This is a genomic window from Actinomycetospora lemnae (assembly GCF_028737315.1).
Classification (GTDB): domain Bacteria; phylum Actinomycetota; class Actinomycetes; order Mycobacteriales; family Pseudonocardiaceae; genus Actinomycetospora; species Actinomycetospora lemnae.
In genome coordinates, this window is the sequence record NZ_JAQZAO010000004.1 from 57257 (window position 1) to 114927 (window position 57671).

The window sequence follows — 57671 nt, forward strand, 5'->3', positions numbered from 1 at the left end:
CGCAGCGTCGGCCTGATCATCGGGCTCATCGCGCTCGGCATCGCGCTCACGCCTGGTGCGGGCGCCCGCGTGGGCGCGTTCTTCGCCCAGCTCATCACGGGGTGACGCGGGTGCACATCCGCACCGACGACGAGGTGTACCGCGTCGACGCCGTCTGGCTCGGCCCGCCGCGGGCGACGTTCCCGTGGCGCGCCCGTTACTCCGCGTACGGCGTCGGCCTGATCGTCATGGTCGTCGTGATGTTCGTCCAGCGGCGCCTGGGCATCGACCTCGGCTTCTTCTCCGTGGCGTGGGCGCTCCTGATCACCGTCGCGATCACGCGGTTCGTGTCGCGGCGCATCAACGACGAGCGCCCGCTGCTGGAGTGGCTGGCGCTGTTCGTGCACGAGCTGCGCGGCCCCCGCGTGCGCCGGCGGCCCGTCGGCGGCGCGCTCACCACGGGCCACGTCGCCGTGCGCCGCGACCGGCCGAAGCTCACCGGTGCGCCGACCGCGATCGCCCTGCCGCGCGGCAGCGACCGGCCCGCCCAGCGCGTCGTCAGCCGCCCGGCGGACGGGGACGAGGCCTGGGGCCCGCCGCCGCGGGACGACGAGGCGGCGCCGGCGGCGAGCGCCGTCCCGGATGCTGCTCCGGCCCCTGCTCCGGCCCCGTCGCCCACCCCGGCCGCGGAGGACGAGGTCGAGGAGAAGACCCCGGCCGCCCACGTCACCCCGGACGTCGCCGACGTCCGGCCGTCCCACGCGCGCGCCCGGCGCGGTGCCGGATCGGGCGGCACCCCCGCCGAGCGCCGGCGTCGCACCCGCCCGGCCCGGACCCCCGGCACCCGTGCCGCTGGGGGCGACTTCGGTCCGCCCTCGAGCGCCGAGGTCGGCGCCACGCGCCCGCCCGGCACCCCGACCCCGACCCATCGGCCGGCCGCCCTGCCGCCCGTCCCGGACCCGCGCCCCGGCGACGACGCGATGGCCGCCTGGACCGGGTCGCGCGCCCGCCGCGACGCCGTCGCGGCCCACCGCGCGACCGGCCGGAAGCCCGACACCGAGTCCGACCCCGACCGCACGCAGCGTCGCCCCGCCCGCCCGCGTCGGCGTCCCGGCTGGCCGATGTCGAACGAACCCGCGGGCTCGGGCTCGACCGCTGCGACCGACCAGCCGTTCGGGCCGGGCAGCCGGTCGCGGGACGCCGGCCGGGCCCGTCGGGGCGACCCGGCGGGCGAGGCGCGAGGGGGCGACGGTGCTGCGCCGCGGTAGGTCCCGCCGCGCCCTGGACCGCGGCCCCGCGGACCGCCAGCCCGAGGCGATCGAGGCCGGCGACCGCAGCTCCGGCCTGCGGCCCGCGCGCACCACACCGGCCGTGGGCAACGGGTCGGGCGGACGGCGCCGCGGGCGCTCGCTGGCCGGCGAGTCGCCCGCCTCCGGCTACCGGTCCGCGATCGCGCTGCGCTCGATCGACGGCAACCTCGCGCGGACGGCGTCCAGCGTCACCGCCTGGTACCGGCTGGCCCCGCAGCCCTGGAGCTTCCGCAGCGACACCCAGCGCGAGACCCTCATCCGCCAGATCGCGACCCAGCTCGGCGAGCTGCAGGGGCGCTGGCTGCACGTCCGCGTCACGTCGCGGCCGTACCCGGTGGCGCTCTGGGCGGAGACGTTCGACCACAACGCGCCCGGGCGCCTGCCCGACGTCGCGGGGGCCCTGAGCTGGGAGAGCTTCCTCGAGGGCGAGCAGCGCCACCTCATGGGCCTGTCGATGTCGGACAAGGAGGTCTTCCTCGGCGTCGAGGTGTCCGGGCGCTCGGTGGTCGACCGCTGGCTCGAGGGCGCGGCGCCGCTCCTCGGCCGGCTGGTCCCGTCGGCGGCGACGGCGGAGCTCGCGGCGCTGGAGTCGGAGATCGCGCACGTCGAGGCGCTCGTGTCACGGGCCGGCCTCGACGCGGTGCCCGCGACCGCGGAGGACATGGCCTGGCTGATGCACCGGTCCTGCTCGCTGGGGCTGCCGGCCCCGCGGACGGTGGCGCCGGCGTCGGGCGAGCACTGGGAGACCGAGGACCTCGCGGCGTTCACCGACGGCGTGGCCCTGCAGCAGGAGCCGTACGCGCCGACGGTGCAGGTACTCGGGCGGTTCGGGACCCAGCCGGTGCAGCGGCACGTCGCGGTGCTGTCGGTGGGCCTCATGGACTCCCTGCGCATCCCCGAGGCCGACGACCCGTGGATGCAGCGCAGCGACCGCCTGCCCTTCCCGGTGGAGTGGTCGGCGCGGATCTACGTGCGCAAGCCCGAGGAGGTCGCGGGCGAGCTGCAGCGCCAGATGGGCAAGGTGCGCAGCCAGATCCGGCACTACACCCACGACCACGACCTCGACCCGCCGATGTCGCTCGCGCGCCAGGCCGACCGCGTGCTGCAGATCGAGGACGAGCTCTCCGGCGGCCTGACACAGCTCAACACGCGGGTCTACGGCTGGTGGCGGGTCGCGGTGTCCGGGCGCGACGAGGGCGAGGCGCTGACGCGCGCCCAGCAGGTGCTCGATCTCTACCGCCCGCGCGTGGCGATGGAGCACCCCGAGGCGCAGTACGCCTACGCGCGCGAGTTCATCCCCGGCGAGCCGCTGGCGTCGACGGCCTACCGCCGCCGCGGGTCGGTGACCTGGGTGGCCGCGGGCGTGCCCGCCGCGTCGGCGTCGGTGGGCGACCGCCGGGGGATCATGCTCGGCGAGACCTGCACGGCGACGCGCCGCCCGGTGGCATGGGACCCGTGGATGGCCCAGGAGGTCCGCCGGGCGTCGGGGCTGACGGCGATCGTCGGCGGCCTGGGCTCGGGCAAGTCGTTCCTCACCGGGCTGCTCGTCTACAAGACGCTGCGCGCCGGGGCCCGCTGGACGGTGCTGGACCCGTCGGGGCCCCTGGCGGAGCTGACCAAGCTGCCCGAGCTCGCGCCGTTCTCCCGGCACATCCACCTGCTCGGCGCCGACCCCGGCATCCTCAACCCGTACCGGGTGGTGGCCGAGCCGCGCCGCGACCACTTCCTCGACGAGGACGACCCGGACAAGGCCTGGCGCCGCGAGCGCTCGCTGGCCGCCGCGACCCGCCGGCGCCTGGTGCTCGACGTCCTCACCGGCCTGCTGCCCTTCGACGTGGCGCGGATGCCCCACACGCGGATCGTGCTGCTGCGCGCGGTCCGCGAGGTCGGCGGCGCCCCGGACCGTGACCCCGGGCAGGTCATCGCCGTGCTGCGCCGCCACGCGCGCGAGGGCGAGGAGCACGCCGACGTCGTCGCCGACTTCCTCGAGGAGCGCCGCGAGCTGCCCCAGGCCGCGCTGCTGTTCCCCGACCCGAACGCCGACCCGCGCGACGACCCCTGGCAGGGCGAGGAGGACTACCGCCTCACCGTGCTGACGATGCAGGGCATGTCCCTGCCGCGCCCGGGCAGCCCGCGCGAGGAGTGGACCGACGGGGAGTCGCTCGCGGTCGAGCTGCTCAACCTCGCCTCCTGGCTGACCCAGCGCACGATCTACACCGCCGACCGGAACCTGCGGAAGGGCGTCGCGCTCGACGAGACGCACTTCCTGTCGCAGATCCCCACCGGCAAGGTGCTCATCGACCGGCTCGCCCGCGACTCGCGCAAGTTCAACGTCCGCGCGCTGTTCGCCTCCCAGCTCGCCGGCGACCTGCTGCGCGTGCCGGGCTTCGCGTCGCTGGTCAACGCGGTGTTCGTCGGGCGCACCGACGACGAGGAGGCGCAGGCCGAGGCGCTGCGCCTGCTGCGCGTGCCCACCGAGGTGGGCTACGAGGAGATGCTCGGCACGCTCTCGCCGCGCCCCCGCCACGACGACCGGCCCGACGACACGCCCCGCCAGTTCGTCTTCGCCGACGGGCACGGTGGCGTCGAGAAGATCCGGATCGATCTCGAGGGCCCGCACCTCGAGCACCTGCGCCTGACGCTCGACACCAACCCCGACGCCCGCCGCGTGCGCCCGCTGCCGGCCGCGCCCGCGTCGACCGCGCCGCCGGAGACGGACGCGGAGCGCACGGGGCCGGTGCCGGTCGTCCCGGCCGCCGCCACGCCGCCCCCGCCGGCAGGGCCCCGGACGCCACCCCCGCCGCCCGCCACCCCGGCGCGGACACCGCCCCGCGCCACGCCGACCCCGCCGCCGGGCACCGCGCGCGTCTCGCCGGTGACGCCGTCGCGCGACCCGCTGGTCGAGCGCACCGTCGTCGAGGGGACGGTGCTCGACGAGCAGCACGACGCCCCGTGGACCCCGGACGAGCGGCTCGACGACCTGGTCCCGGACCTCGACGACGACCTCGGCGACGCTCCGACGACCACGCCGACGGAGCCGGCGGGCGACGACGAGTGGGCCGAGGCCTGGGTCATGGACGAGGGCGGCGAGAGCGGCGTGACCGGCGACGCCGTCGGCGAGCTCGTCGACGACGCCGACCAGGCCACCGTCACGACGCCCGCGGACCGCAACCCCGGCTGGCGCGAGGGCAGCGAGGTGCACGACCCCGGCCGGTGGGTGGGCGCCGGCCGCCGCGCCCCGGGGACGCCGGGGTGACGCTCGCCCTCGTGGTCCTCGCCGCCGCCCTCGTCGTGGGGTGGCGGCGGTCGCGGCGCGCGCCGGCCCGAGGGGGGAGCGAGGGACTCCTCCGCCGCCTGCGACGCAGCCGGGGTGTCCCTCGCTCGACGAGCCCCGCCCCCCACGGCCGGCGGCGCGCGGTCACGGTGGTGGTCGCGATGGTCACCGGCCTGGTGCTCGTCGGGCTGCCGGCGTCGGCGGCGCCGCTGGACTGCAAGGCCCCGCCGGACCCCGACCGCCCGGGCACCGGGCTCGTCGGCTCGCTCGACCCCGCCCCGCTCGGGGTGGGCGCGCCGGGCAGCGTCTACGCCGAGGTCGGCTACGCCGGGCAGATCTGGTGGACCTACGACCTCGGTTGCGGGCCGGGCGCCGCCCGCGACCCCGCGGCCGCCACCGACACGTGGCTGGGCAACCAGTTCTTCAACCTCGCCAAGCTCGTCGTCGGCGGCGTGAACTGGTCGCACTACCTCATCGAGCAGGGCTCGGGGCTGCTCGCGCCGCTCGACGGGATCGTGCAGGCCGGCACGTCGGCGATGTACGACGCGGTGTTCACGACGTGGGTCGGGCTCGCGCTCATCGTGCTCGCGGCGATCCTGCTGGTGCTCGCGATGCGCGGGGACCTGTCGCGGCAGGCGCAGCGCGGCGGGATCGCGGTGATCGCGCTGGCGGTCGCGGCGGCGGCGTACGCGGCGCCGGTGCGCTGGTCGAGCATGCTCGACGGGGTGCTGCTCGACGGCGTCACCGCGATGCAGCGCGGCTTCCTGTCGCAGGTCGGGGTGGGCGACGCGAACACGCTGCCGACGGTGCTGACCGACCAGATCGTCTACAACAACTGGCTGCGCGGGCAGTTCGGGTCCGCGGACGTCCCGCAGGCGCGCGACCTGGGCCGCGAGCTGCTGCGCGCGCAGACGTTCACCAAGCAGGAGATCGCCGACGGCCAGGACACCCAGGCCACGGCGGACGCGAAGAAGCAGCAGTACACGAGCGTCGCCGAGCGCGTGGGCGACCGGTACAGCTACTTCCAGGGCCGCCAGGGGTCGCGGACGGGCGCGGGCGTGCTGGCGTTCATCCAGGCCGTCTGCATCGGGCTGTTCCAGCTGATGAGCAAGCTGCTCGTGCTCGTCTCCATGCTGATCATCCGGTTGCTGGTGATGGTCGCGCCCGCGCTCGCGGTGGTCGCCCTGCTCAAGCCCGAGGTGCTGCCCGCGACCCTGCGCGTCGGCGGGGCGGCGCTGGTCAACACGTTGCTCGTGGGCGCCATGGCGGGGCTGCACTCGCTGATGGTCATCGCGCTGTTCCGGCCCGGGTCCGGGGTGGGCACGTGGCTCGCGCTGCTGGTCACCGGGGTCGTGACGGTCGTGCTGTGGGCGGTGGCGCGCCCGTTCCGGCGGCTGGCGGCGATGGTCTCGCTGACCCGCGACCAGATGAGCGGCGTCCTCCCGCCCGCCGGCGGCGGCGTGCTCTCCCGGTTCCTGCCGCGCGGGTCCGACCGCCAGGACGACTGGTGGAACGAGCGGCGCACCGCGGCGACCCGCGGCGGCGACGGCTGGCGTCCCGAGGGCAGCGCCCCGACGCGCACCGACGCCTCGCCCGCGGGCGCCGACGGGACCGGCGGCCCGGTGCGGGTCGACAGCGAGCGGGTGGGCGGCGCCCCGAGCCACGACGCCGACCCCGCGGCCGCGCTCGCCGCCCGCAGCGCGGCCCAGCGGGCCCTCCCGCGGGGCGGCGGGGCCGCGCCGGGCACGACGCCGCGTGGCGACCGCGACGCCACCCCGGCCCGCGCGCAGATCAGCGACGCCGACCGCAGCCTCTACCGCAGCGTCGCCGCGCGGACGAGTGAGGCCGGCGGGCCGGGGGGCCCACGCCGCCCGGTCCAGGCCGAGCTCGTCGACGGCGCGCCGGTGTACCGGATCTACCGGCCCAGCCGCCCGATCGGGGCGGGGTCCTCGGGCCGGTCGCGCCGCAGCCCGCGCCCGGCCGAGGGAGGCGCCGGTGCCGATCCGGACTAGGCGCGGACGCGCGGCGGCCTACCGGGCGCTCTGGGAGTGGCCCCTGCACTCGCCGGCGCGCCTCTTCGGCGTGCTCGCCGTCGTGGCGGCCGTGGCGATCGGGATCTCCTACCTCGGCGGCGCGGCGGACGACCCGGGGTCGGGGCGCGCCCTGGGCCCGGCCCCGTCGGCCGCGTCCGGGCAGGGCACGGCTCCGGGTCCGGGTCCGGCGACGATCACCGAGCTGCGGCCCCGCACGCTCCCGCTCGGCGACGCGCCGCCGGTGGCCCTGGCCGTCGCGCAGCGCTGGACGCAGGCCTGGGCCACGCACCCGCCGGGCACGACGCCCGCGCAGTGGAGCGCCGGGCTGGCCCCGTACACCACCGACGAGTACCTCGCCGTGCTCTCCTCGGTCGACCCCGGCAACGTCCCGGGCACGCGGGTCACGGGTCCCGCGCAGGCCGTCGAGGTGCGCCCGGAGGCCGTGCGCGTGCAGGTGCCCACCGACGCGGTGCGCCTGGAGCTCCTGCTCGTGCAGGTGGCGCCGGGGGACTGGCGCGTGTCCGGCTACGACCGGGCCTCCTAGGGCGCCGCATGATCAGTCCCCCACGGCTGCCCCCGGGCTTCACCCCGCCGAAGCTGCCCCCGGGCTTCCGCATCCTGCGCCTGCTGCTGCCCGTCGCGGCGCTCGCCGGGTTCCTCGTCGTCGTCATGGCGGCCGGGCTGCTCGTCGTCGGCCAGTTCGTGCCCGGCGGCGGGGAGGACGGCTCGGACGGCACGACGTGCGAGGCCGGGACCGGCGCGCCGGCCGGCGACGTGCCGCAGACGTCGGCGGAGCTCGACGAGGTCCAGCGCCGGACCGCGGCGACGATCATCGGCGTCGCCAAGGGCATGGCCGTGCCGCCGCGGGGCTGGGTGGTCGCGCTGGCGACGGCGATGCAGGAGTCGCAGATGGGCACGGTCGGCATGGACGTGGCCGTCGACCACGACTCGCTCGGCGTCTTCCAGCAGCGCCCGAGCCAGGGCTGGGGCACGCCCGAGCAGGTCCGCGACCCCGTCTACGCGACGAAGACGTTCCTCGACCGGCTGCTGCAGGTGCCGGGGTGGGAGACGATGCCGGTCACGGAGGCCGCGCAGATCGTGCAGCGCTCGGCGTTCCCCAACGCCTACGCGAAGTGGGAGACGCTGGCCAACAGCCTCGTCGCCGACCTCGCGGGCGTCACCGGCGCGATCCGGGAGTGCGTGCCCGCCGACGAGGCCGGCCCCGGACCCGCCGAGGCCCTGCCGCCCGGCGTCGCCCGCACGGCCATCGAGTTCGCCACCGCCGAGACCGGCAAGCCCTACGTCTGGGGCGCCACCGGGCCCAGCAGCTACGACTGCTCGGGGCTCATGCTGCGCGCCTACGAGCGCGCCGGGATCGTGCTGCCGCGCGTCTCGCGCGACCAGTACAAGGCGGGGGCCCACGTGCCCGTCGAGCAGGCACAGCCGGGCGACCTGCTGTTCTGGGCGTACGACGAGTCCGACCCCGACACCATCCACCACGTCGCCATGTACCTCGGCAACGGGCAGATGATGGAGGCCCAGCAGACCGGCGTGCCCCTGGGCACCCGCGCGGTGACGTGGGGCGAGGCCGAGCTGCTCCCGCTCGCGACCCGGCCGGGGACGGGGTCCGATCGGGCCTGACCGAGCCCGGCCCCGATTTTCGCGGAGTTGAGCGTGTCGGGAACAAGTCCGTGACACCCTCCGTTGGTCGGGATGACACACTTGAGCGCGAGGGACTCAGGTCAGGTTTGCGAGCCGGTGGCTGCGGGCCAATACTTGAGCACACAGCGCTCAACGAGCACTCAGACGACACACCCGGGATCCACGGGTCTCGAGAGGAGACACGAGCATGGCGCGAGCGGTCGGCATCGACCTCGGCACGACCAACTCCGTGGTCGCCGTCCTGGAGGGCGGCGAGCCGACGGTGATCGCGAACTCGGAGGGTAGCCGCACCACCCCGTCGGTGGTCGCGTTCGCCCGCAACGGGGACGTCCTGGTCGGCCAGTCGGCCAAGAACCAGGCGGTGACCAACGTCGACCGCACCATCCGGTCGGTCAAGCGGCACATGGGCACCGACTGGACCGTCGAGATCGACGACAAGAAGTACAGCCCGCAGGAGATCAGCGCCCGCGTCCTGCAGAAGCTCAAGCGGGACGCCGAGTCGTACCTGGGCGAGGAGGTCACCGACGCGGTGATCACCGTCCCGGCGTACTTCGAGGACGCGCAGCGGCAGGCCACCAAGGAGGCCGGCCAGATCGCGGGCCTCAACGTCCTGCGCATCGTCAACGAGCCCACCGCCGCGGCGCTGGCCTACGGCCTGGAGAAGGGCTCCGACGAGCAGACGATCCTCGTCTTCGACCTCGGGGGCGGCACGTTCGACGTGTCCCTGCTCGAGATCGGCGACGGCGTGGTCGAGGTCAAGGCCACCAACGGCGACAACAACCTCGGTGGCGACGACTGGGACGAGCGGATCATCAGCTGGCTCGTCGACAAGTTCAAGAACTCGCAGGGCATCGACCTGTCCAAGGACAAGATGGCGATGCAGCGCCTGCGCGAGGCGGCGGAGAAGGCGAAGATCGAGCTCTCGAGCTCGTCCAGCGCCGGCATCAACCTGCCCTACATCACCGTCGACGCCGACAAGAACCCGCTCTTCCTCGACGAGACGCTCTCGCGCGCCGAGTTCCAGCGGATCACCTCCGACCTGCTCGACCGGTGCCGCAAGCCGTTCAACCAGGTCATCAAGGACGCCGGCATCTCCGTCGGCCAGATCAACCACGTGGTGCTCGTCGGTGGGTCGACGCGCATGCCCGCGGTGCACGACCTGGTCAAGGAGCTCACCGGCGGCAAGGAGCCGAACAAGGGCGTCAACCCCGACGAGGTCGTCGCCGTCGGCGCCACGCTGCAGGCCGGCGTGCTGCGCGGTGACGTCAAGGACGTCCTGCTGCTCGACGTCACGCCGCTGTCCCTCGGCATCGAGACCAAGGGCGGCGTGATGACCAAGCTCATCGAGAAGAACACGACGATCCCGACCAAGAAGTCCGAGGTCTTCACGACGGCCGAGAACAACCAGCCGTCGGTGCAGATCCAGGTCTTCCAGGGCGAGCGCGAGATCGCGGCCTACAACAAGAAGCTCGGCATGTTCGAGCTCACCGACCTGCCGCCCGCCCCGCAGGGTGTGCCGCAGATCGAGGTCAGCTTCGACATCGACGCCAACGGCATCGTCAACGTCTCGGCGGTCGACAAGGGCACCGGCAAGTCCCAGCAGATGACCATCACCGGCGGCTCGGCCCTCTCCAAGGAGGAGATCGACCGCATGGTGGCCGACGCCGAGGCCCACGCCGACGAGGACCGCAAGCGTCGTGAGGCCGCGGAGACCCGCAACCAGGCCGAGACGCTGGTCTACCAGACCGAGAAGTTCATCACCGACAACGACGAGAAGCTCCCGTCGGACGTCAAGGAGAAGGTCCAGGCCTCCGTCGCCGAGCTCAAGGAAGCCCTCAAGGGTGAGGACACCGAGGCCATCAAGGCCGCCTCGGAGAAGGTCGCGACCGAGTCCCAGCAGCTCGGCCAGGCCCTCTACGCCCAGCAGCAGTCCGAGGGCGGCGCCGCCGGTGCGGCCGGTGGCGCGGCGGGTGCCGGCGAGGCCGGCGCCGCCGGGCAGGCCGACGACGTGGTCGACGCCGAGATCGTCGACGACGACAAGAAGGACTGACGCCCGCCGGTGGGGCCGCGGCCACGACACGGCCGCGGCCCCACCGTCGCGGCTCCCAGACCACACTCCCCGGCGCGAACGCGCCGGAGTCCTCTCGAGGAGGTCACTGTGCAGGATCCGGTCGTCGGGCAGGACCGCGCCGACGCGACCGACGTCCCCACCGACTCCAGCGTCGGCGGGGTGCCCACCTCCGGCCAGGACGCGCCGGGCGGCACCGCCCAGGCGGACGGTGCCACCGACGGCGGGGAGACCGCCGCGCCCGACGGGGCCGAGGCCATCGCCGGCGAGGCCCGGGCCGCGCAGGCCGCCGCAGAGGCGTCGGCGGCCTCGGCCACGGCTGCTGAGGGCGCCGGGGAGGCCCCCGCCGCGTCCGCCGCGTCCACCGCGTCCGCCACGGACCCCGAGCTCGAGCGCGTCCGCGCCGAGCTCGCCGAGCGCACCGCGGACCTGCAGCGCGTGTCCGCCGAGTTCGCGAACTACCGGCGCCGCACCGAGCGCGAGCGCGAGTCGACCGTGGCCGGCGCCAAGGCGTCGGTGGCGGGCGAGCTGCTCACCGTCCTCGACGACGTCGAGCGCGCCCAGACCCACGGCGATCTGACCGGCCCGTTCAAGGTCGTCGCCGACCGTCTCACCGAGACGCTGCACCGCGCGGGCCTGCAGCCGTTCGGGGCCGAGGGCGACGCGTTCGACCCGTCGGTGCACGAGGCCGTGGCGCACGAGACGTCCCCCGACGTCTCCGCGCCGACCGTCACCACGGTCATGCGCCGGGGCTACCGCTTCGGCGACAAGGTGCTCCGTGCCGCCATGGTCGGGGTCACCGACACCGACGGCAGCGCCCCGGCCGGCACCCCGTCCGAGCCGGCGGACGCCGGCCGGTCCTGACCGCCACCCCACCCGTCCACTCCGCGGAAGGAGCCGTCCCGCCATGAGCGCCCGTGACTGGGTCGAGAAGGACTACTACCGCGAGCTGGGCGTGGCCAAGGACGCGTCCGCGGACGACATCAAGAAGGCCTACCGCAAGATCGCCCGCGAGAACCACCCCGACGCCAAGCCCGGCGACGCGAAGGCCGAGTCGCGCTTCAAGGCCGCCGGCGAGGCGTACGGGGTGCTCTCGGACCCCGAGAAGCGCCAGCAGTACGACGAGGCCCGCACGCTGTTCGCGGGCGGGCGCTTCGGCGGGTTCGGCGGCGGTCGCGGGGCCGGCGCGGGCGCCGGCGGCACCGGCTTCTCCGGCGGCTTCGACGTCGGCGACCTCTTCGGCGGTCGCGGCGCGGGCGGCGCCGGGGCCGGTGGCCTCGGCGACCTGCTCGGCGGCCTGTTCGGCGGCGCCGCCGGCGGTGCCCCCACCGCGGGGCCGACCCCGGGCATGGGCGCCACCCGGCCGCGGGAGCAGCGCGGCGCGGACGTCGAGACCGACGTGCGCATCGACTTCTCCGAGGCCGTCGGCGGCACGACGCTGCCGCTGCGCCTGGCGTCGCCGGCGCGCTGCAGCACCTGCGGCGGCAACGGCGCCAAGCCCGGCACGAGCCCGCGCACGTGTCTGACCTGCGGTGGGGCCGGCGTGGTCTCGCGCAGCCAGGGCGCGTTCGCGTTCAGCGAGCCGTGCCGCGACTGCTCGGGCACCGGCTCGATCGTCGACGACCCGTGCCCCGAGTGCGGCGGCGACGGCGTGAGCACCCGCTCGCGCACCCTGACCGTCCGCATCCCGCCGGGTGTCGACGACGGCCAGCGCATCCGCCTCGCCGGGCAGGGCCAACCGGGCCAGCGCGGCGGGCCCGCGGGCGACCTGTTCGTCGTCGTGCACGTCAACCCCGACGACCTGTTCGGCCGCTCCGAGCGCAACGCCGACGACCTCACGCTCACCGTGCCGGTGACGTTCCCCGAGCTCGTCGACGGCACGACGATCACCGTGCCGACGATGGACGGCAAGGTCTCGCTCAAGGTGCCGGCCGGCTCGCAGAGCGGTCGCACCCTGCGGGTCCGCGGGCGCGGCGTGCGCCGCAAGGACGGGCGCACGGGCGACCTGCTCGTCACCGTCGAGCTCGCCGTCCCGAACCGCCTGGACAAGGCCGCACGCGAGGCGCTCGACGCCTACGCCGCCGCCACCCGTGACCACGACCCCCGCGCCGAACTGACCCGGCGCGCCGAGGCCGCCGCACGGAGGGAGACGGCGTCGTGAGCCGGCGCGGGCGTGACGAGCGCGGGCCCTGGCCGGCTCCGCTCGGTACGTCCTCGTCCGGAACGGCCGGCTCGCCGAGCGGCGCCGTGCCCCCGCTCCCGGCGTGGGCGGACGAGGACACGCCGGTCTTCGTCATCTCGGTGGCCGCACAGATCGCCGGGATGCACGCGCAGACCCTGCGCTCCTACGACCGCATCGGGCTCGTGACCCCGGGCCGCGCGAGCGGCGGCGGGCGGCGCTACTCGGTGCGCGACATCGCCGTGCTGCGGGAGGTCCAGCGCCTCTCGCAGGAGGACGGCGTCAACCTCGCCGGCATCAAGCGGATCATCGAGCTCGAGCGCGAGGTCGGGGCCCTGACCGACCGGCTCGCCGAGGTCACCGAGGAGCTCGCGCGCTGGCGCGCCGCCGCCGAGCAGGCCGCCCAGAACGCCGCCGACAGCGACCGGCTGCCGGCCCGCCGGACCCAGTCGGTCGTGGTCTGGCAGCCCGGTCCCCGCCGTCGGGACTGACCCGCTACTCCGTGAAGGGGTCGTAGGTGATGCGGTCGAGCCCGACGCCGTCGACGAGCAGGGCCGACGCGGTCGCGCGGATCATGGTCGGCGAGCCGGCGAGCAGGACGTCGTGGCCCGACCAGTCGCCACTGCGCACCACGGCGGCGGGCAGCGTGCCCGGCAGGGTGTGCTCGCTCAGCGGGTCGTCCTCGCACACCGCGGCGACCGCGAGCCAGGGGTGCTCGGCCGCGAGGGCCTCGAGCCGGTCGAGCACGGTGAGGTCCTCGGGCACGCGCCCGCCGAGGAACACGGTGCACGGGCGGGGGCGGACCCAGCGGGCCATGTCCTCGCAGAGCGCGAGGACGGGCGCGCCGCCGGTGCCACCGGCGACCATGAGCACCTCGCGGGTGCTGCGCGGGTCCAGGCCGAGGCGTCCGGCGGGCGGGCCGAGGCGCCACCGGTCGCCGGGCGCGGTGTGCGCCACCATCGCCCGGCTCACCCAGCCGCCCTCGACCGCGCGGACGTGGAACTCGAGCAGCCCGTCCGGCCGCGGGGCGGTGGCCGGGGAGAGCGGCCGCCACATCCGCGGACGCTGGGGGATCTCGACGGTGAGGTACTGGCCCGCGCGGTGCGGCACCGGCGCGTCGGGCGCGACGTGCACGACGGCCAGGTCCCAGCTCAGCCGCCGGTGGCCCACGACGGTGCCCTCGGCGACGGCCGGCGCTGCCGCAGCGGCCCGGACCGCCTGCTCCATCGGCCCCGCGGCCAGCGAGAACGCGCGCACCCAGGCGTGCTCGCTCGTCTCGTCCCAGGTGCCGGCGAAGCGGCGCATCGCCCCGATCAGCGCAACCCCGAGCACCTCGTACTGCTCGGCGCACAGGCCGAGCGCGCGGTGCTCGCGCACGAGCGGTTCGAGCATGGCCCGCAGCTCGCCGGGGCGGTCGACGGTGCTCATGGGCAGCACGAGCGAGCGCAGCAGCCGGCGCGCCGGCTCGGTGATGCGGGCGGGGAAGAGCGCGCGCACCTCGGGGGCGAGGCTGAACAGCAGCGCCGCGAACCAGTCGGCGAGCTCGTCGACCCGCGGCTCGACCTCGGTCCACGTCTGCCGGACGCGGCGGGCGGCGTGCGCCTCGGGCGGCTCGGGTGCGCGCGGGGCCGGCGCGTTGGTCGGCTCGGGGGCGGCGATGGCGGCGGGTGCCGGCGTCGGGCCCTGCCGGGGAACCGGCATCGGCGCCGGGTTCGTCGCGACGGGCGCGTCGTCGGGGGCCGCGTGGCGTCCGGGCGCGACGATCGGTGTCGTGGGCGGCGGGGGGACGGCACGGACCGGCGTGAGCCGGCGGACGGTGCCCCGGTTCCCGGCCCGGCCGCCGTCCCGGGCGCCGCGGCGACCCGGTGCGAGCCCCTGGCTCGGGCCGGCGGAGGTCGGGCCCGGGCCGGCCGGACCGCCCTCGGACAGCGGCTCCGCGGACATGGACGACGTGCCTCCTCGACCCCCCGGCGCGGGGACCCGTCCCCGCATCGCGACCACTATGACAGCCCGTCATGTCTCGTCACGCAGGGTCCCCACGCGAGCGGGTCGTCCGGCTCGTCACGTGCGCCGGACGGTGCCCGCGCACACCGTGAGCAGCGACGACGCGCTCGACCGGTGCCGTTCGTCGTCGTTGCTGTGGGTGACCGGTCGAGCTCCTCCGCGACGGGAAGAAAGTCCGCACGCAGAGAGTTGAGCCAAGTAGACTCAAGAACGTGGCGGCGGCTGGTGGGCCGTCCGACACACCCTTTCGCCAGCGCAGGAGGAACCCGATGGACTTCACCCCCACCACCCGCACCCAGCAGGCGGTGTCGGCCGCGGTGCGCGCGGCCACCGTCGACGGTCACCCGCAGGTCTCGCCGGCGCACCTCGCGGCCGCGCTGCTCGACCAGACCGACGGCCTCACCGAGCCGCTGCTGCGCGCGGTCGGGGCGGACCCGTCGGCCGTGCGCCAGGACGTCGGCAAGGTCCTCGCGGGCCTGCCGAGCGCGAGCGGCTCCAGCGTCTCCGCCCCGCAGTTCGACCGCGAGATGGCCCGCGTGCTCCAGCACGCCCAGCAGCTCGCCGCGGACATGGGCGACGAGTACGTCTCCACCGAGCACCTGCTCGTCGGGCTCGCCGCGGCCGGCGGGCGGACCGCCGACGTGCTCACCCGCCACGGCGCGACGCCCGAGGCGCTCAAGGAGGCGTTCACCAAGGTGCGCGGCTCCGGGCGCGTGACGTCCGCCGACCCCGAGAGCACCTTCCAAGCCCTGGAGAAGTACGGCCAGGACCTCACCGAGCGCGCCCGCTCCGGCAGCCTCGACCCGGTCGTCGGCCGCGACGCCGAGATCCGCCGCGTCGTGCAGGTCCTCTCGCGGCGCACCAAGAACAACCCCGTGCTCATCGGCGAGCCCGGCGTCGGCAAGACCGCGATCGTCGAAGGCCTGGCTCAGCGCATCGTCGCCGGCGACGTGCCCGAGTCGCTGCGCAACAAGCGCGTGGTGGCGCTCGACCTCGGCTCGATGGTCGCGGGCGCGAAGTACCGCGGCGAGTTCGAGGAGCGGCTCAAGGCCGTCCTGCAGGAGATCACCGACTCCGCGGGGCAGGTCATCACCTTCATCGACGAGCTGCACACGATCGTCGGCGCCGGGGCGACCGGCGAGTCGGCGATGGACGCCGGCAACATGATCAAGCCGATGCTCGCCCGCGGCGAGCTGCGGATGGTGGGCGCCACGACGCTCGACGAGTACCGCGAGCACATCGAGCACGACCCGGCCCTCGAGCGCCGGTTCCAGCAGGTCCTGGTCGGCGAGCCGTCGGTGGAGGACACCATCGGCATCCTGCGGGGGCTCAAGGAGCGCTACGAGGTGCACCACGGCGTCCGGATCACCGACGCCGCGCTCGTCGCCGCCGCCGCGCTCTCCGACCGCTACATCACCGCGCGCTTCCTGCCCGACAAGGCGATCGACCTCGTCGACGAGGCCAGCTCGCGGCTGCGCATGGAGATCGACTCGCGGCCCGTCGAGATCGACGAGGTGGAGCGCATCGTCCGCCGTCTCGAGATCGAGGAGATGGCGCTGGACAAGGAGTCCGACGACGCGTCGCGCGAGCGCCTCACCGCGCTGCGGGCCGAGCTCGCGGAGCGCCGCGAGGAGCTCTCGGCGCTGACCGCGCGCTGGCAGGCGGAGAAGGACGCCATCGACGGGTCGCGGGTGCTCAAGGAGCGCCTCGAGGGCCTGCGCGGCGAGTCCGAGCGGGCCGAGCGCGACGGCGACTACGAGCGGGTCGCGAAGCTGCGCTACGTCGAGATCCCGGCCCTGGAGAAGGAGCTCGAGGCCGCGGACGCCGCGACGGCGGCCCCGGTGATGCTCAAGGAGGAGGTCGGGCCCGACGACGTCGCGGACGTCGTGTCGGCGTGGACCGGCATCCCCGCCGGGCGGCTGCTCGAGGGCGAGACCCAGAAGCTCCTGCGTATGGAGGACGAGCTCGGCCGCCGCGTCGTCGGCCAGGCCGAGGCGGTGCGCGCGGTGTCCGACGCCGTCCGCCGCGCCCGTGCCGGGATCGCGGAGGAGGACCGTCCGACCGGGTCGTTCCTGTTCCTCGGCCCCACCGGCGTCGGCAAGACCGAGCTGGCCAAGGCGCTCGCCGCGTTCCTCTTCGACGACGAGCGGGCGATGATCCGCATCGACATGAGCGAGTACGGCGAGAAGCACTCGGTGGCGCGGCTCGTCGGCGCGCCGCCCGGGTACGTCGGCTACGACCAGGGCGGCCAGCTCACCGAGGCCGTCCGGCGCCGCCCGTACTCGGTGGTGCTGCTCGACGAGGTCGAGAAGGCGCACCCGGACGTCTTCGACGTGCTGCTGCAGGTGCTCGACGACGGGCGCCTGACCGACGGGCAGGGCCGCACGGTCGACTTCCGCAACACGATCCTCGTGCTGACCTCGAACCTCGGGTCGCACGCGCTCGTCGACACGTCGCTCGACGACGCCGGCCGGCGGGACAAGGTCATGGAGGTCGTGCGGCGCTCGTTCAAGCCGGAGTTCCTCAACCGGCTCGACGACGTCGTGGTCTTCCACGCGCTGTCGACCGAGGAGCTGACGTCGATCGTCGACATCCAGCTCGAGCGCCTCGGCGCCCGGCTGGCGGCCCGGCGGCTGACGCTGGCGGTCAGCGACGCGGCCCGCGAGTGGCTCGCGCTGCAGGGCTTCGACCCCGTCTACGGCGCGCGGCCGCTGCGCCGGCTCGTGCAGTCGGCCATCGGCGACCAGCTCGCCAAGGCGCTGCTCGCCGGCGACGTCCGCGAGGGCGACACCGTGGCCGTCGACCTCGACGAGCAGGGCGACAGCGGCGCCGGCACGCTGGTGGTGTCGCGGGCGGCGTGACGTCGCCCGTGGGTTGTTGAGCGAAGGGCCCCTTCGATCGGCTAGATCGATCGAAGGGGCCCTTCGCTCGTCTACGGGAGCCTCAAGCCCGTGCGGGGCGTCGCCCGAGGACGCGGCCGTCGAGCGACGCGGCGCCCGGGCCCGCCCAGAGCAGGAGCAGCATGACCAGCAGGAGCGTCGGGGCGAGGCCCAGGTGGACCGGGCCGCCGATGGCCACGCCCGCCGTCGCGATCGCCACCGCCATGGTGAGGGCCAGGACGAGCGCGGCGAGCCGGGTGCCGAGACCGACGACGAGCAGGATGCCGCCGACCAGCTCGACCAGGCCGGCGAGCAGCACGAGCGGCCGGGAGCCCGGGAGTCCGTAGCTCTCGAACAGCGCCACGTACATCTCGCCGCCGGTGAACTTGCCGATCGACGTCAGCACGAACACGACGCCGGCGAGCACGCGGAACAGGGCGACCACCAGGCGCGCGCCGCCCCGGACACGCTCGCGGGCCAGCTCGGCTCGCCACGACACCATCGACGACTCCCTCTGCTCAGCGCCTCGCGGTCGGCCGCGGGTTCAGGGCCGGGCCTCGAGGACGATGTTGAACGGGGTGCGGGCGGCTTCGCGGACCCGCGTGAACCCGGCCTCGGTCAGGATCGCCCCGAGCCGCGCCGGGCCGGCCTGGGCCCCCAGCGCCGCGCGCCCGGGCTGGGCGAGCGAGGCCGGCGTGCAGACCATGGTCGAGATCGCGTAGTACAGGCGCCCGACCGGGTTGAGGTTGTCGGCGACGCCGTCACCGGCGGCCGGCTCGAACAGCATGAACGTGCCGTCCGGGGTCAACGACTCCCGCACGTGGCGCGCGACCGCCAGCGGGTCGCCCATGTCGTGCAGGGCGTCGAAGATCGCCACGACGTCGTAGGTGCCGGGGTACTCGTCGCCGCCGGCGACCTCGAAGCGCACGCGGTCGGCGCCCAGGCCGGCGTCGGCGGCCCGCTGGCGGGCGGCGTCGATGGAGGCCTGGTGGTAGTCGAAGCCGACGAACGTCGAGCTCGGGAAGGCCTCGGCGAGCAGGAGTGTGGAGGCGCCGTGGCCGCACCCGACGTCGGCGACCGCGACGCCGCGGCGCAGCTTCTCCTCCACCCCGTCCAGCGCCGGGATCCAGTCGGAGACCAGGTTCGCCCGGTACCCCGAGCGGAAGAACCGCTCGGTGCCCTCGAACAGCGCCGCCCCGTGTTCGTGCCAGCCCACTCCCTGCCCGGTGCGGAAGCCCTCCACGATCCGCGGGGTCAGCCCGAACACCGCCGGGGCGCCCTGGAAGATGCCCGCCAGGTAGACCGGGCTGGTCTCGTCCGCGAGCACGAACGCCTGCTCCGGGGGGAGCTCGTACGTGCCGGCGTCGGCGTCGTAACGCAGGAAGCCGCTCGCGGCCTGGGCGTTGGCCCACTCCCGTACGTAGCGCTCCGCAGTCCCGGAGCGTTCGGCGAGGTCGGCGGACGTCAGCGGTCCGGTGTCCGCGAGCACCCGGTAGAGACCGAGCTGGTCGCCGATGGCCGTCAGCACCGTGTTGTAGGCCGCACCGACCTCGTCGACCACCTTGCCGAGGAAGGCCTCCAGCTTGGCCTGGTCGATCGCCGCTGGGGGCGCCGGTGTCGTCCGCGGCTCCCGCGTCTGGGTCATGGTCTCTCCCCTCGTGGTGGGCGAGGAGGAGTCCGCCGTGGCGACCCGGTCCGAGCAGCTCGACGAGCGCGTGGCCGACCGACGATCCCCGACCCGGCCGGGTCGGTCGTCGGGCCTCCCCGCCCCCCGTTGGCCTGCGGCGGTGGGACACCACCGCGCGCCCCACGGTCCGCTGATGACGGAACGTCGTAAAGGGGCACTGCCCGATCGGCTCCGGTCCACACGATTGGGCTACGGAGGTGTCGCGGTGGTGACACCTCGTCGAGCTCGGCGAAGGGCGCCCCTCGCCGTTCTACTCGATCGAGGGGGCCCTTCGCTCGATACATCAGGGACGGGCCGCGGCGCCGGCGAGGATCCCGTCGGGGTCGTAGGTGCGCGCGATCGCGTCCAGCCGCCCGGCGTGGGTCCCGAACGACGTGGCGCGGTCGGCGTCCTCGTCCAACCCGGCGAAGTTGACGTACACGCCGCCGGTGCCGAAGGGTGCGAGGCCGTCCCAGCCGCGGCGCGCCCAGCCGATCGCCGCGTCGTCCATCGCCGGGTCGGTCCAGCCCGCGTCGATGCTGACGTTGAACGCCGCGCCGCGGTGGGCGAACGCGCTCTCGTCGTCGCCGACCCGGGCGATCGCCCCGCCCATCGTGCGCACGACGACGATGCAGCCGGGTGTCGGGCGGTCCCGGCCGGCGTCGATGATCGCCGCGGCCGCGCCGTCGTCGACGTGCTCGAGGAAGTGGGACTTGAAGAAGTACCGCGCCCCGGCCGGGAAGAGCGGGTCGAGGGCCGACTGGCTCGCGGTGTAGTCGGTGATCGCGGTGGCGTCCACCTGGGGCGTGCCGAGCCGGGCGAACGGGGCGAGCACCTCGAGGCCCTCCTCGGCGGGCCCGGCGTACAGACCGCCGGCGACGACGACCGGCGCGCCGTGCATCTCCGTCGGCAGCTCCGGGTCGGGCGGCACGCTCCACAGCGCGAACTCCGGCGACACCGTCTCCGGCAGCGTCGGCACCAGCTCCCGCCACGCGTCGAGGACGGCCGCGGCCTGCTCGACCGGGTAGAGGACGAGCGCGTTCGCCACCTGCGGACCGAGCGGGCGCGCGGCGAACTCCATCGTCGTGACGACGCCGATGCCGCGCCCGCCGCCGCGGACCGCCCAGAACAGGTCCGGGTGCTCGGTGGCGCTCGCGGTGCGCACCACCCCGTCGGCGGTGACGATCTCGACCGCGCGCAGGGCGTCGCACGACAGGCCGAAGGCGCGCTGCACGGCGCCCATGCCGCCGCCGAGGGTCAGGCCGGCGACGCCGGTCTCGGACACCTCGCCGCCGGGCACGACGAGCCCGTCGCGCTGGGTGGCGCGGTTCACGTCGGCCCAGCGCGCCCCGGCGCCGACGCGGACGGTGCGCGCGTCCGGGTCGACGGTGACGGCGGTCAGGCCCGACAGGTCGATGACCAGGCCGTCGTCGCACACCGCGCTGCCGGCGACCTGGTGCCCGCCGCCGCGGATGCTCACCGGGGGGCGGTGCGCGCGGGCGGCGGCGAGGGCGGCGACGACGTCGGCGGTGCCCGCGCAGCGGGCGATCACGGCCGGGTGCCGGTCGACGAGGCCGTTCCAGACCGCGCGGGCCTCGTCGTAGCGGGGGTCGGTGCGGTCGATGACGTCGCCGGTCAGCGTGGTGCGCAGGGTCGCGACGAGGGCGTCCTCGCGGGTGTCGAGGGTGGTCACGGTGTTCTCCTCTTCGGGGGTTCGTGCCGGTCAGGCAGCGGCGGGCGCGGGGATGGCGCCGGTGAGCGCGCCGAGCTCGGTGTTGGTCGGCCAGCCGCGGACCTCGAGGTCGCTGAAGGCCGGGTGGGCGCGCAGGCCGGCGACGAGGGGGCCGTCGCGGTAGGCCTCGGCGGCCGCGCGGTCGGTGAACAGGTAGAAGCCGCCGTGATGGGCGCCGTCGTGCAGCCACGTCTTGGCCACGAAGCCGGGCACGGAGCGCACGGCCTCGGCGAAGTGCGCGGCGTCGTCGGCCATGTCCTCGGCGGCGACGGACGAGGTGAACGTGATCAGCAGGGCGTACATGGCGGGGTCCTCCCGGTGACGGTGTGGCGTTCGGTGCCCCGGAAGACTGAGCCGAGCGGCTGACAGGCCCCTTGCACGGCGCTGGCAGGCGGGCATGCTCATCACGGTGGGCGACGACCAGGCCGGGCCGGCGGCGTCCGTCGACGTGCTCGGGCCGCTGCGCCTGCGGGTCGGCGACGCGCCGGTGGCGGTGCGCGGGCCGAAGCGCCGCGCCGTGCTGGCGCTGCTCGCGCTGGCCGAGGGGCGGGCGCTGACGGTCGAGCAGCTCGTCGACGCCCTGTGGCCGGAGGAGCCGCCCGACAGCGGGCGGGCGACGGTGCACAGCCACGTCTCGCGCCTACGCGCCGATCTCGGGCCCGCCGCGCCGCGCCTGCTCACCGTCGCGGGCGGCTACCGGCTGGTCCTCCCGCCCGACGCCCTCGACCTGCGCCGGGTCCGCGACCTGCGCGACCGTGCCCGCGACCTCGCCGATCCCCGAGCTGCCGCGGAGTGCCTGCGCACCGCCCGCGCGACCTGGCGCGGCCCGGCGCTGGCGGACCTCCTCGAGGTCCCGGGCCTGCGGGCGGCCGCCGACGCGGCGCGCGAGCTGTGGTGCGACGTCACCGACCGGCTCGTCGAGGCGCTGATCGCGGCCGGCGCGGCGGACGAGGCCCTCGCCCCCGCGGGGGACGCGGTGGCCGAGGACCCGTGGCGCGAGCCCGCCGTGCTCGGCCTCGTCCGGGCCCGCGCCGCGACCGGCCAGGCACCACGGGCCCTGCAGGCCGCGCGCGAGTTCCGCCGGCGGCTGGCCGAGGACGCCGGCCTCGACCCCTCGCCGGCGCTGGCCGAGCTCGAGCGGGCGGTGGCGGACGGGGAGCTGTCGCCGCCGGCATCACCACCCCAGCAGCCGCCGCCGCCGACCCCACCACCCCCGACCACGGCGGCACCGACCCCGGCGGCACCGACCCCGGCGGCACCGACCCCGGCGGCACCGACCCCGACGGCACCGAGGCTCCACGGCCGCGACGCCGAGCTCGCGACGGCCGGGACGCTGCTCGGGCGGGAGCGGCTGGTGTCGGTGGTCGGGCCCGGCGGGGTCGGCAAGACGCGCCTGGCCCGCGAGCTCGCGGCCCGGTCACCGGAGTCGGCGACCCTGCTCCTCGCGCCCGTCACCGACCCCGCCGCGCTCCCGCACGCCCTGGCCGAGGCGCTGCGCCTGCGCTCCCTGCCCGGCGACGTGCTCGACGCGTGCCTCGACGAGCTCGCCGGCGCCCCGCGGCTGTTGCTGCTCGACAACGCCGAGCACCTGCTCGACGGCGTGCGGGACCTCGTCGCGACCGTCCTCGAGCGCGCGCCCGGGGTGACGGTGCTGGTCACCAGCCGCGAGCCGCTGGGCCTGCCCGAGGAGACCGTGGTGCGCCTCGCGCCGCTCGCGGTCCCGGCGCGCGGTGACGACCCCGACGGGCTCGCCGGAGTCCCCGCCGTCGCGGTGTTCCTCGACCGCGCCGCCCGCGTCCGTCCGGACCTCGTGCTCGACGCCGGCGAGCTCGCCCACGTCGCCGACGTCGTCCGGCGTCTCGACGGCCTGCCGCTGGCGATCGAGCTCGCGGCCGGGCGCCTGTCGACCTTCGCCCCCGCGGCGCTCGCGGCCCGGCTCGACCGCGCGCTCGACCTGCTCGGCAACCGCGGCGCCCCGACGCGCCACCGCACGCTGCGCGCCACCGTGGCCTGGTCGTACGCCCTGCTCGCGCCCGACGAGCAGCGCCTCTTCCGCCACCTCACGGTGTTCGCCGACGGCCTCGACCCCACCGCGGTCGAGGCGATCGCCGACGGGCTGGGCCTCGCCACCGACGCCGGCGAGCTGCTCGCCCGCCTCGTCGACGCGTCGATGGTGGAGGCCGACACGGGCACGGGCACGGGGACCGGCCGGACCCGCTACCGCGTCCTCGAGACGCTGCGCGCCTACGGGCGTGACGAGCTGGTCGCCGCCGACGAGGCCGACGCCGCCGAGGCCGCGGTCGTGCGCTGGGCGGTCGACCTCGCCGCGTGGGTCGAGCGCACCGGCCGCACCGCGCAGGAGCCCGCCGTCGACGCCGTCCTGCAGCGCGAGCACGGCAACCTGCGCGCGGCGTGGGGCCTGGCCCGCACGCGCGGGGACCTCGACGCCGCCGCGGCGATGGCCGTGTCCCTGGTCGAGCCGGCGACGTGGCGCGACCTCGTGGAGGTGCGCGGCTGGTCCCGCGCCCTGCTCGACGACCCGGGGATGGCGGGCCACCCGCTCGAGGCCCGGGTGCTCGGGGCCGCGGCGCAGGACGCCTACATGCGCGGCGAGGCCCCGGTCGCCGAGCGACTGGCCCGCGCGGCCCTTGCCCGCGACACGGACCGCGAGGACCGGCGCCTCGCGCTCGCCGCGCTCGCCCAGGCCGACCTCACCGCCGGGCGCTGGGCCGACGCCGTCACCCACGAGCTCGAGGCCGTCGCGCACGCCGACCGGCCGGTCCCGGAGCCCGGCGTCGGCGCCCTCGCCGCGCTGTACGCGGGCGACCCGCCGCGGGCCCGGGAGATCGTTGCGCTGGTGCCCGTCGGCGAGGTCCCGACCCTGCGCGGGCTCGTCGCCTACGTCACCGCCGAGATCGACAGCGTCGAGGGCGACACCGCGGCGGCCGAGCGCGGCTACCGGGCCGCGATCACCTCCGCCCGCTCCGTCGGCTCGACGTTCCTCGAGGCGATCGCCGCCGTCGGGCTCGCCTCGCTGCTCTCGCGGGCCGGGCGCATCCCCGCCGCGCTGGCCGGCTACCGCGACGTCATCGACCACTGGGACCGCGGCGGCAACTGGGGCCACCAGTGGGTCACGCTGCGCAACCTCGCCGACCTGCTGCGCGAGCTCGGGGACGCGGCCACCGCCGACCTGCTCGACGCCGCCGCCGACCGGGCCCCGGACGCCCCCGACGCCCCCGACCGTCCGCGGCGCCTCCCGTCCGCGCAGGCCCCGGACCGGCACCAGGCCCTCGCGCTGGCCCGCGCGGCCGTCAGCCGGCACCTCGGGGCTGACAGCGGCGTGCACGCCGGCTGACAGCGGCGGGGTCGACCCTCGGTCACGTCCACCGCGACGCTCCCGAGGAGACCGCCATGACCACGCTGTCCACGAGCCTCACCACCGTGACGAGCCCCGTGATCCGCACCGTCGACGCGGTGCACCGCCTGGGCACGATCGTCGGCGTCTGGGCGCATCCCGACGACGAGGTGTACCTCTCCGGCGGGCTGATGGCGGCGGCCGCCGCCCGCGGGCAGCGGGTCGTCGTCGTCACCGCGACCCGCGGCGAGCACGGCACCGACGACCCGGCGCGCTGGCCGCCCGCCCGGCTGGCCGCCCGCCGCGGCCACGAGATCGTCGCCAGCATGGCCGCGCTGCACGGGGACATCGAGCACCGCTTCCTCGGCGACGCCCGCGGCCGCTGTCACCTCGACGGGGCGCTGCGCGGCGACCCGGGCGCGGAGACCGTCGACGAGCTCGCCGCCGTGCTCGCCGACGTCGCGCCCGACACCGTGGTCACGTTCGGGCCGGACGGGCTGACCGGCCACGGCGACCACCGCGCCGTCTCGGCCTGGACCGACCGCGCGCTGCGCCAGCTCGCAGGTGCTGACGGTCGGGGGCCGCGCCTGTTGCACGCCTGCGTCACTGCGGCGTGGGTGGAGCGGTTCGGGGAGTTCGTCGAGCCGATGGACGACGGTGACGACGCGTTCCGTCCGGTGCCCACCGACCGGCTCGCGGTCGACCTCGAGCTCTCGGGGGAGCTGCTCGACCGCAAGGTCGCGGCGCTGCGCGCCCAGGCCACCCAGACCGCGGGACTGGAGGCGGCGGTCGGATCCGCGCGGTACGAGACGTCGGTGGCCGGCGAGTACTTCGTGCCGGGGGCGTCGTGAGCACCCCTGGGCGCCTGCTCGCGGCCACGGTCGCCGCGACCACCGTGGGCCTCGGGCTCGCCACCGGCACCGGCCCGCTCGTCGGGCCGGTCGCCGCGGAGTTCGGGGTCGCGCGGGGCGCCGCCGCGGCGATGCTCGCGGCCACCCTGGCCGTGACGCTCGGCCTCGGCGTCGTCACCGGTCCGTGGAGCCAGCGCCACGGCACCCGCCCGCTCGTCGTGGCCGGCGCCGTCGCGATGCCCGGCGGCCTGCTCGTCCTCGCGGGCGCGGGGTCGTTCCCGGTGGCGGCCGCGGGGTTCGCGCTGGGCGTGGGCGGCGGTGCGGGGTGCCTGTTCGTGCCCCTGCAGACCGCCGTCGGCGCCGCCGTCGAGCGGCACCGGTCCGCGGCGCTGGTCGTCGCCTCGGCCGGGGCGGGGCTCGCGACCGTCGTCACGCCACCCGCGACCGTCGCCCTGGTCGCGGCGCTCGGGGTCCGCGGCACGGCCGTCACGCTGGCGGCGGTGGCCGCGCTGGTCGTCGGGGCCTGCATCCCGGCGGTCCCGGCCGGTGGCGACGGCGGGCCCGCGACACCGGCCGGCGTGCCCGCGCCGTGGTCGGCGCTGCGGGACCGGGCGTTCCGTCGCTACGTGCTCGGTGCGGTGGGGATCTGCGCCGCGATGTTCGTGCCCTTCGTCCACCTCGCCTCGTTCGCGTCGCTGCGCGGCACCCCGCTGGCCCACGGCGCCGTCCTCGTCGCCGTCGCCGGGGCGGCGAGCCTGCTCACGCGCCTCGCGGTCGTGCCGGCCGTGGCCCGGTGGGGTGCCTGGGCGGTGTGCCGGGTCGGCGCGGTCGCTCTGACCGCGAGCGTCGCGGGCTGGCTGCTCGCCGACCTCGCGGGCGTCCGCACGGCCGGTCTCGTCGCGTTCGCCGTGGTGTTCGGCTGCGGCCACGGCGCCTTCGTCGGGGTCAGTGGTGCCGCGGCGGCCGAGCTCTTCGGCGTCGAGGGGTTCGGGCTGCGCCTCGGCACGATGCACCTCGCCGCGGCGTGCGGCGGGCTGCTCGGACCCGCGCTGGCCGGGCTCGCGGCCGACGTCGCGGGGGGCCCGGCGGCGGGGATCGCCGTGGCGGTCGTGCTCGGCGCGGCGGGGTGCGCGGTGTTCCTGCGCGCCCTCACGGGGAGCGCGCGAGCGCAAGGACCTCGGCCAGCGGAGGCGGCGGCTCCGGCGGTGTGACCCGGCGGTCGGCGACGGCCGGCCGCGGGACCCTCCCGCGCGGACAGCCGGGCCGGGCGGGCCGGGTCCACCCGCTGCCGCCGCGCCGCCGAGACCCCGTTCACCCTGGTCGACGAGGTGCGGCCCTGGAGCGACAGCGACGCGGCAGCGGCCCGGCAGGAGCGCGCGGGACGGTCGGACCCATGACGACCACGCAGAACACCCGCACCCACTCCACCAGCACCCACTCCACCAGCACCTACTCCACCGACGCCTGCGCCGAGACCGTCTTCGGCTGGATCCTCGGCATGGAGCAGACCACCGCGCTCTACCTCGGCGACCGGCTCGGCTGGTACGCCTCGCTCGCGCAGGACGGGCCGGCCACCGCGCCGGAGCTCGCCGCGCGCACCGGGACCTCCGCCCGGTACGCCCGCGAGTGGCTGGAGTACCAGGCGGTGAGCGGCCTGCTCACCGTCGACGACCCCGCCGCCGCCCCCGACGAGCGCCGCTTCGCGATGCCCGCCGAGCACGTCCCGGTGCTCGCCGACCTCGACAGCGAGGCGATCCTGACCCCGTTCGCCCGCATCCTCATGGCGTCGCTGCGCCACATCGACGACCTCCTCGAGGCCTACCGCACCGGCGGCGGCGTCAGCTGGGAGCAGCTCGGCGACGACGCCCGCGAGGGGCAGGCGGCGCAGAACCGCCCGCTGCTGCGCGACGGCCTGTCCCGCGACCACCTGCCGCTGCTGCCCGACGTCGACGCGGCCCTGCGCGGCGGCGGGCGGGTCGCCGACGTGGGCTGCGGCGAGGGCTGGTCGGCCATCGGCATCGCCCGGGCCTACCCCTCGGCGCGCGTCGACGGGTTCGACGTGGACGCCGCGTCGGTCGAGGCCGCGCGCCGGCACGCCGCGGACGAGGGCGTCGCCGAGCGGGTGCAGGTGCACCACGCCGACGTCGCCACCGCCGAGGCCGGTGCCTACGACCTCGTCTGCGCCTTCGAGTGCGTGCACGACATGCCCGACCCGGTCGCGGTCCTCGCCGCGATGCGCCGGGCCGTCGCGCCGGGCGGCACCGTGCTGATCATGGACGAGAAGGTGGCCGAGACCTTCGCGCCGGACGGTGACGAGGTCGAGCGGCTGTTCTACGGCTTCTCGCTCATGTGCTGCCTGCCCGACGGGCTGTCCACGGCCGGCTCGGTGGGCACCGGCACGGTCATGCGGCGCAGCACGCTCGAGGCGTACGCCCGGGAGGCCGGGTTCGCGCAGGTGGAGGTGCTCGACGAGCTCGACAACGACATCTTCCGCTTCTACCGGCTGTCCTGATCGTCCACCGGCTCCACCCGCCCGCGGGTGCCGTCGACCCGCACCGTGGCCACGTCCGCGAGGCGGTCGACGGCCCCGCGGACGCCGACCACCGCGGGCAGGCCGTACTCGCGGGCGACGACGGCGCCGTGCGAGTTCGACCCGCCCATCTCCATCACCAGCCCCCCGGCGGTGAGGAACAGGGGCGTCCACCCGGGATCGGTGGACGGGCAGACGAGCACGTCGCCGGGCTCGAGGTGGGCGCCCTGCGGGTCGGTGATCACCCGGACCGGGCCGGTCACCGTGCCCGCGGAGGCGGGGACGCCGGTGAGGGCGCCGTCGTCCGGGGTGCCGGCGTCGGCGAGCGCCTCGGGCTCGGTGCCGTCGGAGAGCACGATGCGCGGTACGTGTCGGCGGCGCAGCTCGCGGGCGTGGGCGTCGCGGCGCTCGCGGACGAGGGCGCGGCGATCGAGGTCGTCCCGCGCCTCGCCGGCCTCGTCCAGCCGCAGGAAGAACACGTCGTCGGCGTCGTCGAGCAGGCCGCGGGCGACGAGGTCGGCGCCGACCGCGGCGAGCTCGGTCCGCGCGGCGGCGAGCACCGTGACCAGCCAGTACTTCGGCAGCTCCCGCAGGCCCGCGAGCTCGCGGGTCCGGTGGAGGGCGAACCGGACGAGTCGCCCGCGCGGGCCGCCCACCCGGGCGGCGAGGTCCGCGATCACCGCCTCGGCCTCGGCGGCGCTGCGCGCGAACACGGCGTCGGGGGCCCGGTCGGCGTCGGTCAGGCGCACGTAGTTGGCGAGCACGCCGAGCAGGTGGGTCGGGTCGTCGGACCACCGCGGCACGCCCAGGTCGATCTCGGCGACGGCGCGCCGGCCGTGCACGGCGAGGAACGCGCCGAGCCCCGCGGTGAGCGCGGGCGGCCAGTCGTCGCTCTCGAGGGCGAGGTCGGCGGGCGGCGTCCCGGTCAGCGCGGCGACGATGGCGGGGTCGCGCCGCAGGCGGACGGCGAGGTCCCAGAGCGCGAGGTCCATCTCCGTGGTGACGTTGTGCGGCAGGCCCCGCAGGACGGTGCCCAGCTCGTCGGGGCGGGCGTGGTCGCCGAGGAGCGTCGCCGCCAGCCCGAGGGCCAGGAACCCGGCGATCGGGACGGGCGCGATCCGCGGCGCCATCGGCGCCATGAGGGAGAGCATCCAGCGCACCCGCTCCAGGCGCTCCTCCCGCCCGGCGTCCGGGGGCGCCGGCAGCGTCGCCGCGCCGTCCCGGACCCGGGCCAGGGCCCGCTCCCGCGCGCGGTCGGGGCGGATCCACGCCCCGGCGATCGCCGGCGGGATGCGGTAGCGGAGCGCGAGGCGGCCGACCCGCCGCACGGTCGGTAGCGGCGAGCGGCGGGTCACCGCGAGCTCGGGCCGGTCGAGCTGGGTGGCGATGACCTCCGCCGACCGGCGCTCCATCACCCCGAGGACGCCGGCCACGCCGGCGCGCCCGACGCGGCTGCGCAGCACGTCGGTGAGGTCGACGAACAGGCGCTGGCCGGCCTCGGAGAGCATCGGCGGCCCCGCCTCGGGGTCGTCGACCGGCGTGCCGAGCAGGCGCGCGGCACCCGTGCCGAGGTGGCGCGCCGCCGACAGCCCGGCCGGGGTGAACGGCCGGAACACGCCCTGGGCGACGTTCGCGGACAGGAACAGGCGCAGGCCCGGGCGCCCCGGCACGAGCGGGTAGAGCGTGGTGATCGGGCGGGCCTGGGTCAGCCAGCGCGTGCCGTCGCGGTCGATCGCCCACTCGACGTCCTGCGGTGCGCCGAAGAGCTCCTCGACCCGGCGGCCGAGGCGCACGAGGCCGTGGACGTCGGCGTCCGGGAGCGTGGCGCCGCCCGCCGTGTGCGTCATGGCCTCCGTGCCCCCGCCCGGCCGCGCGCGCACCACCGTGCCGCCGGCCCCGGCGCGCCGCTCGGCGATCGTGCCGTCGGGAGCGACGACGACGTGCTCGGGGTCGACCGACCCGGACACCACGGACTCGCCCAGCCCGGGCGCCGCGTCGATGACGGCCTGTCCGCGTCGACCGGAGACGGGGTCGGCGGTGAACAGCACACCGGCCCAGCGGGCGTCGACCATCCGCTGGACGACGACCGCCAGGGTGACCGCCGCGTGGTCGATGCCACGGGCCGCGCGGTAGGCGACCGCGCGGTCGGTCCAGAGCGACGCCCAGCAGCGCCGGACCGCCTCGACCACGGCGTCGACGCCGACCACGTTGAGGTAGGTGTCCTGCTGCCCGGCGAAGCTGGCGTCGGGCAGGTCCTCGGCGGTCGCCGACGAGCGCACCGCCACCGGGCCCTCGGGGCACGCCCCGCGCACGGCGGCGGCGACGCCGTCGGGCACCGGCACGGCGAGGACGACGTCCCGCGCCTTCTCGGCGAGGACCCCGGTGTCGGTGCTGCCCGCGTCGGCGAGCACGGGATCGAGCGCCGCACCCACCGCGGCCCGGTAGGCGGCCGTCGTCACGCAGACGCCGTCGGGCACGGGCAGCCCGGCGCGGACGAGGGCGCCGAGGTTGGCGGCCTTGCCGCCGACCCGGCCGAGCGTGGCGGGGTCCGCGGGGTCGATCGCGTCGAGGGGCAGCACGAGCGTCTCGGTCGTCATGGTCCGGTCCTCCTCTCCTGCCGGGCGGCGTCGCCGAGCAGGGCCATCGCGCGTGCCACCAGGGCCCGGTCCGCGGGGTCGAGGCGGTCCATGATCTTCAGCTGGGCGTCGGCCCGGGTGCGCTCGAGGCGGCGCAGCAGCGCGTCGCCGTCCTTGGCGATGGCCACCCGGCGGACCCGCCGGTCGGTGGGGTGCTCCTGGCGGTCGACGAGGCCGCGCCGCACGAGGCCGTCGACGAGCCGGCTGGTGGCCGAGACCGACCGGCCGACCCGCTCCGCCAGGGCACCGAGGGACACGGGCTCGCCGCCGTCGAGCACGTAGAGCGTCGCGAGCTGGGTCATCGAGAGCTCGTCCCCGCCGTCCACCACCGCGAGGAGGTCGAGCAGGAAGGCGGGGATCATCGCGCGTCGCATGTCCCCGAAGCTCGTGGCGAGGTGCTCGCGCTCGTCCATCGGCGATCCTTGCAGTCGTGCAATGAGTGCATTCATGCAAGCACCAGGTGAGGCCGCGGTCAAGGGTGGCTAGGCTGCGGCCGCGGGTGGTGGACGAGATGCGGTTGCGGGTGCTGGGCACGATCGCGGTCGACGACGCCCCGGTCCGCTCGGGGCGCGTCCGGCGCCTGCTCGCGGTGCTCGCGCTCGACCCCGGCCGGGTCGTCGGCGTCGACCGGCTGGTGGACGACGTGTGGCCCGGCGAGGCACCCGTGCACGGCGAGGCGGCGCTGCACAGCCTCATCGCGCGGGCCCGGCGGGTGCTCGGCGCCGCGGCGCTCGCGACCCGCCCGCCCGGCTACGCGCTCGAGCTCGCGGCCGACGACCTCGATGCGACCGCGGCGGCGGGGCTGCACCAGCGGGCGCGTGGGGAGGTGGACGCGCACGCCCGGGCGTCGCTGCTGGACGAGGCGCTGGCGCTGTGGCACGGACCGGCGTTCGCGGAGTTCGCCGACGAGGAGCCGTTCCGGCCCGTGGCCGTGCGCCTCGAGGAGCTGCGCCGCGAGCTCGAGGACGCCCGCGCGCAGACCGACCTCGACCTCGGCCGGCCGGGGGACGCCGTCGCCCGGCTCGAGGTGCTCGTGGCCGCGGAGCCGCTGCGGGAACGCCGCCGCGAGCTGCTCGTCGACGCGCTGCACCGCGCCGGGCGGCCGGGCGACGCCCTCGCCGCGGTCGCCGCCCACCGGCGGGTGCTCGCCGACGAGCTGGGCCTCGACCCGGGCCCGGCGATCCGCGAGCTCGAGGCCCGGGTGCTGGCGGGGGAGCCCGCGCCGACCTCGCGGCCCCCGCCCGCACCCGCGCCCGCACCCGCGCCGCCCGCACCCGCGGAGGCAGCGAACGCGCCGTCCGCTGCTTCTACGCGAGCGAACGGCGCGTTCGCTCCACCGGAGGCGTCCCCGGGCCCCGCGCTGCCGGCGATGATCGGGCGCGGGTCGGCCCTGGCCGGCGTGACCGGGGCGCTCGGGGACGGGCCGGTGACGCTCGTCGGGCCCGGCGGGGTCGGGAAGACGACGCTCGCCCGGCACGTCGCGGCGTCGGTGGGCGGGTCGTTCCCGGACGGCGTGGTCGTCGCCGAGCTCGCGACCGTGGCCACCGGCGACGAGGTCGCCCCGGCGGTCGTCGCGGCCGTGGGCGCCCCGGGCGCGTCGGGTGCCGACGCCCGCGAGCGGGTCCCCGCGGTCCTGCGCGGTCGCCGCGTGCTGCTCGTGCTCGACAACGCCGAGCACGTCGTCGACGCCGTGGCCGAGCTGGTCGAGCGCCTCGCCGCCACCTGCCCGACAGTGACCGTGCTCGCCACCAGCCGCGAGCCGCTCGGCGTGCCCGGCGAGCGGGTCCGCCCGCTCCCGCCGCTGGCCGACGACGCGGCCGTCGCGCTCTTCGCCGAGCGGGCGAGCGCGGCCGACCCGACGTTCGCCGTCACCGACGCGAACCGCGACGCCGTCACCGAGGTCTGCCGACGCCTCGACCGGCTGCCCCTGGCCCTCGAGCTGGCCGCGGCCCGGATGCGGGTGGTCTCGCCGGCCGAGCTGGCCGCGGACCTCCCGGTGCACCGGCGCTTCCTGCGCAGCCCGCACCGCGGCGGCACGAGTCGCCACCGGACCCTGCACGACGTCGTCGACTGGTCCTACCGCCTCCTCGAGGAGCGCGAGCGCACGGTGCTCGACCGGCTCGGCGTGTTCGCCGGGAGCTTCACCCGGGCCGCCGCGCGGGCGATCACCGACGAGCCCGACCTCGACGCGGTGCTCGCCGCGCTCGTGGACAAGTCGCTGGTCACCGCGTCGGTGGACCACGCCCACCCCGGCCCGACGCGCTACGCCCTGCTCGAGACCGTGCGGGCCCACGTCCGCGAGCGGCTCGACGAGGCCGGCGAGACCGCCGCGGTCCGGCGACGCCACGCGGAGGAGGCGCGCGGATTCCTGCGCCGCACCGGACGCCTCGCGGGCCCGGACGCCGACCGCCGCCTCGCCGCCGTCCTCGCCGAGTGGGACGAGCTGCGGGCCGCGGTCGCCTGGTCGTCCGCGCACGACCCCGCGCTGGCCGCGGACCTCGTCGCCGCGCTCGTCGACGTCGGCGAGGTGCGCATGACCCCGGAGCTGTTCGCGTGGGCCGACGCGCTCCTCGCCGCGGAGGTGGACCTCGGCACCTCCACCCCCTGGGTGCACGCCGTCGCCGCGGAGGGGGCGCGGTTCGCCGGCGACCTCGACCGCGCGCAGGAGCACGTCGCGGCCGGGCGCCGCGCCCTCGCCGCGCCCGGGGATCCCGCGGCGGCCGTGCTGGCCTTCCTGCACTCCGAGGTGGCGGGCTTCGCCGGACGGGGCGCGGAGTCGGCCGAGGCGGCGACGGCCGCCGAGCGCCTCGCGGTGGCCGCCGGCGACCACCGCCTGCGGGCGCTCGCCATCTGCTGCCGCCTCCTCGCGGTCGCGTACGACGGGGACCACGACGGGGCCGTGGCCGAGGCTGACGCCTTGGACGCCGCGGTGCGCGACAGCGGCGACCCCCTGCTGCGGCCGTGGAGCGTCTACGCCCGCGGCGAGGTGCGGGTCGAGCGCGACCCCGCCGCGGCGCTCGACCTCGTCGAGGAGGCCGTCCGCCTCGCCCGCGCGGTGGGCGAGCAGTACGCCCTCGGCGTCGCCCTGGTGACCGTCACGTCCCTGCGCACCCGCCAGGGCGACGTCCCCGGCGCCGCCCGCGCGGCCGCGGAGTCCCTGGAGCACTGGCGCGGCACCGGCAACCGCACCCACCTGTGGGTCGGCCTGCGTGCGGTGGTCGAGCTGCTCGCCCAGGCGGGTCGGGACGACGTGGCGGCCGAGCTCCTCGGCGGCCTCGCCGCCCGCCGTTCCGGCGGCGCCCTGTTCGGCGCCGACGCCGCGCGCCTCGCCGCGCTGCGCGACGACCTCGCCGCCCGGCTCGGCGCGGAGGCCCTCGACCGCGCCGCGCGCCGCGGCGCCGCCCGCGACGACGACGGGCTCGTCGACCTCGCCCGCGAGGTCCTCCGCGCGCCGTGAGAGGGCCCTCATCGCGCTCTCCCGGAGGACTCACCGGCGCCGACGACCCCGGTCCGTGCCGGGCGAGGGACGCCCGCGCGGGATCCGGAGGCATCGATGAGCTCGATGACCCGCACCTCTGTGCGCAGGGCGGTGTCCGTGCGGGCGTCGGTGGCCCGGAGGAATCGGCGAGGTGGCCGGCCGGTGGCGTGGCGCGGTCGTCCCGACGGTCGGCGGCAGGATCAGCCGTCGTCCCCGCCGCCGGCTCCCTCGGCGGCGTCGTCCGGGCCGTCGTCCGCGCCGTCATCCCCCGCCTCCTGCCCCCCGGCGGGCGGCGGCGCCACGTAGCCGTCGTCGTCCTGCTCGGGGGCGGGGGCCCCGCCCGGTGCCGGCGGCACGGACGGCACCGACACCGGCGCGGGCAGCGGGACGCCCGACGAGGTGTCGCACGCGGTCGCGCCCACCATGCCGAACCCGAGGCCCGCGAGCAGCAGGGCGGCGGAGAGCGTCGGTCGAGTCATGCCGCCATCCTGGTCGTCGCGGGTGAGCCGTCCGTGATGCCGGGGTGCGCTGCTCACCTGCGCTCGCGCACCTGCCCCGCCTCGACGTGCCAGTGCCGGGTGGTCGCGACGCCCGCGAGCAGGCGCCGGTCGTGCGAGACGAGCAGCAGCGTGCCCTCGAACGACGCGAGCGCGGACTCGAGCTGCTCGATGGCGACCAGGTCGAGGTGGTTGGTCGGCTCGTCGAGCACGAGCAGGTTGACCCCGCGTGCCTGCAGCAGCGCGAGCGCGGCGCGGGTGCGCTCGCCGGGGGAGAGGGTGTCGGCGCCGCGGTGGACGTGCTCGGCGCCGAGCCCGAACTTCGCGAGCAGGGTGCGGATCTCCGCGGTCGGCCAGCGGTCGAGCTCGGGCTCGCGGGACAGGACGTCGAGCAGGGCGGTCGATCCGGTGAGCAGGCCGCGCGCCTGGTCGACCTCGCCGACGACCACGCCCGACCCCAGTGCCGCCCGCCCCTCGTCGGGGGCGAGGCGCCCGAGCAGCAGGGCGAGCAGCGTCGACTTCCCCGACCCGTTGGCGCCGGTGATCGCGACGCGGTCGGCGTAGTCGAGCTGGAGGGTGACGGGGCCGAGGGTGAAGTCGCCGGCGCCGCCCACGGAGCGCGGCGGAGCTGGGCTGCGAGGGAACCGCACCACCGCGCCGTCGAGGGTCGCGACGACCGTCCCCGAGCGCGGCGCGGTCGCGATCGACATCCGCAGCTCCCACTCCTTGCGGGGCTCCTCGACGACCTCCATGCGCTCGAGGCGCCGCTCGGTCTGGGCGATCTTCGAGGCCTGCTTCTCGGAGGTCTGGCCGCGGAAGTGCTTGACGTGCTTGTCGGGATCGGTGGCCTTCTTGCGGGCGTTGCGCACGCCCTTGTCCACCCACTGCTTCTGCTGCTGCATGCGCGCGGTCAGCTCGGAGCGCTTGTCGGCGTACTCCTCGTAGGCCTCGCGGGCGTGCCGGCGCGCCGTCTCCCGTTCGGCGAGGTACGCCTCGTAGCCGCCGCCGTACTGGGTGATCCGCTGCTGGGCGAGGTCGAGCTCGAGCACCGAGGTGACCGTACGGGCCAGGAACTCGCGGTCGTGGCTGACCAGCACGGTGCCGGCGCGCAGCTCGCGGACCCAGCGCTCCAGGCGCTCGAGGCCCGCGAGGTCGAGGTCGTTGGTGGGCTCGTCGAGCAGGAACACGTCGAAGCGCGCGAGCAGCAGCGAGGCGAGGTTCGCGCGGGCGGCCTGGCCGCCGGACAGCGCGGTCATCGGGGCGTCGAGCAGGTCGGCGGGGAAGCCGAGGTCGTCGGCGACCTCGCCCGTGCGTTCCTCGAGGTCCGCGCCGCCGAGGTCCAGCCAGCGCTCGAGGGCGAGGGCGTAGGACTCGTCGGCGCCGGGCGTGCCCTCCGCCAGCGCCGTCGTCGCGGTCTCGAGCGTGGCGGCCGCGTCGGTGACGCCGGTGCGCCGGCCGAGGAAGCCGCGCACGGTCTCGCCCGGCACGCGGACGGTCTCCTGGGGCAGGTGCCCGACGGTCGCGGTCGGCGGGCTGACGGCGACCGAGCCCTGGTCCGGCGCGGCGAGCCCGGCGAGCAGGCGCAGCAGGGTGGACTTCCCGGCGCCGTTGACCCCGACGAGCCCGATGACGTCGCCGGGCGCGACGACGAGGTCGAGACCCGAGAACAGCACCCGGGCGCCGTGCGCGGCGGCGAGGTCCCGCGCGACCAGCGTGGCGCTCACGATCACCGACTCTAACCGCGCTCCACCACCGGGTTCCGGGAGTCGTTCGTGAGCACTTTCCACGCCTATAGCCGTGGAAAGTGCTCACATGCCCGGCGCGCCGGTGACGGGCTGCACGATGGGGGGACGCGGGCGTCGTACCCTGCAGGGCGTGCCTGCCTGGGTCTGGTTCGTCGTCGCGGCGCTGGCCGCGGGCGGCGGGGCGCTGCTGCTGCTGTCCGACCGCGCGCGCACCGGCGGCCACCGGCGTGACCGGCGCCGCTGGGCCGAGCAGAAGAGCTGGGAGTTCGTCGACGTCGACCCCGTCCTGCCCAGCCGCTGGCGCTACGGCGCCGTGCACCAGGGCGGCCACGGTCGCGCGCTCGACCTCGCCACCGGCGCCGTGCCCGGCCCCGGCGGCCGCCGCCTCGCGCACGTCTTCGACCACGAGCAGGCCGGCCAGGTCACCGGGATCGTCGCCGCGGTGCGCGGGGTGGCCACGCTGCCCGTCGCGCTCGAGCTGCGCCTGCCCTCGGCGCCCCTGCCCGACGACGCCGGCCTCGACTCCCTCGGCCAGGTCGGCGAGCGCTACGCGTTCGTCACCTCGGTCGCCCAGGCCCGCCCGCTGATCACCCCGGACGTGGCGCGGGCCGCCGACCTCGTCGGCGACGACGTTCCGCTCGTGTGGGCCGAGGACACGTGGGTGCTCGCGAGCATCGACGCCGGCGCCGACCCCGAGCGCGTCCAGGGCCTGCTGCAGGCGCTCGTCGAGGTGTCCGTGGCGCTCGAGGACGCCGCCGGCGGCGGCGAGGAGGACCCGTACGGCGCCGAGCCCGGGCCGGAGGACGCCGCGGCGCACGACGACGCCCCTCGCGACGCGTCCCGGCCGGACGACCCCCCGGCCGCGCCCCGCCCGACCCACCGCGACAACCCCGCGGACATCCCCTACGACGTCGAGGACGACGAGTTCGGGCCGGGCGCCCGCAGCGGCTCGTCCTCGGGGCGGTGAGCGGGCCCGTCCCGCGCCGGACCCTGGTCACGTCCGCGGACAGCGACCTGGGCCGCGCGTTCGTGCGGCGCCTGCACGCCGCGGGCGACGAGCTGGTCCTCGCGGGCGGCGAGCGCGACGCGCTCGAGGCCCTGGCCGCGGAACTGGACGGGGCGCGCCCCGAGGTCCTGCCCGGCGACCTCGCCGACGCCGACGACCTCGACCTCGTCGCCCGCCGCCTCGAGGCCGACACCCGCCCGATCGACCTGCTCGTCGTCGGCCCTGCGCCCGCGAGCACCGACGCCCTGCCCGACGGCGACCCGACGGTGGTGCGCGCCGCCCTCGACCGCAGCGCCCGCGCCGTGCTGGCGCTCCTGCGCGCCGTGCTGCCGGGGATGATCGCCCGCGGGCACCCCGGTCCGGGCGGGGCGATCACCGTCGCCGGCCCCGGCGCCTACGTGCCGCTGGCCGGCGCGCCCGGTCTCGACGGCGCCGCGCAGGCCTACGTCGCCATGCTCACCGAGTCGCTCGCGCAGGCCCTCGCCCACGACGGCCTCGGCCTGACCGTCGTGTGCCCGACCCCGCCACCGGGCCGGGCCGCCGACGCGGTCGCGATGCGCGTGGCCCCGCCCGACGCCGACGCGGTCGCGGCCGCCGCGCTCGCCGACCACGCCGCCGGTCACCCGGTCTCGACGCCCGGCATCGGTCTCAAGGCGCTGGCGGGCGCCTCGCGGCTCGTCCCGTTCCCCGCGGTGCGCGCCGTGTCCGGGCTGCGCCGTGGTGGCGGCCTCGCCGGCGCCCTGCGCAGCCGCCGCGGACCCCGGGGCGCGCGCGACGGCACCGCGCTGGTCACCGGCGCCAGCTCGGGGATCGGGGCCGCGTTCGCCGAGCATCTGGCCGTCGCCGGGCACGACCTCGTCCTCGTCGCCCGCGACGCCGGCCGACTCGAGAGCCTCGCCGAGCGCCTGCGCGCGCGGTACGGGGTCGGGGTCGAGGTGCTCGTCGCCGACCTCGCGGCCACCGCCGAGCGCCGGCGGGTCGCCGAGCGGCTGGACGCCGGGCGCCCGATCACCCTGCTCGTCAACAACGCCGGCTACGCGACCGCCGGCGAGTTCGTCGACACCGACCCCGCGGCGCTGCGCGCGAACTACGAGGTCAACATGGCCGCCGTGCTCGAGCTGACCGCGGCCGCGCTGCCCGGCATGGTGGCGCGCGGGCGGGGGGACGTCGTCAACGTCTCCAGCGTGGCCGGCTTCCTGCCCGGGCGCGGGTCGGTCTACAGCGCCGGCAAGACCTACGTCACCGCGCTCTCCCAGAACCTCGCGCTGACGCTGGACGGCACCGGGGTGCGGGTCATGGCGCTGTGCCCGGGCTTCACGCGTACGGAGTTCCACGCGCGCCTCGGGCAGGAGCGCCAGGGCCCGGACTGGCTGTGGCTGGACGCGGACACGGTGGTGTCGGAGGGTCTCGACGACCTCGAGGCGGGGAAGGCGGTGTCGGTGCCGGGCGCGGTGTACAAGACGATCGTGGGGGCGACGCGGATGGTGCCGCGCGCCCTGCTGCGCGCGCTGGCGGCGCGCACGGCGACCGGACGGGGCTGAGTGCGGTGACCCCGACCGTCGACCCCGACGCCCGCGCCCGGCTCGCGGCCCTCGTCGCCGAGCTCTCCGTCGTCCACGGCCGCGTCACGCTGTCCTCGGGCCGCGAGGCCGACTACTACGTCGACCTGCGCCGCGCGACCCTCCACCACGAGGCCGGCCCGCTCATCGGCCGCCTCGTGCGCGAGCTGACCGCCGACTGGGACTACGACGCCGCCGGCGGGCTCACCCTCGGCGCCGACCCCGTCGCGCTCGCCGTGATGCACGCGGCGGGCCGGCCGGTCGACGCCTGCGTGGTGCGCTCGGCCGCCAAGACCCACGGCATGCAGCGCCGCATCGAGGGCCCGGACGTCACCGGGCGCCGGGTGCTCGCCGTCGAGGACACCTCCACCACGGGCGGCAGCGTGCTCACCGCGGTGGACGCGCTGGTCGAGGCGGGCGCCGAGGTCGTCGGCGTGGTCACCGTCGTCGACCGCGGCACGGGCGCGACCGAGGCCGTCGAGGCCCGGGGCCTGGCCTGCCGCTCGCTGCTCGGCCTCGCCGACCTGGGGCTGTGAACGACCCCGACACCGACGAGCCCGGCCCCACCGAGTGGCACACCGGGCCGGAGCCGGTCGGGGTCGGGCCCTGGCCCGGCGGCCCGGAGGCCTGGCCGGACGACCCGCGCTACGACCCCGAGCTCCTCGCCGCGGGCGACCGGCGCAACGTCGTCGACCGCTACCGCTACTGGCGCCGCGAGGCCGTCGTCGCCGACCTCGACCAGCGGCGCCACCCGTTCCACGTCGCGATCGAGAACCTGCACCACGACGCCAACATCGGGACGATCGTGCGCACCGCCAACGCCTTCGCCGCGGCCGCGGTGCACGTCGTCGGACGTCGGCGCTGGAACCGGCGGGGCGCGATGGTCACCGACCGCTACCAGCACGTCCACCACCACCCCGACGTCGCCGCCCTGCTCGCCTGGGCGCGCGGCGAGGACCTCGCGGTGGTCGCCGTCGACAACGGCCCCGGGGCGACGGCGCTCGAGTCCGCGGAGCTGCCGCGGCGCTGCGTCCTGCTGTTCGGTCAGGAGGGCGTCGGGCTCACGCCGGAGGCCGTCTCGGGCGCGGACCAGGTGCTGGCGATCGCGCAGTACGGGTCGACGCGGTCGATCAACGCCGGCGTCGCGGCCGGGATCGCCATGCACGCGTGGATCCGCGCGCACGCCACCCCGTAGGTCGCGCCGTCGCGCGTCAGCGCCGCCGGTCGATGTGCTGCGTGGGGCCGTCGACGCCGGTGTCGATCACCTGGGTCGGCTCGTCGGTGGCGCCGTCGAGGACGTCCTCGGCCAGCCCCTGCGCCCCGAGCTTGCGCTCGCGCCGCGCCTTGATGAGCTCGATCGCGATCGGCACCAGCGAGAGCGCGACCACGAGGATGAGCATGGCCTCGATGTTGTTCTTGACGAACTCGAACTGGCCGAGCCCGGCGCCGAGCAGCGTCACCCCGGCGGCCCACGCGACGCCGCCGATCAGCGAGAACGTCAGGAACCGGCGCGCGTCCATGCGCCCGACGCCGGCCATGACGGTGATGAACGTCCGCACGATCGGCACGAACCGGCCGAGCACGATGGCCCGGTTGCCGTACTTGTCGAAGAACTTCTGCGTGCGCTCGACGTTCTCGCGCTTGAAGAGCCTCGAGTTCGGGCGGTCGAAGATCGGGGGCCCGGCCTTGAGCCCGATCCAGTAGCCCAGCGCGTTGCCGAGGAACGCGCACACCACCAGCAGCACGCACACCAGCCACAGCGGCGTGTCGATGAGGCCGGTGACCACCGCGAGCCCCGTGATGAACAGCAACGAGTCACCGGGCAGGAAGAAGCCGACCAGCAGTCCGCACTCGGCGAAAATGATCAGGCACACGCCCGCGAGGGCCCACGGGCCCAGGGACTCGATGATGTACTGCGGGTCCAGCCACTCGGGGCCGAGGGCCTGCACCGTGGTGGTGGCGGCGGCGAGGGTGGGCGACACGCCACAGAACCGTACGCGGCGGACCTGGGCGTCGGCGGCGGGGTCACCCCGACCCCGTCCGGGTGGGGTGCCCGCTCAGCCGGGCAGGACCAGGGTGCCGACGGCCGCGAGCGCGCCCGCGACGGCGCCGACGAGCAGCGCGATGCCCGACCACCAGGCGATCCGCGCGGCCGACCACCCTGCCGGGGCGTCCTCGGTCGGCGGCGCCGCGGTGGGTGCCGGGGCCGGGCGCTGCCGGGGCACCCCGGGCGGGGTGGGGCGACCGACCGGACCCGCGGGCACGCCCGGCGGGGGACCGGGTCGGGCCGCCGGGCGGGGCGGCGGCGCGGCCGGCGGCCAGGGGCGCTCGGCGGTCGCGGGCCCCGGACGCGGCGCGGGACGCCCGATCGGCGGCCCGCCGCGCGCGGCGGCGGGGTAGACGCCGGGCGCCGGGCCGGTCGGCGGGCCGATCGCCGGGCCGTTCGTCGCCGGCCCGTTCGTCGCCGGGCCGTTCGTCGCCGGCCCGTTCGTCGCCGGCCCGTTCGTCGCCGGTGCGGCCGTCACGGAACCGGGGCCCGTCACGCCGGGGCCGCGCGGGGCCGGGGCGGCCGGACCGGGCTGCGCGACGGTCTCGGCCGGGGCCTCCTCCTGCCCCCGGCGGCGGGCGAGCGGCCGGAAGCGGTCACGCAGCCGCGAGCCGCCGGCCGGGGCGTCCTGGGCCCGGTGGACCTCCGTGGGCGGCGCCGGTTCGGACGAGCCGGCGGTGCCGGCGGTCCCGGCGGTCCCGGCGGTCCCGGTGGTGCCGCCCGGGGAGGACACCCCACCTGCGGCGTGCGCGCGCAGGGCCTCGGACAGCAGCCGCTCGTCGTCCATCCCGACCGATGGTAACGGCGCCACCCGGCGTGACCCAGGGCCGTCCGTGGGCCGTCCGGGGTCGTCCGATCGGTCCTGGTCCGGCCTAGGACCCGCCGACCAGCTTCCCGATGGCCTCGAGCCCGCGGCTCGCCGTCGACTTCACCGTGCCCTTGCTGATGCCCGTCGCCTCGGCGATCTCGGCCTCCGAGAGCCCCCCGTAGTACCGCAGCACCAGCACCTCGCGCTGGCGCCGCGGCAGTTTGCCCAGCGCGGAGACCACCGCCTGGTGCTCGGCGGAGAGCATCGCGAGCGACTCGGCCGACCGGGCGTCGGCGGTGTGCGGCGGGGTGTACTCGCGGGCGGTGCGCCGGCGGCGCAGCACCGAGCGGGAGCCGTTGACCACCGCGGTGCGCAGGTAGCCCAGCGCCGCGTGCTCGTCGCGCAGGCGTCCCCAGTGCCGGTGGAGTCCGGTGAACGCCTCCTGGACGACGTCCTCGGCGGTCGCCGGGTCGTCCACGAGCAGCACCGCGAGGCGCACGAACCGCATGCGGTGCTCGCGGTAGAGGTCCTCGAGCGTGCGCGGAGCCTGCTGGTCCTGGGTGGCGACCGGACCGCTCGCCGGCCCCACCACCGCGGGGCCCGGTGGGCCCGGAGGTCGCGGCGGCCCCGAGGGGCGCGCCGACGGGTGTGCCACCGAGGCGTCGACCGGGGCGACGGCGTCGATGGCTCGCAGGCTGCCGAGCGTGCGCTCGACGGCGCTCTCCCCGGGGTGACCCACCTCTCCGACGATAGCCCTTCACCACGCGTGGTCCCGGTGGGGACGACCGCGAGCCCACGGATCACCCGCGTGGCCCAGGGCGGAGACGCAGGGGACTCCGGTCACACCCGACGACGCAGCGCCGGGCCCCGGGGCTGCGTCATACTGCGCCGACGCCCGGCCGGACCGCGCCCGCTCCGGTGCCCGGCCCCTGTCGAGGAGCTCCTGGGAGGCACGACGATGCCCATCGCGACCCCCGAGGTCTACAACGAGATGCTGGACCGCGCGAAGGCGAACCGCTTCGCGTTCCCGGCCATCAACTGCACGTCCTCGGAGACCATCAACGCGGCCCTGCGAGGCTTCGCCGAGGCGGAGAGCGACGGCATCATCCAGTTCTCCACGGGCGGGGCGGAGTTCGGGTCGGGCCAGTCGGTCAAGGACATGGTCACGGGGGCGAGCGCGCTCGCGGAGTTCGCGCACGTCGTCGCCGAGAAGTACTCGATCAACGTCGCGCTGCACACCGACCACTGCCCGAAGGACAAGCTCGACACCTACGTGCGCCCGCTGATCGCCATCAGCCAGGAGCGCGTCGACCGCGGGCAGAACCCGCTGTTCCAGTCGCACATGTGGGACGGCTCGGCGGTGGAGCTCACCGAGAACCTCGAGATCGCCCAGGAGCTGCTGGAGAAGGCGGGCAAGGCGAAGATCATCCTCGAGGTCGAGATCGGCGTCGTCGGCGGCGAGGAGGACGGCATCTCCGCCGACATCGACGAGAAGCTCTACACCGCGCCCGGTGACTACGAGCGCACGGTGCGGTCGCTCGGCGGTGGCGAGAAGGGCCGCTACCTGCTGGCCGCGACGTTCGGCAACGTCCACGGCGTCTACAAGCCGGGCAACGTCAAGCTGCGCCCCGACGTGCTCAAGAAGGGCCAGGAGGTCGCGGCGAAGGAGCTGGGGCTGCCGGACGGCTCGAAGCCGTTCGACCTGGTCTTCCACGGCGGCTCGGGCTCGCTGCTCGAGGAGATCCACGAGGCCCTCGACTACGGCGTGGTCAAGATGAACGTCGACACCGACACGCAGTACGCCTACACCCGCCCGATCGCCGCGCACATGTTCGAGAACTACGACGGCGTGCTGAAGGTCGACGGAGAGGTCGGCAACAAGAAGACCTACGACCCGCGCAGCTACGGCAAGAAGGCCGAGGTCGCGATGGCCGAGCGGGTCACCACGGCCTGCGAGAACCTGCGCTCGACGGGGCAGACCCTGGGTCGCTGACCCGCGACCGCCCGGGCGGATGATGGCGACATGACCATCCCGATGGGACCGGGCGCCGGGCACGGGCACAACCTGCTGGGGCCGCAGCCGACCTACCTCCCCGAGACGCCGGAGCCGGCGTCGCGGCTGGAGCGCGGCGAGGACCCGGCCGCGGTCGTCGCCGACCACCCGACCTACTCGGCCGGGTGGGCGGCGCTCGCCGAGCGCGCCGAGGCCGCCGGCGAGCACGTCACGGCCTACGCGTTCGCGCGCACCGGCTACCACCGCGGGCTCGACCAGCTGCGCCGCAACGGCTGGAAGGGCTTCGGGCCGGTGCCGTGGGACCACGAGCCCAACCAGGGCTTCCTACGCGCGGTGGCGGCGCTGGCCAAGGCCGCCCGGGCGATCGGCGAGACCGACGAGGTCGAGCGCTGCGTGCAGCTCCTCGCCGACTGCGACCCGGAGGCCGTCGCCGCCCTCGGCCTGGCCTGACGCGGTGCCCGCCGGGGAGGGCACGGTCGGCCCCCGCCTGCGCGGGCTCGCCGGCACCCGGGTCCGGCGTCTGCGCGACTCCGGGCTGCCGGTGCTGCAGTGCGCGCTCGCGGCCGGCCTCGCCTACCTCGTGGCGCGCGACGTCGTCGGTCATCCGCTGCCGTTCTTCGCGCCCATCGCGTGCGTCCTCGTGCTGGGCGTCGGGGTGACCAACCGGCTGCGCCGCTCGGTGGAGCTCGCGGTCGGGGTCAGCGTCGGCGTGGCCGTCGGCGACCTCATCGTCGTGCTCATCGGCCCGGGCTGGTGGCAGATCAGCGTGGTCGTGGGGCTGGCGCTGCTGGCGGCGCTGCTCTTCGACGTCGGGGCGCTGCTGCTCAACCAGGCCGCGGTGTCGGCGGTGCTCGTGGCGACGCTGCAGCCGCCCGGCACGACCGCCGCGTTCTCGCGCTGGATCGACACGCTCATCGGGGCGGCGATCGGGCTGGCCACCGCGGCGACGCTGCCGTCCCACCCGCTGACCCGGGCCCGGCGCGGGCTGTCGGCGCTGCTCACCGAGCTCGAGGCGGTCCTCGCCGGGACCGCCGACGCCCTCGACGGCGTCGACCTCGACGCGGCGGCCGGGGTGCTCGAGCGGGCGCGGGCCACGCAGGGTCGGGTCGACGCGCTGTCCGACGCGGTGGACGCGGGCTTCGAGATCACCACCATCGCGCCGCTGCGCCGCCGCCACCGCGGGGAGCTCGCGCGGCTGCGCACCGCCGTGCGCCCGGTCGACCTGGCCCTGCGCAACGCGCGCGTCCTCGCCCGCCGCGCGCACGCCGCGATCCGCGACGGCGAGCGGCCGGACCCGGATCTGGTGGCGGTGCTGCGACGCCTGGCCGTCGACACCCGCACGTTGCGCGGCGAGCTCACCCGCGGTGAGCCGACCGACGGCGCCCGCGACGCCCTGCTGGAGACGGTCGGCACGCTGCCGGTGCGCGGCGGGGGCTACTCGGCGGACGTGGTGCTGGCCCAGATCCGCTCGATGCTCGTGGACCTCCTCACGGCGGCGGGCACCGATCGCGACGAGGCGGTGGCGGCGACGACGAGCACGCGGCTGGACCGCGACGACCCGGAGGGGTCCTGACGACCCGTGTCCCGGCGTCAGGAGGCCCGGCGGAGCTCGCGGCTGCCGGTGTCGTCGGTCCCGGTCGACGGCGCCCGGGGTGCGCGGGACGTGTCGTCGCCGTGGCTCACGAGCTTCAGGGCGGGGCCGGCGGGCTCCACCGGGGCGCGCCGGCGGGCCCGGACGGCCGTGGGCACGGACGTCGCGTGCGCCTCGAACCGTTCGAGCAGGCAGACGACCAGGATGATCGCGACCGGGAGGATGACCACCACCGCCAGCATGTCCCAGGCGTACCCCCACCCCGTCCGGGCACACGTGGTCGTCGGTAGGTGGGCACGGACGGTGGGCCGGCGGTCGCCCAGCGCAGTCGGACGGCCCACCGGCTCGGGGATCTCCGAGGGGACGTGGGCGTGACGCCGGTCACGGACAGCGCCCGGGTCAGGGGCGCACGAGCCGCCAGTCGTCGGTGTGCCGGTACCAGCTGCGGCGGGTCACGGGGCGGTCGCCGGGGACGCCGTCACGCTCGACGGTGACCGGCGGCCGGCACCCCAGCTGGACCGCCCTCCCCGCGTGCTCGGTGACCCGGCCCGGGCGCAGGCCCCCGAGGCGGCGGGGTCCGGTGACGGTCACGCGCACGCCGCCGGCGGGGTCCGGCGTCACGGCCACGTGGGCCGCGTCGCCCCGCAGGACGCGGTGCTCACCGCAGTAGATCTCGCCGTGCACGGGGCCGGTCGTGTGGCGGCCGGCGACGAGGCCGCCGTGGTCGTCGCGCACCAGCGGGGCCGGTCGGGCCCGGCCGTCGCGGGCGAGGTCCACGGCCGCGGTGGGATCGGTCGGCACTCCCCACACGGCCGCGACCGCCGAGCCCGGCGTGGGGAGCAGGGCGACCTCGACGTCGAGACGCTCGCGGCGCAGCAGGCGCACGAGCACCGCGGCGATCGCGGCGTCGTCGCCGGCGACGACGAGCCGCCCGCCGGCGGGGACCGCGTCGACCACGGGGTCGACGTCACCGCGGACGGGCCGTTCCGGCAGGGCGAGGGCCGTCCCCAGCGGTGAGGCGGTCTCGCTCCAGCGTTCCTGCGCGGCGCTGCCGCACGTCAGGACGCGCGGCGACGAGCCAGCGGACACGCGTGCACTACCCTTCCGTTGCACGGGGCGGCCCCGCACTCCCGTGCGACCAGCGCAGCGACGCCGGAGACGCAGCGCAGCGAAGCTCGACCATCGATACAGGGAGTGTCACATGCCGGCCATCGTCCTCATCGGCGCCCAGTGGGGCGACGAGGGCAAGGGCAAGGCCACCGACATCCTCGGTGAGCAGGTCCAGTGGGTCGTGCGCTACCAGGGTGGCAACAACGCCGGGCACACCGTGGTGCTGCCCGACGGCAAGAACTTCGCCCTGCACCTCATCCCGTCCGGGATCCTGACGCCCGGTGTCACCAACGTGATCGGCAACGGGGTGGTGGTCGACCCGGGGGTGCTGCTCGAGGAGCTCGCCGGCCTGGAGGCCAAGGGCGTCGACACGGGCAAGTTGTTGATCTCCGCGGACGCGCACGTGATCATGCCGTACCACGTGGCCATCGACAAGGTGACCGAGCGCTTCCTGGGCAAGGCCCGCATCGGCACCACCGGCCGCGGCATCGGCCCGGCCTACCAGGACAAGATCGCCCGGGTCGGCGTGCGGATGCAGGACCTGCTCGACGAGAAGCTGCTGCGCGAGAAGGTCGAGGCCGCGCTGGAGCTGAAGAACCAGATCCTCGTCAAGATCTACAACCGGCGCGCCCTGGACGTCGACGAGGTCGCCGACACCGTGCTGGGCCACGCCGAGGGCTTCGCGCACCGCATCGCCGACACCCGCCTCGCGCTGCACCGGGCGCTCGAGCGCGGGGAGACCGTGCTGCTCGAGGGCTCGCAGGGCACGCTGCTCGACGTCGACCACGGCACCTACCCGTACGTGACGTCGTCGAGCCCCACCGCGGGCGGCGCGGCGGCCGGCTCGGGCATCGGGCCGACGCGGATCGGCCGCGTCATCGGGATCCTCAAGGCCTACACGACGCGCGTGGGCTCGGGGCCGTTCCCCACCGAGCTGTTCGACGCCGACGGCGAGTACCTGCGCAAGACCGGTGGCGAGTTCGGCGTGACCACCGGGCGCAGCCGCCGCTGCGGCTGGTTCGACGCGGTGATCGCCCGGTACGCGGTGCGGGTCAACGGCATCACCGACCTGTTCCTCACCAAGCTCGACGTGCTCTCGGGCCTGGAGAACGTGCCGATCTGCGTGGGCTACGAGGTCGACGGGCAGCGCGTCGACGAGATGCCGATGACGCAGGCCGACGTCACCACCGCCACGCCCGTGTACGAGACCCTGCCGGGCTGGTTCGAGGACATCTCCGCGTGCCGCTCGTTCGCCGACCTCCCCGCCAAGGCCCGCGACTACGTGGAGCGCATCGAGGACCTCGCCGGGGCGCCGGTGTCGGCGATCGGCGTGGGCCCGGGTCGCGACGAGACGGTCACACGGCCCGAGAAGGCACCGTAAGCTCGATCGGGTGGGCGCCTGCGAACACCTCCTGACCATCGGGACCGGCGGTGTCGCCGCCGACCCGGAGCCGGACGCGGTCGCGCGCGACGGCGAGACGCTGATCTGCCCGGACTGCCGGGCCGAGGGCTACACCGCGTGGGCCCACCTGCGGAAGTGCGTGGAGTGCGGGCACGTCGCGTGCTGCGACTCCAGCCCGTACCGCCACGCCTCCAAGCACCACGAGGACACCGGCCACCCGGTGATGCGCTCGCACGAGCCGGGCGAGTCCTGGCGCTGGTGCTACGTCGATCGGCGTCTCGCGCCGTAGTCACGCCGGCGTGACGGCGGCCAGCGCGGTGTCCGGGTCGTCGCTGAACAGGGCGTCGACGCCGAGCCCGACGAACTGCTGGTACTCGCCGAACGCGTCGCCGTAGGTGTCGGGGGGTGCCCCGACGCCGTTCCCGCCCGCCCCACCCCGGCGCCGGTCCGCGGGCAGGAACTCGTTCTCGTTGCGGAACGTGTAGGGCATGACGCGCAGGTTCGCCGCGTGCGCGTCCTCGACCAACCGCGTGGGCGGACCGGCGGTGTCGCCGGGGCCGAGCGGGACGATCCAGTCCTTGCTCGGGCCGAGCCAGGTCGCGTAGGTGGCGACGTCGCGCAGCCCCTCCGGGGTGAGCAGGGCGTCGGAGGTGCGCGGGTCGTTCGCGGCCACGAGGTCGGCCGGCCGCGTGCCCGCGGCGTCGACGAGCTGCAGCAGCGGGCACCCGACCTGGCCCCGGAGAGCGCGCAGGTTCGCCGTCTCGAACGACTGGATGATCACGCCCGAGTCCTCGCGGTCGCGGCCGCGGCGGCGCAGCGTGTCGACGAGCGCGGGCTCGACGGGCAGGCCCAGGCTCGCGAAGTACGTGGAGTGCTTGACCTCGGGCAGCACGCCCACCGGCCGGCGCAGCTCGGCGGCGAGGCGGTCGAGCAGGTCGAGGACCTCGTCGAAGGTCACGACCCCGAAGCGCCCGTCGTAGAGGGTGTTGTGCGGACGGGTCTCCGGGATGCGCTCCTTCGCGCGCAGCGTGCGGATCTCCGCGAGCGTGAAGTCGGTGGTGAACCAGCCGGTGGCCGTCGTGCCGTCGATCTGCTTCGTGGTGCGCCGGGTCGCGAACTCGGGCCTGGTGGCGACGTCGGTGGTGCCGCCGATCTCGGGCTCGTGGCGGGCGACGAGCGCGCCGTCGCGGGTGGGGACGAGGTCGACGTCGACGGCGTCGGCACCCATGCGGATCGCCAGCTCGTAGGCGGCGAGCGTGTGCTCGGGGCGGTAGCCCGACGCCCCGCGGTGCCCGACGACGGTGACGCGGTCCGGGGCGGCGCCGTTCGTGCCCGGGGCGGGCGCGCTGCTCGGGGCGGGGTTGTTCGGGGAGACGTTCGGACTGGCTCTCGGTGGCGTGTCGGCGCACCCGGCGGCCAGGGCCCCGGCGGCGGCGAGACCACCCCAGAGGGCGGAGCGACGGGACAGGGCGGGCACCGCATCCGGGAAGGTCATCGGGCCGGATGATCCCCAGCCCCGCCGCCTCCTCGCCACCCGGCCCGCCGGTCCCGCCGGTGAACAACTCGTGCGGGGTCGTGCGAGTGCGCGAGGCACGGCGTGTCTCAGCCTGGCGTCCACGCTGGCGCTGGACGCCAGGAAAGCCCCCAGCTCGACGTCGGCGGGCTCCCCGTAGCGTGTCGGACGTGCGCGTCCTGGTCATCGGGTCCGGAGCCCGCGAACACGCCCTGCTGCTCGCCCTCGCCGGCGACCCGCAGGTCACCGCCCTCGCCGCCGCCCCCGGCAACGCCGGCACGGCGGCGCTGGCCGAGCACCCGGGGCTCGCCGACGCCGCCGACCCCGAGCAGGTCGTCTCCCTCGCCCGCGAGTGGCGCGCCGACCTCGTCGTCGTCGGCCCCGAGGCGCCGCTCGTGGCCGGGGTGGGCGACGCCCTGCGCGAGGCCGGCATCGCCTGCTTCGGGCCGACCGCCGCCGCCGCGCGCATCGAGGGGTCGAAGGCGTTCGCCAAGGACGTCATGACCGCCGCCGGCGTGCCCACCGCGCGCAGCGAGACCGTCGACAACCCCGGCGACCTCGACGCGGCACTCGCGCGCTTCGACGCCCCCTGGGTGGTCAAGGACGACGGGCTCGCCGCCGGCAAGGGCGTGCTCGTCACCGACGACCTCGACGCCGCCCGTCGCCACGCCGCCGCCGTGCTCGAGGGCGGGCACCCGGTGCTGCTCGAGTCGTTCCTCGACGGCCCCGAGGCCTCGCTGTTCTGCGTCGTCGACGGCACGACGGTCGTCCCGCTCCTGCCCGCGCAGGACTTCAAGCGCCTCGGCGACGACGACGCCGGCCCGAACACCGGGGGGATGGGCGCCTACGCCCCGCTGCCGTGGGCGCCCGCGGATCTCGTCGACGAGGTGGTCGACCGCATCGTCACCCCGGTCGTCACCGAACTGGACGCCCGCGGCACCCCGTTCTCGGGCCTGCTCTACGCCGGGCTCGCGCTCACGTCGTCGGGCCCGCAGGTCATCGAGTTCAACTGCCGCTTCGGCGATCCCGAGACCCAGGTCGTCCTCGCCCTCCTCCGCAGCTCCGCCGCGTCGCTGCTCTCGGCCACCGCCCACAGACGCCTGGCCGAGGAGCCCGCGCCGGCCTGGTCGGACGGCGCCGCGGTCACCGTCGTCCTCGCCGCCGAGGGCTACCCCGGCACGGTCCGGACCGGCGACGTCCTGCGCGGCGCCGACGACCCGGGCGTCCTGCACGCCGGCACGCGCCGCCGCGACGACGGGGCCGTGGTGTCGAGCGGCGGGCGCGTGCTCTCGGTGGTCGGGACCGGTGCCGACCTCGACGCCGCCCGCGACGACGCCTACGCGCGCCTCGCCACCGTCCACCTGCCCGGTGGGCACCACCGCACGGACATCGCCCGCGAGGCCGCCGCCGGCCGCGTCGCGATGCCCGTGCGCACCTGACGCGGGATCCGCGAAACCGCACCACGGGCGCGCGGCGGCGACCTACCCTGCCGACGTGCCCGACCTCGTCCTCGGCCCCGCCGCCCTCGAGCAGGCGCGCGCCGGCATCGCGTCCGAGGCGCGCCGGGTGCCGGCCATGGTCGACCAGGTCGTCGTGCCGCGCACCGGCCTCGGCGACCTCGCGTCCGCCGCGGCGATGTTCGGCGCCCTCGACGAGGTCGCGCGGGCGCTCGACGCCGAGCTCGGCGCCGCGGGTTCTCGCCTCGACGGGCTCGACCGCGCCCTCGACGCCGCGCTCGCGATGATCCAGGCCGGCGACGCGCACGCCGCCACGTCCCTGTCCGCGGCGTGATCGCGTGGCGTTCGATCCCGTCGGCGAGCTCGCCGCGCAGCCCGGTGGCCAGGAGCTGAGTGCCCTCGTCGGCCGCGTGCACCAAGTCGATCCCGAGGTGCTGCACGCGGCGGCGCGCGGGCTCGGCGGGATGGCCGAGGGCGTCGACGGGTCGCTGCGTTCCCTCGATCGTCACGGCGCCGACGTCCGTCAGGCCTGGCAGGGTCGCGGCGCGGAGGCGCTGACGGGCTACCTCGACGACTTCGGCCGCGCCGGGACGCGCACGCTCGACGGCGCGGAGCGGATCCGGGCGCGCATCGACGGGGCTGGTCAGGAGCTCGCCGGGATGCGCCGCGAGGTCGACGCCCAGGTGTCGCGGGCCCTGGACGCCGCGCGCCGGGTCCGCACCGAGGCCCTGGCCGACCCCGCCCGCGCGCCGATGGCCGACCAGCTCGTGGCCCAGGCGCTTGCGGAGCCCACCGCGTCCGCCCGCGCCGCGGTCGGCCGCGCCGAGGTCGCCCTCGGCGGCGCCGCCGCGGCCCTGCGCGAGCTCGTCGGCGACCTGAGCTCCTTCTCCCGCCTGCCCACCCCCGACACCCGCCCGATCGCCCCACCGCGCGGGGCGGGACCGCTCGGGTGGACGGTGGCTCTGCCTGCCGGCGAGGCGGCGGCGACGGCCCCGGCGTTCGTCGACGGCGGCGAGGGCGTGCAGGGGATCGACCTGTCGGGTGGAGCGGCTGCCGGCTCGTCCGGCGACTTCACCGACACCTCGTCGCTCGACGGATCGTCGGCGGGCGACGCGTCCGGGGCTGCTGCTGACGACGCGGCGGGGGGCTCGTCGGCGGACGACTGCTCCGGGTCCGCCGACGCCGACGACGGCGGGTCCGGCGGCGCGAGCGGGTCGGCGGACTCGGGGGCGAGCTCGGGTGGCTCGGATGCTTCGGAGAACGAAGCGAGTGGGTCGGGGTCGAGCGGGAGCGGCTCGACGGAATCGAGCGGGAGCGGCTCGGGGGCGAGCTCGAGTGGCTCGGATGCTTCGCAGACCGAAGCGACTGCGTCGGGATCGGGCGGTGGCTCGGGGTCGGGCGGGAGCGGCTCGGGGTCGGCTGAGGGTGGCTCGGATGCTTCGGAGGCCGAAGCAAGGGGCTCCGGTAGCTCGACGTCGGAGGCGAGCGGCTCGGACGCCGGGAGCGGCTCGGACGCCGGGAGCGCCGAAGATGCCGGGTCGTCCGAGAGCGCCGAGGACGCAGGCGGGTCCGCCGACTCCGGCAGCGGCTCGTCCCAGGAGACGGGCTCGTCCGGAGCCAGCGAGGCATCCAGCGAGGGCGAAGGGTCCGGCGGCAGCGACGCGTCCGGCGACAGCGACGGGGCCGACGGCGGCGACACGTCCGGCGACAGCGGTGCCTCCGGTGACGATGACGAGTCCGGTGACGGCGAAGCAGCCGACGACCCCGAGCCGTCCAGCGGCGAGGCCTCGGACGACGAGGCCGGCGAGTCCGCGTCTGACGGTGGCTCGTCCGAGGACAGCGCCTCGTCCGACGACGACGGCGGGAGTGGCAGCGCCTCGAGCGCCTCGGCCAACACCGCCGACACCGCCGACACCAGCGCCGGCGGCACCACCGACGCCGCGCCCACGGGTGGGCCGAAGGGCGAGGTCGGCGACTGGATCCGCGAGGCGCTGGCGATCCTGCAGGCCGAGGGCGTGCCGCTCGACAAGATGGATCCCGACGACATCGCGACGATCATCGAGCACGAGTCGGGCGGCGACCCCGAGGCGATCAACGACTGGGACTCGAACGCCGAGAAGGGCACGCCGTCCCAGGGCCTGATGCAGACCATCGGCCCGACGTTCGACTCCTACAAGCTCGACGGGCACGGCGAGATCACGGACCCGGTCGACAACATCATCGCCGGCGTCCGGTACGCGATCGACCGGTACGGCTCGGTCTCCGAGGTGCCGGGCGTCGAGGCGATCGCCCGCGGCGACGCGTACGTCGGCTACTGACGCGGGTTCCCCGGAACGCCACCCACGGTGCGACGCCGCCGCCTACCGTCCCTGACATGCCCGACCTCGACGTCGACACCCGCGCGCTGGAGGAGGCGCGCACGGTCGTGGCGGGCGAGTCCGGTCGGATGCCGGGGCTCGCCGACGGGCTCGGGGCGACCCCGCTCCCGGACTTCGGTGGCCTCGCGGCGTCGGCCGCACTGCGCGACGCGGTGGCGGCCCTGACCCGGGCGCTCGCCGCGGACCTCGAGGCCGCCGGTGCCCGCCTCGGCGATGCGGACCGGGCGCTCGACGCGACGATGCAGCTGATGCCGGAGACCGACCAGGTCGCCGCCGACTCGCTCAGCCCGGCGGGGAGCTGACGTGCCCGCCGACCTCGAGGGCCGGCTCGCGGCCGAGCCCGCCGCCGCCGAGCTCGCGGCGATCGCGGCGACGCTCCGGGCGGCCGATCCGGGCGCGATCCGGACCGTGGCGGCGCAGGTGCTGGCGGTCGGGGACGGCGTCGACGGCTCGGTGTGCGCGGTCGACCGGGGGGCGACGGCGGTCGAGGGCCGCTGGGTGGGGGAGGGCGCGGCGGCGTTCGGCGGCTGGGTCGCGTCGTTCCGGAAGGCCGGGGCGAGCGAGCGCCAGGCGATCACGGCCGCGGGCACGACGCTCGAGCATGTCGGCACCGTGCTGGACGGGCTGCGCCGCGAGGTCGAGCAGCACGTGGCCCAGGCGCTCGCGCTGGCCGGCGCGGCGCGGAACCGGACGGTCGCCGGCGCCGGCCTCCCGCCCGCGCTGGCCGACGGCCTGGCCGCCGACGCGGTGCGCGGACCCACCGATGCTGCGCGGGCAGCCGTCGACCGTGCCGAGGCCGAGCTCGCCGATGCCGCGGCCCGCCTGCGCGAGGCGGCCGAGGGCCTGACGGCGTTCTCCGCGCTGTCCGCCCCCGACGCCGCCGTCATGGCCCCGCCGCGCGGGACGCCGCTGCCGTGGCAGCCGCGCGCCGACGTGGCCGCGACCAGCACCGGGCGCCTCGCCGGCCCCGGGGGCACCGCCGACACGAGCGGCGACGGCGCCAGCAGCGGGTCCACCGGCACGGCACCATCGGGCCAGGTCGGCGACTGGATCCGTCAGGCGATGGCGATCCTGCAGGAGGCCGGGGTCCCGCCCGAGAGGATGGACCCGACCGACATCGCGACGATCATCGAGCGCGAGTCGGGCGGCGACCCGAACGCGGTGAACGACTGGGACGCCAACGCCGACAAGGGCACGCCGTCGCAGGGCCTCATGCAGACGATCGGCCCGACCTTCGAGGCGTACAAGCTGCCCGGGCACGACGACATCCGGGATCCCGTCGACAACATCATCGCCGGGGTCCGCTACGCGATCGAGCGCTACGGATCGGTGTCCCGGGTGCCGGGCGTGCTGGCCGAGGCCCGGGGGGACGCGTACGTCGGCTACTAGCGGGCCCGGGAGCCCGACCTAGGGTGACGGGGTGACGACTCTGGCGCGCCTCGGCCCGGCGGTACGGGCCATGGTCCCCCCGTTCCACGTCATGGACGTCTGGGCGGCCGCGGGCGAGCGGGCGCGCACGCACGGCGACCTCGTCAACCTCTCCGCCGGCCAGCCCTCGACCCCGGCTCCCGCCGACGTCCGGGCGGCGGCAGCGCGCGCCCTCGACGAGCAGATCCTCGGCTACTCCGGCTCGCTCGGCACCGTCGAGCTCCGCGCCGCGATCGCCGCGCACCACCGCGCCCGCTACGGCGACGACGCGGTGGGCCGCGAGGACGTCGTCGTCACCACCGGCGGCTCGGGCGGGTTCCTGCTCGCGTTCCTCGCGGCGTTCGACGTCGGCGACACCGTCGTGCTCGCCCGGCCCGGCTACCCCTGCTACCGCAACATCCTCGCCGCGCTCGGCTGCGACGTCGTCGAGCTCCCGTGCGGTGAGGAGACCCGGTTCCAGCCGACGGTCGCGATGCTCGAGGAGCTCGACCGCCCGCCGAAGGGCGTCGTCGTGGCGAGCCCGGCCAACCCCACGGGCAGCGTCATCGAGCCCGACGAGCTGGCGGCGCTGGCCCGGTGGTGCGAGGAGCACGGCGTCCAGCTGATCAGCGACGAGATCTACCACGGCATCGAGTACGGGGATGCGCCCCCGACCGCCAGCGCCTGGAGCACCTCGCACGAGGCGCTCGTCGTCACCTCGTTCTCGAAGTACTGGTCGATGACGGGCTGGCGGCTGGGCTGGCTGCTCGTGCCCGAGCGGCTGCGGCGGGCGGTGGACGTCATCGCCGGCAACTTCACGGTCTGCCCGCCCGTGCCCGCGCAGTACGCGGCGCTCGGGGCGTTCACCGAGGCGTCGCTGGCCGAGGCCGACTCCCACGTCGAGCGCTACGCCCTCAACCGCCGGCTGCTGCTCGAGGGGCTCCCCGCCCTGGGCCTGACGCGGCTCGCCCCCGCCGACGGCGCGTTCTACGTCTACGCCGACGTCGCCCACCTCACCGACGACACCCTCGCGTTCGGCCGCCGCATGCTCGCCGAGACCGGTGTCGCGGTGGCCCCGGGCATCGACTTCGACCCGGTCGACGGCCACACGTGGATCCGTCTGTCGTTCGCCGGCGCGACGCAGGACGTGCGGGAGGGCCTCGACCGGCTCGGTCGCTGGCTGCCGACGCTCTAGACGATCGCGCGACGCGGACTACTCTCCGTGTCCATGGAACCCGTTGCCGAGCCGCGGCTGGAGGCCTGGGAGCGTCGCACCGACTACCCGCTGACCGTGCTCGCGGTGCTCTACCTCGGGGTCTACGCCGTCCAGGTGCTCGCGACGCGGCCGGGCCAGGCGTGGTGGTGGTGGCTCGACGCGGCGCTCTGGGCGGTGTGGGTGGTGTTCGTCGTCGACTACGGCGTCCGCGTCGGGCTCGCCCGGCGCAAGGGCCGGTTCATCATCCGCCACCCGCTGGACCTGCTCGTCGTCGCGGCGCCGTTCTTCCGGTTCCTGCGCCTGCTGCGGCTGGTCGCGGCGATCTCGGTCCTCGGGCGGGTGCTGCGCGACGACTTCCGGGGCCGGGTCGGCAGCTACCTCATCGTCTCGGTCTCCCTGCTCAGCTTCGTCGCGGCGCTCGGGGTGTTCGAGGCCGAGCGCGACGCGCCGGATGCGTCGATCCTGACCTTCGGCGACGCGCTGTGGTGGGTGCTGACGACGATCACGACGGTCGGCTACGGCGACCTCTCGCCCGTGACCACCGAGGGCCGACTCGTCGCGGCGGGCCTCATGCTCGCGGGGATCGCGGTGCTCGGCACCGTGACGGCCGCGATCGCGACCTGGTTCCTCGAGCAGGTCGGGGCGCGCGACGCGTCGGAGGCCGTCGCGGCGCCGCCCCGGGCCGATCCTGCGGACCTGCGCCACGCCGAGCTCCTCGCCGAGCTGCGCGACCTGCGCCGCCGGCTGGACGTGCTCGAGAACGCGCCCGGGGAGGCGGAGTCGACGCGCGCGCGGAGCTGACCCGTCCGAGCTGGGGGCTTTCCTGCCGTCAGACGTCAGCGTGGACGCCACGCTGGCACACCCCGTGCGCCGCGAGCAGCCGGGTCAGGCCGCGGGGGCGGGGAGGGTGGCGGCGCGGTCGAGGGTGGCGGTGATGTCGTCGTCGGTGACGTCGCGGTGGGTCACGAACCGTACGCCGGGGCCGAAGGGCACGGCGGCGACGTCGACGGACGCGAGCGAGGCCACGAGCGAGCCGGGGTCGGGGGTCGGCACGAGCACGATGTTCGTGTCCGGCGCGATCACCGGCCAGCCCAGCTCCTCCATGCCCTCGGCGAGGCGGGCGGCGCGGGCGTGGTCGGCGGCGAGGTCGCCGACCTGGTCGAGCGCCACCAGACCCGCGGCCCCGACGACGCCGCCCTGGCGGATGCCGCCGCCGAGCATCTTGCGCAGCCGCCATGCCCGGTCCACGAACGCCGCCGACCCGGCCACCAGCGAGCCCATCGGCGCGCCCAGGCCCTTGGACAGGCACACGGACACGGTGTCGACGCCCTCGGCGAGCGCCGCGGGCTCCACGCCGAGAGCGGCAGCCGCGTGCCAGATCCGCGCCCCGTCGAGGTGCACGGCGAGCCCGGCCTCGCGCGCCGCCGCGATCAGCGCGCGGTGCTCCTCGACCGGCGTGACCGCCCCGCCGGCCCCGTTGTGCGTGTTCTCCAGGCACAGCAGCGAGGTGCGCAGCCCGAAGTAGGGCCCGGCGCGCCCGGCGGCCGCGGTCACCGCCGCCGGCGTCGGCCGTCCGGGACCCGCGTCGTGCGCGAGCGGGCCCGGCATGCCGCCCGCGAGCCAGGCCGCCGTACCGAGCTCGGCCTCGAGCACGTGCGCGCCCGCCGGCGCGAGGAACCTGTCACCGCGTGTCAGGTGGTCCATCAGCGCGATCGCGTTGGCCATGCACCCGGTCGGGGTCCACAGCGCCGCCTCGACGCCCAGCAGCGCGGCGACGCGCTCCTGCAGTTCACCGAGGGTCGGGTCGCCGTCGAGCACGTCGTCGCCGACCTCGGCCGACGCCATCGCCTCGCGCATCGGTGCCGACGGCCGGGTGACGGTGTCGGACCGGAGGTCGATCGCAGCGCTCACCGCGGGAGCTTCACCACCGACACGAAGAAGTCGTCGATCTGGCGGATGACCTCGATGAACCGCTCGAAGTCCACCGGCTTGGCGACGTAGGCGTTCGCGTGGAGGTTGTAGCTGCGCAGGATGTCCTCCTCGGCCTGCGAGGTGGTCAGCACGACGACCGGGATGCTGCGCAGCGTCTCGTCGTTCTTGACCTCCTCCAGCACCTGGCGCCCGTCCTTCCGGGGCAGGTTGAGGTCGAGCAGGATCAGCCCGGGCCGCGGCGCGTCGCTGTACTCGCCCTCGCGGCGCAGGAACGACAGCGCCTCGACGCCGTCGGCGACGACGTGCAGCTGGTTGCGCAGCTTGTGGTGCTCGAACGCCTCCTGCGTCATGAG

General features: G+C 76.4%; 49 protein-coding genes (2 of these 49 running past the window's edge). 32 read left to right on the forward strand and 17 right to left on the reverse strand.

Features of this window, described 5'->3' with window-relative positions; translation table 11 throughout:
• From PGB27_RS09775 to PGB27_RS09820, 10 genes are all read left to right on the forward strand, one after another.
• Positions 1-105, forward strand: partial view of a hypothetical protein gene (locus PGB27_RS09775; RefSeq protein WP_274200183.1) — the final stretch only. Its footprint begins 162 nt before the window's first position; only the last 105 of its 267 coding nucleotides appear in the window; its start codon lies beyond the left edge, outside the window; the stop codon is at positions 103-105.
• 5 nt (positions 106-110) lie between these two features.
• Positions 111-1247 carry a hypothetical protein gene (locus PGB27_RS09780; protein ID WP_274200184.1) on the forward strand — a complete coding sequence of 379 codons (1137 nt, stop codon included), beginning with the start codon at positions 111-113 and terminating at the stop codon, positions 1245-1247.
• 76 nt (positions 1248-1323) lie between these two features.
• A complete protein-coding gene (locus PGB27_RS09785) occupies positions 1324-4545 on the forward strand; it encodes an ATP-binding protein (RefSeq protein ID WP_408630047.1) in 3222 nt (1073 codons plus the stop codon).
• A gap of 179 nt (positions 4546-4724) precedes the next feature.
• Positions 4725-6575, forward strand: a complete 1851-nt coding sequence (locus PGB27_RS09790) for a hypothetical protein (RefSeq protein WP_274200185.1) — start codon at positions 4725-4727, stop codon at positions 6573-6575.
• The gene (locus PGB27_RS09795; RefSeq protein WP_274200186.1) at positions 6559-7140 is read left to right on the forward strand and encodes a hypothetical protein; all 582 of its coding nucleotides are present in this window, start codon (positions 6559-6561) and stop codon (positions 7138-7140) included. Before PGB27_RS09790 ends, PGB27_RS09795 begins: the two co-directional genes overlap by 17 nt.
• A gap of 125 nt (positions 7141-7265) precedes the next feature.
• Entirely contained in the window at positions 7266-8237 is a 972-nt protein-coding gene (locus tag PGB27_RS09800; protein ID WP_456298475.1) for a C40 family peptidase, read from the forward strand.
• A 208-nt stretch (positions 8238-8445) separates the two neighbouring features.
• Positions 8446-10308, forward strand: a complete 1863-nt coding sequence (gene dnaK / locus PGB27_RS09805; protein ID WP_274200187.1) for a molecular chaperone DnaK — start codon at positions 8446-8448, stop codon at positions 10306-10308.
• 108 nt (positions 10309-10416) lie between these two features.
• Complete coding sequence (gene grpE, locus PGB27_RS09810) at positions 10417-11190, forward strand: nucleotide exchange factor GrpE (protein ID WP_274200188.1); 774 nt, start codon at positions 10417-10419, stop codon at positions 11188-11190.
• Positions 11191-11233: 43 nt separating this feature from the next.
• The gene (locus tag PGB27_RS09815) at positions 11234-12487 is read left to right on the forward strand and encodes a DnaJ C-terminal domain-containing protein (RefSeq protein ID WP_274200189.1); all 1254 of its coding nucleotides are present in this window, start codon (positions 11234-11236) and stop codon (positions 12485-12487) included.
• Positions 12488-12573: 86 nt separating this feature from the next.
• Positions 12574-12996, forward strand: a complete 423-nt coding sequence (locus PGB27_RS09820) for a heat shock protein transcriptional repressor HspR (RefSeq protein WP_274200190.1) — start codon at positions 12574-12576, stop codon at positions 12994-12996.
• A gap of 4 nt (positions 12997-13000) precedes the next feature.
• On the opposite strand, the gene PGB27_RS09825 is transcribed toward PGB27_RS09820, so the two are convergent.
• The gene (locus PGB27_RS09825; protein ID WP_274200191.1) at positions 13001-14449 is read right to left on the reverse strand and encodes an FAD-binding oxidoreductase; all 1449 of its coding nucleotides are present in this window, start codon (positions 14447-14449) and stop codon (positions 13001-13003) included.
• A gap of 329 nt (positions 14450-14778) precedes the next feature.
• Here PGB27_RS09825 and clpB point away from each other — a divergent pair, with 329 nt between their 5' ends.
• Positions 14779-17370 (forward strand): ATP-dependent chaperone ClpB, encoded by a 2592-nt coding sequence (gene clpB, locus PGB27_RS09830; RefSeq protein WP_274200192.1) that lies wholly within the window; start codon positions 14779-14781, stop codon positions 17368-17370.
• 82 nt (positions 17371-17452) lie between these two features.
• Here clpB and PGB27_RS09835 read toward each other — a convergent pair whose 3' ends face one another.
• The 4 genes from PGB27_RS09835 to PGB27_RS09850 all read right to left on the reverse strand — a co-directional run bounded on the left by PGB27_RS09835 (position 17453) and on the right by PGB27_RS09850 (position 21089).
• On the reverse strand, positions 17453-17890 hold the full coding sequence (locus PGB27_RS09835) for a DoxX family protein (RefSeq protein WP_274200193.1): 438 nt from the start codon (positions 17888-17890) through the stop codon (positions 17453-17455).
• A 42-nt stretch (positions 17891-17932) separates the two neighbouring features.
• On the reverse strand, positions 17933-19033 hold the full coding sequence (locus PGB27_RS09840) for a class I SAM-dependent methyltransferase (protein ID WP_274200194.1): 1101 nt from the start codon (positions 19031-19033) through the stop codon (positions 17933-17935).
• A gap of 325 nt (positions 19034-19358) precedes the next feature.
• The gene (locus PGB27_RS09845) at positions 19359-20747 is read right to left on the reverse strand and encodes an FAD-binding oxidoreductase (protein WP_274200195.1); all 1389 of its coding nucleotides are present in this window, start codon (positions 20745-20747) and stop codon (positions 19359-19361) included.
• A gap of 30 nt (positions 20748-20777) precedes the next feature.
• Positions 20778-21089 (reverse strand): YdhR family protein, encoded by a 312-nt coding sequence (locus PGB27_RS09850; RefSeq protein WP_274200196.1) that lies wholly within the window; start codon positions 21087-21089, stop codon positions 20778-20780.
• A gap of 94 nt (positions 21090-21183) precedes the next feature.
• Here PGB27_RS09850 and PGB27_RS09855 point away from each other — a divergent pair, with 94 nt between their 5' ends.
• From PGB27_RS09855 to PGB27_RS09870, 4 genes are all read left to right on the forward strand, one after another.
• Positions 21184-24141 carry an AfsR/SARP family transcriptional regulator gene (locus PGB27_RS09855; RefSeq protein ID WP_274200197.1) on the forward strand — a complete coding sequence of 986 codons (2958 nt, stop codon included), beginning with the start codon at positions 21184-21186 and terminating at the stop codon, positions 24139-24141.
• Positions 24142-24197: 56 nt separating this feature from the next.
• Positions 24198-24992 carry a PIG-L deacetylase family protein gene (locus tag PGB27_RS09860; protein ID WP_274200198.1) on the forward strand — a complete coding sequence of 265 codons (795 nt, stop codon included), beginning with the start codon at positions 24198-24200 and terminating at the stop codon, positions 24990-24992.
• The gene (locus PGB27_RS09865) at positions 24989-26203 is read left to right on the forward strand and encodes an MFS transporter (RefSeq protein ID WP_274200199.1); all 1215 of its coding nucleotides are present in this window, start codon (positions 24989-24991) and stop codon (positions 26201-26203) included. The genes PGB27_RS09860 and PGB27_RS09865 overlap by 4 nt, the downstream gene beginning before the upstream one ends.
• 182 nt (positions 26204-26385) lie before the next feature.
• A complete protein-coding gene (locus PGB27_RS09870; protein ID WP_274200200.1) occupies positions 26386-27504 on the forward strand; it encodes a class I SAM-dependent methyltransferase in 1119 nt (372 codons plus the stop codon).
• Here the strand turns inward: PGB27_RS09870 and PGB27_RS09875 are convergent.
• Both PGB27_RS09875 and PGB27_RS09880 read right to left on the reverse strand, forming a co-directional pair.
• Complete coding sequence (locus PGB27_RS09875; RefSeq protein ID WP_274200201.1) at positions 27489-30119, reverse strand: PEP/pyruvate-binding domain-containing protein; 2631 nt, start codon at positions 30117-30119, stop codon at positions 27489-27491. The genes PGB27_RS09870 and PGB27_RS09875 overlap by 16 nt on opposite strands.
• Positions 30116-30571, reverse strand: a complete 456-nt coding sequence (locus PGB27_RS09880) for a MarR family winged helix-turn-helix transcriptional regulator (protein ID WP_274200202.1) — start codon at positions 30569-30571, stop codon at positions 30116-30118. Before PGB27_RS09880 ends, PGB27_RS09875 begins: the two co-directional genes overlap by 4 nt.
• A 98-nt stretch (positions 30572-30669) precedes the next feature.
• On the opposite strand from PGB27_RS09880, the gene PGB27_RS09885 reads away from it, so the two are divergent.
• The gene (locus PGB27_RS09885; RefSeq protein ID WP_274200602.1) at positions 30670-33615 is read left to right on the forward strand and encodes an AfsR/SARP family transcriptional regulator; all 2946 of its coding nucleotides are present in this window, start codon (positions 30670-30672) and stop codon (positions 33613-33615) included.
• A 221-nt stretch (positions 33616-33836) separates the two neighbouring features.
• On the opposite strand, the gene PGB27_RS09890 is transcribed toward PGB27_RS09885, so the two are convergent.
• Together PGB27_RS09890 and PGB27_RS09895 are read right to left on the reverse strand one after the other, a co-directional pair.
• Entirely contained in the window at positions 33837-34115 is a 279-nt protein-coding gene (locus tag PGB27_RS09890; protein ID WP_274200203.1) for a hypothetical protein, read from the reverse strand.
• Positions 34116-34168: 53 nt separating this feature from the next.
• On the reverse strand, positions 34169-35857 hold the full coding sequence (locus PGB27_RS09895) for an ABC-F family ATP-binding cassette domain-containing protein (protein ID WP_274200204.1): 1689 nt from the start codon (positions 35855-35857) through the stop codon (positions 34169-34171).
• Between the two features lie 151 nt (positions 35858-36008).
• On the opposite strand from PGB27_RS09895, the gene PGB27_RS09900 reads away from it, so the two are divergent.
• The 4 genes from PGB27_RS09900 to PGB27_RS09920 are packed head-to-tail and all read left to right on the forward strand — an operon-like array spanning position 36009 to position 39638.
• On the forward strand, positions 36009-36845 hold the full coding sequence (locus tag PGB27_RS09900) for a type III secretion system chaperone family protein (protein WP_274200205.1): 837 nt from the start codon (positions 36009-36011) through the stop codon (positions 36843-36845).
• Positions 36842-38425, forward strand: a complete 1584-nt coding sequence (locus PGB27_RS29360) for an SDR family NAD(P)-dependent oxidoreductase (RefSeq protein WP_332843788.1) — start codon at positions 36842-36844, stop codon at positions 38423-38425. The genes PGB27_RS09900 and PGB27_RS29360 overlap by 4 nt, the downstream gene beginning before the upstream one ends.
• A 5-nt stretch (positions 38426-38430) precedes the next feature.
• On the forward strand, positions 38431-38979 hold the full coding sequence (gene pyrE / locus PGB27_RS09915) for an orotate phosphoribosyltransferase (RefSeq protein ID WP_274200206.1): 549 nt from the start codon (positions 38431-38433) through the stop codon (positions 38977-38979).
• Positions 38976-39638: a TrmH family RNA methyltransferase gene (locus PGB27_RS09920; protein ID WP_274200207.1), complete on the forward strand. Its 663-nt coding sequence runs from the start codon at positions 38976-38978 to the stop codon at positions 39636-39638. Before pyrE ends, PGB27_RS09920 begins: the two co-directional genes overlap by 4 nt.
• A 16-nt stretch (positions 39639-39654) precedes the next feature.
• On the opposite strand, the gene PGB27_RS09925 is transcribed toward PGB27_RS09920, so the two are convergent.
• The 3 genes from PGB27_RS09925 to PGB27_RS09935 all read right to left on the reverse strand — a co-directional run bounded on the left by PGB27_RS09925 (position 39655) and on the right by PGB27_RS09935 (position 42037).
• Complete coding sequence (locus PGB27_RS09925) at positions 39655-40425, reverse strand: DedA family protein (RefSeq protein ID WP_274200208.1); 771 nt, start codon at positions 40423-40425, stop codon at positions 39655-39657.
• 75 nt (positions 40426-40500) lie between these two features.
• The gene (locus PGB27_RS09930) at positions 40501-41277 is read right to left on the reverse strand and encodes a hypothetical protein (RefSeq protein WP_274200209.1); all 777 of its coding nucleotides are present in this window, start codon (positions 41275-41277) and stop codon (positions 40501-40503) included.
• 85 nt (positions 41278-41362) lie between these two features.
• Positions 41363-42037: a SigE family RNA polymerase sigma factor gene (locus PGB27_RS09935; RefSeq protein ID WP_408630040.1), complete on the reverse strand. Its 675-nt coding sequence runs from the start codon at positions 42035-42037 to the stop codon at positions 41363-41365.
• Between the two features lie 219 nt (positions 42038-42256).
• On the opposite strand from PGB27_RS09935, the gene fbaA reads away from it, so the two are divergent.
• From fbaA to PGB27_RS09950, 3 genes are read left to right on the forward strand one after another with little or no spacing between them, the layout of a single operon-like run.
• Positions 42257-43291 (forward strand): class II fructose-bisphosphate aldolase, encoded by a 1035-nt coding sequence (fbaA, locus tag PGB27_RS09940; protein ID WP_274200210.1) that lies wholly within the window; start codon positions 42257-42259, stop codon positions 43289-43291.
• A 30-nt stretch (positions 43292-43321) separates the two neighbouring features.
• Positions 43322-43762 (forward strand): DUF3151 domain-containing protein, encoded by a 441-nt coding sequence (locus PGB27_RS09945; protein ID WP_274200211.1) that lies wholly within the window; start codon positions 43322-43324, stop codon positions 43760-43762.
• A gap of 4 nt (positions 43763-43766) precedes the next feature.
• A complete protein-coding gene (locus PGB27_RS09950; RefSeq protein ID WP_274200212.1) occupies positions 43767-44885 on the forward strand; it encodes an FUSC family protein in 1119 nt (372 codons plus the stop codon).
• A gap of 17 nt (positions 44886-44902) precedes the next feature.
• Here the strand turns inward: PGB27_RS09950 and PGB27_RS09955 are convergent, their stop codons facing one another.
• Both PGB27_RS09955 and PGB27_RS09960 read right to left on the reverse strand, forming a co-directional pair.
• Positions 44903-45145, reverse strand: coding sequence for a hypothetical protein (locus PGB27_RS09955; protein ID WP_274200213.1), 243 nt, complete (start codon positions 45143-45145; stop codon positions 44903-44905).
• Between the two features lie 157 nt (positions 45146-45302).
• A complete protein-coding gene (locus tag PGB27_RS09960; protein ID WP_274200214.1) occupies positions 45303-45992 on the reverse strand; it encodes a hypothetical protein in 690 nt (229 codons plus the stop codon).
• Between the two features lie 112 nt (positions 45993-46104).
• Here PGB27_RS09960 and PGB27_RS09965 point away from each other — a divergent pair, with 112 nt between their 5' ends.
• Both PGB27_RS09965 and PGB27_RS09970 read left to right on the forward strand, forming a co-directional pair.
• Positions 46105-47394, forward strand: a complete 1290-nt coding sequence (locus tag PGB27_RS09965; protein ID WP_274200215.1) for an adenylosuccinate synthase — start codon at positions 46105-46107, stop codon at positions 47392-47394.
• A 10-nt stretch (positions 47395-47404) separates the two neighbouring features.
• Complete coding sequence (locus tag PGB27_RS09970) at positions 47405-47704, forward strand: UBP-type zinc finger domain-containing protein (protein ID WP_274200216.1); 300 nt, start codon at positions 47405-47407, stop codon at positions 47702-47704.
• On the opposite strand, the gene PGB27_RS09975 is transcribed toward PGB27_RS09970, so the two are convergent.
• Entirely contained in the window at positions 47705-48910 is a 1206-nt protein-coding gene (locus PGB27_RS09975; protein ID WP_274200217.1) for a glycerophosphodiester phosphodiesterase, read from the reverse strand.
• A 188-nt stretch (positions 48911-49098) separates the two neighbouring features.
• On the opposite strand from PGB27_RS09975, the gene purD reads away from it, so the two are divergent.
• From purD to PGB27_RS10010, 7 genes are all read left to right on the forward strand, one after another.
• On the forward strand, positions 49099-50367 hold the full coding sequence (gene purD / locus PGB27_RS09980; protein ID WP_274200218.1) for a phosphoribosylamine--glycine ligase: 1269 nt from the start codon (positions 49099-49101) through the stop codon (positions 50365-50367).
• Between the two features lie 55 nt (positions 50368-50422).
• A complete protein-coding gene (locus PGB27_RS09985) occupies positions 50423-50719 on the forward strand; it encodes a hypothetical protein (RefSeq protein WP_274200219.1) in 297 nt (98 codons plus the stop codon).
• A 4-nt stretch (positions 50720-50723) separates the two neighbouring features.
• Positions 50724-52703 (forward strand): transglycosylase SLT domain-containing protein, encoded by a 1980-nt coding sequence (locus PGB27_RS09990; RefSeq protein ID WP_274200220.1) that lies wholly within the window; start codon positions 50724-50726, stop codon positions 52701-52703.
• A 56-nt stretch (positions 52704-52759) separates the two neighbouring features.
• Complete coding sequence (locus tag PGB27_RS09995; RefSeq protein WP_274200221.1) at positions 52760-53065, forward strand: hypothetical protein; 306 nt, start codon at positions 52760-52762, stop codon at positions 53063-53065.
• A 1-nt stretch (position 53066) separates the two neighbouring features.
• Positions 53067-54152, forward strand: a complete 1086-nt coding sequence (locus PGB27_RS10000; protein WP_274200222.1) for a transglycosylase SLT domain-containing protein — start codon at positions 53067-53069, stop codon at positions 54150-54152.
• 70 nt (positions 54153-54222) lie between these two features.
• Positions 54223-55365 (forward strand): aminotransferase class I/II-fold pyridoxal phosphate-dependent enzyme, encoded by a 1143-nt coding sequence (locus tag PGB27_RS10005; RefSeq protein ID WP_408630048.1) that lies wholly within the window; start codon positions 54223-54225, stop codon positions 55363-55365.
• A 33-nt stretch (positions 55366-55398) separates the two neighbouring features.
• Positions 55399-56187 (forward strand): potassium channel family protein, encoded by a 789-nt coding sequence (locus tag PGB27_RS10010; RefSeq protein ID WP_274200224.1) that lies wholly within the window; start codon positions 55399-55401, stop codon positions 56185-56187.
• Positions 56188-56271: 84 nt separating this feature from the next.
• Here PGB27_RS10010 and PGB27_RS10015 read toward each other — a convergent pair whose 3' ends face one another.
• Positions 56272-57243 (reverse strand): threonine aldolase family protein, encoded by a 972-nt coding sequence (locus PGB27_RS10015; protein WP_408630049.1) that lies wholly within the window; start codon positions 57241-57243, stop codon positions 56272-56274.
• Positions 57244-57293: 50 nt separating this feature from the next.
• A protein-coding gene (locus tag PGB27_RS10020) for a response regulator (protein WP_274200226.1) crosses the window boundary here: on the reverse strand, positions 57294-57671 show its 3' portion. 60 nt of this gene lie beyond the right edge of the window; 378 of the gene's 438 nt are visible here — the last part of the coding sequence; its start codon lies off the right edge, out of view — the gene reads right to left on this strand; the stop codon is at positions 57294-57296.

Coding starts and splice junctions, on each gene's coding strand:
- PGB27_RS10010 (WP_274200224.1), top strand. CDS start 55,399: ATGGAACCCGTTGCCGAGCCGCGGCTGGAGGCCTGGGAGCGTCGCACC.
- PGB27_RS09855 (WP_274200197.1), top strand. CDS start 21,184: ATGCTCATCACGGTGGGCGACGACCAGGCCGGGCCGGCGGCGTCCGTC.
- PGB27_RS09880 (WP_274200202.1), bottom strand. CDS start 30,571: ATGGACGAGCGCGAGCACCTCGCCACGAGCTTCGGGGACATGCGACGC.
- PGB27_RS09870 (WP_274200200.1), top strand. CDS start 26,386: ATGACGACCACGCAGAACACCCGCACCCACTCCACCAGCACCCACTCC.
- dnaK (WP_274200187.1), top strand. CDS start 8,446: ATGGCGCGAGCGGTCGGCATCGACCTCGGCACGACCAACTCCGTGGTC.
- PGB27_RS09825 (WP_274200191.1), bottom strand. CDS start 14,449: ATGTCCGCGGAGCCGCTGTCCGAGGGCGGTCCGGCCGGCCCGGGCCCG.
- PGB27_RS09965 (WP_274200215.1), top strand. CDS start 46,105: ATGCCGGCCATCGTCCTCATCGGCGCCCAGTGGGGCGACGAGGGCAAG.
- fbaA (WP_274200210.1), top strand. CDS start 42,257: ATGCCCATCGCGACCCCCGAGGTCTACAACGAGATGCTGGACCGCGCG.
- PGB27_RS09875 (WP_274200201.1), bottom strand. CDS start 30,119: ATGACGACCGAGACGCTCGTGCTGCCCCTCGACGCGATCGACCCCGCG.
- PGB27_RS10005 (WP_408630048.1), top strand. CDS start 54,223: ATGGTCCCCCCGTTCCACGTCATGGACGTCTGGGCGGCCGCGGGCGAG.
- PGB27_RS09890 (WP_274200203.1), bottom strand. CDS start 34,115: ATGACTCGACCGACGCTCTCCGCCGCCCTGCTGCTCGCGGGCCTCGGG.
- PGB27_RS09860 (WP_274200198.1), top strand. CDS start 24,198: ATGACCACGCTGTCCACGAGCCTCACCACCGTGACGAGCCCCGTGATC.
- PGB27_RS09840 (WP_274200194.1), bottom strand. CDS start 19,033: ATGACCCAGACGCGGGAGCCGCGGACGACACCGGCGCCCCCAGCGGCG.
- PGB27_RS09850 (WP_274200196.1), bottom strand. CDS start 21,089: ATGTACGCCCTGCTGATCACGTTCACCTCGTCCGTCGCCGCCGAGGAC.
- PGB27_RS09975 (WP_274200217.1), bottom strand. CDS start 48,910: ATGACCTTCCCGGATGCGGTGCCCGCCCTGTCCCGTCGCTCCGCCCTC.
- PGB27_RS10015 (WP_408630049.1), bottom strand. CDS start 57,243: ATGCGCGAGGCGATGGCGTCGGCCGAGGTCGGCGACGACGTGCTCGAC.
- PGB27_RS09835 (WP_274200193.1), bottom strand. CDS start 17,890: ATGGTGTCGTGGCGAGCCGAGCTGGCCCGCGAGCGTGTCCGGGGCGGC.
- PGB27_RS09800 (WP_456298475.1), top strand. CDS start 7,266: ATGGCGGCCGGGCTGCTCGTCGTCGGCCAGTTCGTGCCCGGCGGCGGG.
- PGB27_RS09885 (WP_274200602.1), top strand. CDS start 30,670: ATGCGGTTGCGGGTGCTGGGCACGATCGCGGTCGACGACGCCCCGGTC.
- PGB27_RS09790 (WP_274200185.1), top strand. CDS start 4,725: ATGGTCACCGGCCTGGTGCTCGTCGGGCTGCCGGCGTCGGCGGCGCCG.
- PGB27_RS09995 (WP_274200221.1), top strand. CDS start 52,760: ATGCCCGACCTCGACGTCGACACCCGCGCGCTGGAGGAGGCGCGCACG.
- PGB27_RS09815 (WP_274200189.1), top strand. CDS start 11,234: ATGAGCGCCCGTGACTGGGTCGAGAAGGACTACTACCGCGAGCTGGGC.
- PGB27_RS09945 (WP_274200211.1), top strand. CDS start 43,322: ATGACCATCCCGATGGGACCGGGCGCCGGGCACGGGCACAACCTGCTG.
- PGB27_RS09930 (WP_274200209.1), bottom strand. CDS start 41,277: ATGGACGACGAGCGGCTGCTGTCCGAGGCCCTGCGCGCGCACGCCGCA.
- clpB (WP_274200192.1), top strand. CDS start 14,779: ATGGACTTCACCCCCACCACCCGCACCCAGCAGGCGGTGTCGGCCGCG.
- PGB27_RS09955 (WP_274200213.1), bottom strand. CDS start 45,145: ATGCTGGCGGTGGTGGTCATCCTCCCGGTCGCGATCATCCTGGTCGTC.